46 protein-coding genes, 1 tRNA gene and 1 pseudogene (1 of these 48 running past the window's edge) are annotated in these 57,671 nt (G+C 72.8%); 22 read left to right on the top strand and 26 right to left on the bottom strand.

Annotated features, from left to right (window positions below; all coding sequences use genetic code 11):
- The 3 genes in view from ACL02U_RS19185 to ACL02U_RS19175 are tightly spaced (at most 24 nt apart) and all read left to right on the top strand, a layout consistent with a single transcriptional unit that may run on beyond the window.
- Positions 1–1,214, top strand: partial view of a glutamine synthetase gene (locus tag ACL02U_RS19185; RefSeq protein WP_412792089.1) — the 3' portion only. It extends 190 nt beyond the left edge of the window; the window shows 1,214 of its 1,404 coding nt (coding positions 191–1,404); the start codon falls outside the window, past its left edge; its stop codon occupies positions 1,212–1,214.
- Between the two features lies 1 nt (position 1,215).
- Positions 1,216–2,355 carry an amidohydrolase family protein gene (locus tag ACL02U_RS19180; RefSeq protein ID WP_412792088.1) on the top strand — a complete coding sequence of 380 codons (1,140 nt, stop codon included), beginning with the start codon at positions 1,216–1,218 and terminating at the stop codon, positions 2,353–2,355.
- A gap of 24 nt (positions 2,356–2,379) precedes the next feature.
- Complete coding sequence (locus tag ACL02U_RS19175; protein ID WP_412792114.1) at positions 2,380–2,907, top strand: NUDIX hydrolase family protein; 528 nt, start codon at positions 2,380–2,382, stop codon at positions 2,905–2,907.
- A gap of 186 nt (positions 2,908–3,093) precedes the next feature.
- Here the strand turns inward: ACL02U_RS19175 and ACL02U_RS19170 are convergent, their stop codons facing one another.
- Positions 3,094–3,564, bottom strand: coding sequence for a hypothetical protein (locus ACL02U_RS19170; RefSeq protein ID WP_412792087.1), 471 nt, complete (start codon positions 3,562–3,564; stop codon positions 3,094–3,096).
- Positions 3,565–3,656: 92 nt separating this feature from the next.
- Between ACL02U_RS19170 and ACL02U_RS19165 the strand changes: the two genes are divergently transcribed.
- Complete coding sequence (locus ACL02U_RS19165) at positions 3,657–4,022, top strand: MerR family transcriptional regulator (RefSeq protein WP_412792086.1); 366 nt, start codon at positions 3,657–3,659, stop codon at positions 4,020–4,022.
- A gap of 298 nt (positions 4,023–4,320) precedes the next feature.
- A complete protein-coding gene (locus ACL02U_RS19160; RefSeq protein WP_412792085.1) occupies positions 4,321–5,880 on the top strand; it encodes an MFS transporter in 1,560 nt (519 codons plus the stop codon).
- A 381-nt stretch (positions 5,881–6,261) separates the two neighbouring features.
- Here ACL02U_RS19160 and ACL02U_RS19155 read toward each other — a convergent pair whose 3' ends face one another.
- The 7 genes from ACL02U_RS19155 to ACL02U_RS19125 form a co-directional block, all read right to left on the bottom strand.
- Positions 6,262–6,939 carry a nitroreductase family protein gene (locus ACL02U_RS19155; protein ID WP_412792084.1) on the bottom strand — a complete coding sequence of 226 codons (678 nt, stop codon included), beginning with the start codon at positions 6,937–6,939 and terminating at the stop codon, positions 6,262–6,264.
- Positions 6,936–7,835: a hypothetical protein gene (locus ACL02U_RS19150; protein WP_412792083.1), complete on the bottom strand. Its 900-nt coding sequence runs from the start codon at positions 7,833–7,835 to the stop codon at positions 6,936–6,938. The genes ACL02U_RS19155 and ACL02U_RS19150 overlap by 4 nt, the downstream gene beginning before the upstream one ends.
- A 70-nt stretch (positions 7,836–7,905) precedes the next feature.
- Positions 7,906–8,889, bottom strand: coding sequence for a ScbA/BarX family gamma-butyrolactone biosynthesis protein (locus ACL02U_RS19145; protein WP_412792082.1), 984 nt, complete (start codon positions 8,887–8,889; stop codon positions 7,906–7,908).
- Between the two features lie 11 nt (positions 8,890–8,900).
- Positions 8,901–9,848 carry a nucleoside-diphosphate kinase gene (locus ACL02U_RS19140; RefSeq protein ID WP_412792081.1) on the bottom strand — a complete coding sequence of 316 codons (948 nt, stop codon included), beginning with the start codon at positions 9,846–9,848 and terminating at the stop codon, positions 8,901–8,903.
- On the bottom strand, positions 9,845–10,936 hold the full coding sequence (locus ACL02U_RS19135) for an SDR family oxidoreductase (protein WP_412792080.1): 1,092 nt from the start codon (positions 10,934–10,936) through the stop codon (positions 9,845–9,847). The genes ACL02U_RS19140 and ACL02U_RS19135 overlap by 4 nt, the downstream gene beginning before the upstream one ends.
- The gene (locus ACL02U_RS19130) at positions 10,933–12,600 is read right to left on the bottom strand and encodes a hypothetical protein (protein WP_412792113.1); all 1,668 of its coding nucleotides are present in this window, start codon (positions 12,598–12,600) and stop codon (positions 10,933–10,935) included. Before ACL02U_RS19130 ends, ACL02U_RS19135 begins: the two co-directional genes overlap by 4 nt.
- Complete coding sequence (locus ACL02U_RS19125; RefSeq protein WP_412792079.1) at positions 12,600–15,494, bottom strand: phosphoenolpyruvate synthase; 2,895 nt, start codon at positions 15,492–15,494, stop codon at positions 12,600–12,602. Before ACL02U_RS19125 ends, ACL02U_RS19130 begins: the two co-directional genes overlap by 1 nt.
- 678 nt (positions 15,495–16,172) lie before the next feature.
- Between ACL02U_RS19125 and ACL02U_RS19120 the strand changes: the two genes are divergently transcribed.
- Entirely contained in the window at positions 16,173–17,744 is a 1,572-nt protein-coding gene (locus ACL02U_RS19120) for an MFS transporter (protein WP_412792078.1), read from the top strand.
- 218 nt (positions 17,745–17,962) lie between these two features.
- On the opposite strand, the gene ACL02U_RS19115 is transcribed toward ACL02U_RS19120, so the two are convergent.
- Together ACL02U_RS19115 and ACL02U_RS19110 are read right to left on the bottom strand one after the other, a co-directional pair.
- Complete coding sequence (locus ACL02U_RS19115) at positions 17,963–18,928, bottom strand: NADP-dependent oxidoreductase (RefSeq protein ID WP_412792077.1); 966 nt, start codon at positions 18,926–18,928, stop codon at positions 17,963–17,965.
- 419 nt (positions 18,929–19,347) lie between these two features.
- Positions 19,348–19,421, bottom strand: a tRNA-Pro gene (locus tag ACL02U_RS19110).
- A gap of 572 nt (positions 19,422–19,993) precedes the next feature.
- Between ACL02U_RS19110 and ACL02U_RS19105 the strand changes: the two genes are divergently transcribed.
- The 5 genes from ACL02U_RS19105 to ACL02U_RS19085 all read left to right on the top strand — a co-directional run bounded on the left by ACL02U_RS19105 (position 19,994) and on the right by ACL02U_RS19085 (position 26,502).
- Positions 19,994–21,289, top strand: a complete 1,296-nt coding sequence (locus ACL02U_RS19105; protein WP_412792076.1) for an extracellular solute-binding protein — start codon at positions 19,994–19,996, stop codon at positions 21,287–21,289.
- The gene (locus ACL02U_RS19100) at positions 21,286–22,188 is read left to right on the top strand and encodes a carbohydrate ABC transporter permease (RefSeq protein ID WP_412792075.1); all 903 of its coding nucleotides are present in this window, start codon (positions 21,286–21,288) and stop codon (positions 22,186–22,188) included. The genes ACL02U_RS19105 and ACL02U_RS19100 overlap by 4 nt, the downstream gene beginning before the upstream one ends.
- Positions 22,189–22,241: 53 nt before the next feature.
- The gene (locus ACL02U_RS19095; RefSeq protein WP_412792112.1) at positions 22,242–23,006 is read left to right on the top strand and encodes a carbohydrate ABC transporter permease; all 765 of its coding nucleotides are present in this window, start codon (positions 22,242–22,244) and stop codon (positions 23,004–23,006) included.
- A 169-nt stretch (positions 23,007–23,175) separates the two neighbouring features.
- Positions 23,176–25,449 carry an alpha-xylosidase gene (gene yicI, locus ACL02U_RS19090; RefSeq protein ID WP_412792074.1) on the top strand — a complete coding sequence of 758 codons (2,274 nt, stop codon included), beginning with the start codon at positions 23,176–23,178 and terminating at the stop codon, positions 25,447–25,449.
- Positions 25,450–25,491: 42 nt separating this feature from the next.
- Positions 25,492–26,502 (top strand): LacI family DNA-binding transcriptional regulator, encoded by a 1,011-nt coding sequence (locus tag ACL02U_RS19085; protein ID WP_412792073.1) that lies wholly within the window; start codon positions 25,492–25,494, stop codon positions 26,500–26,502.
- Between the two features lie 376 nt (positions 26,503–26,878).
- Here ACL02U_RS19085 and ACL02U_RS19080 read toward each other — a convergent pair whose 3' ends face one another.
- The 11 genes from ACL02U_RS19080 to ACL02U_RS19030 all read right to left on the bottom strand — a co-directional run bounded on the left by ACL02U_RS19080 (position 26,879) and on the right by ACL02U_RS19030 (position 36,324).
- Positions 26,879–27,235 (bottom strand): MmcQ/YjbR family DNA-binding protein, encoded by a 357-nt coding sequence (locus ACL02U_RS19080; RefSeq protein WP_412792072.1) that lies wholly within the window; start codon positions 27,233–27,235, stop codon positions 26,879–26,881.
- A gap of 47 nt (positions 27,236–27,282) precedes the next feature.
- Complete coding sequence (locus ACL02U_RS19075; RefSeq protein WP_412792071.1) at positions 27,283–27,813, bottom strand: N-acetyltransferase family protein; 531 nt, start codon at positions 27,811–27,813, stop codon at positions 27,283–27,285.
- The gene (locus ACL02U_RS19070) at positions 27,810–28,358 is read right to left on the bottom strand and encodes a helix-turn-helix domain-containing protein (protein WP_412792111.1); all 549 of its coding nucleotides are present in this window, start codon (positions 28,356–28,358) and stop codon (positions 27,810–27,812) included. Before ACL02U_RS19070 ends, ACL02U_RS19075 begins: the two co-directional genes overlap by 4 nt.
- Before the next feature lie 223 nt (positions 28,359–28,581).
- Positions 28,582–29,484 (bottom strand): LysR family transcriptional regulator, encoded by a 903-nt coding sequence (locus ACL02U_RS19065; RefSeq protein WP_412792070.1) that lies wholly within the window; start codon positions 29,482–29,484, stop codon positions 28,582–28,584.
- Between the two features lie 52 nt (positions 29,485–29,536).
- Entirely contained in the window at positions 29,537–30,730 is a 1,194-nt protein-coding gene (locus tag ACL02U_RS19060; RefSeq protein WP_412792069.1) for a glycine C-acetyltransferase, read from the bottom strand.
- A 34-nt stretch (positions 30,731–30,764) separates the two neighbouring features.
- On the bottom strand, positions 30,765–31,793 hold the full coding sequence (tdh, locus tag ACL02U_RS19055) for an L-threonine 3-dehydrogenase (RefSeq protein ID WP_412792068.1): 1,029 nt from the start codon (positions 31,791–31,793) through the stop codon (positions 30,765–30,767).
- A 193-nt stretch (positions 31,794–31,986) separates the two neighbouring features.
- The gene (locus ACL02U_RS19050; RefSeq protein ID WP_412792067.1) at positions 31,987–32,562 is read right to left on the bottom strand and encodes a GAF domain-containing protein; all 576 of its coding nucleotides are present in this window, start codon (positions 32,560–32,562) and stop codon (positions 31,987–31,989) included.
- Between the two features lie 61 nt (positions 32,563–32,623).
- Positions 32,624–33,289, bottom strand: a complete 666-nt coding sequence (locus tag ACL02U_RS19045; RefSeq protein WP_412792066.1) for a GTP-binding protein — start codon at positions 33,287–33,289, stop codon at positions 32,624–32,626.
- Entirely contained in the window at positions 33,267–33,638 is a 372-nt protein-coding gene (locus ACL02U_RS19040) for a DUF742 domain-containing protein (RefSeq protein ID WP_412792065.1), read from the bottom strand. Before ACL02U_RS19040 ends, ACL02U_RS19045 begins: the two co-directional genes overlap by 23 nt.
- Positions 33,639–33,640: 2 nt before the next feature.
- Positions 33,641–34,075, bottom strand: a complete 435-nt coding sequence (locus ACL02U_RS19035) for a roadblock/LC7 domain-containing protein (protein WP_412792064.1) — start codon at positions 34,073–34,075, stop codon at positions 33,641–33,643.
- 86 nt (positions 34,076–34,161) lie between these two features.
- Complete coding sequence (locus ACL02U_RS19030; RefSeq protein WP_412792063.1) at positions 34,162–36,324, bottom strand: sensor histidine kinase; 2,163 nt, start codon at positions 36,322–36,324, stop codon at positions 34,162–34,164.
- A 665-nt stretch (positions 36,325–36,989) separates the two neighbouring features.
- On the opposite strand from ACL02U_RS19030, the gene ACL02U_RS19025 reads away from it, so the two are divergent.
- Positions 36,990–39,002, top strand: a complete 2,013-nt coding sequence (locus ACL02U_RS19025; protein ID WP_412792062.1) for a hypothetical protein — start codon at positions 36,990–36,992, stop codon at positions 39,000–39,002.
- Between the two features lie 350 nt (positions 39,003–39,352).
- Here ACL02U_RS19025 and ACL02U_RS19020 read toward each other — a convergent pair whose 3' ends face one another.
- Positions 39,353–41,608 (bottom strand): MMPL family transporter, encoded by a 2,256-nt coding sequence (locus ACL02U_RS19020; protein ID WP_412792061.1) that lies wholly within the window; start codon positions 41,606–41,608, stop codon positions 39,353–39,355.
- 297 nt (positions 41,609–41,905) lie between these two features.
- Between ACL02U_RS19020 and ACL02U_RS19015 the strand changes: the two genes are divergently transcribed.
- The 5 genes from ACL02U_RS19015 to ACL02U_RS18995 all read left to right on the top strand — a co-directional run bounded on the left by ACL02U_RS19015 (position 41,906) and on the right by ACL02U_RS18995 (position 47,849).
- Positions 41,906–42,415: a DUF2617 family protein gene (locus ACL02U_RS19015; RefSeq protein WP_412792060.1), complete on the top strand. Its 510-nt coding sequence runs from the start codon at positions 41,906–41,908 to the stop codon at positions 42,413–42,415.
- The gene (locus ACL02U_RS19010; RefSeq protein WP_412792059.1) at positions 42,412–42,813 is read left to right on the top strand and encodes a DUF4247 domain-containing protein; all 402 of its coding nucleotides are present in this window, start codon (positions 42,412–42,414) and stop codon (positions 42,811–42,813) included. Before ACL02U_RS19015 ends, ACL02U_RS19010 begins: the two co-directional genes overlap by 4 nt.
- A gap of 196 nt (positions 42,814–43,009) precedes the next feature.
- Entirely contained in the window at positions 43,010–43,447 is a 438-nt protein-coding gene (locus ACL02U_RS19005; protein WP_412792058.1) for a DUF350 domain-containing protein, read from the top strand.
- A gap of 10 nt (positions 43,448–43,457) precedes the next feature.
- Positions 43,458–45,056, top strand: a complete 1,599-nt coding sequence (locus ACL02U_RS19000; RefSeq protein WP_412792057.1) for a polyamine aminopropyltransferase — start codon at positions 43,458–43,460, stop codon at positions 45,054–45,056.
- Positions 45,057–45,686: 630 nt separating this feature from the next.
- Entirely contained in the window at positions 45,687–47,849 is a 2,163-nt protein-coding gene (locus ACL02U_RS18995) for an MMPL family transporter (protein ID WP_412792056.1), read from the top strand.
- Between the two features lie 300 nt (positions 47,850–48,149).
- Here the strand turns inward: ACL02U_RS18995 and ACL02U_RS18990 are convergent, their stop codons facing one another.
- Together ACL02U_RS18990 and ACL02U_RS18985 are read right to left on the bottom strand one after the other, a co-directional pair.
- Positions 48,150–49,364, bottom strand: coding sequence for an MBL fold metallo-hydrolase (locus ACL02U_RS18990; protein WP_412792055.1), 1,215 nt, complete (start codon positions 49,362–49,364; stop codon positions 48,150–48,152).
- A 339-nt stretch (positions 49,365–49,703) separates the two neighbouring features.
- Positions 49,704–50,576, bottom strand: coding sequence for an aldo/keto reductase family oxidoreductase (locus ACL02U_RS18985; protein WP_412792054.1), 873 nt, complete (start codon positions 50,574–50,576; stop codon positions 49,704–49,706).
- 139 nt (positions 50,577–50,715) lie between these two features.
- Between ACL02U_RS18985 and ACL02U_RS18980 the strand changes: the two genes are divergently transcribed.
- Both ACL02U_RS18980 and ACL02U_RS18975 read left to right on the top strand, forming a co-directional pair.
- Positions 50,716–51,153 carry a winged helix-turn-helix transcriptional regulator gene (locus tag ACL02U_RS18980; protein ID WP_412792110.1) on the top strand — a complete coding sequence of 146 codons (438 nt, stop codon included), beginning with the start codon at positions 50,716–50,718 and terminating at the stop codon, positions 51,151–51,153.
- A 208-nt stretch (positions 51,154–51,361) separates the two neighbouring features.
- Positions 51,362–52,540 carry a Glu/Leu/Phe/Val dehydrogenase dimerization domain-containing protein gene (locus tag ACL02U_RS18975; RefSeq protein WP_412792053.1) on the top strand — a complete coding sequence of 393 codons (1,179 nt, stop codon included), beginning with the start codon at positions 51,362–51,364 and terminating at the stop codon, positions 52,538–52,540.
- Positions 52,541–52,618: 78 nt separating this feature from the next.
- Here ACL02U_RS18975 and ACL02U_RS18970 read toward each other — a convergent pair whose 3' ends face one another.
- Complete coding sequence (locus tag ACL02U_RS18970; RefSeq protein WP_412792052.1) at positions 52,619–53,608, bottom strand: helix-turn-helix transcriptional regulator; 990 nt, start codon at positions 53,606–53,608, stop codon at positions 52,619–52,621.
- 92 nt (positions 53,609–53,700) lie between these two features.
- Here ACL02U_RS18970 and ACL02U_RS18965 point away from each other — a divergent pair, with 92 nt between their 5' ends.
- The 3 genes and pseudogenes from ACL02U_RS18965 (at position 53,701) to ACL02U_RS18955 (ending at position 56,883) form a co-directional block, all read left to right on the top strand.
- Positions 53,701–54,099 carry a VOC family protein gene (locus tag ACL02U_RS18965; RefSeq protein ID WP_412792051.1) on the top strand — a complete coding sequence of 133 codons (399 nt, stop codon included), beginning with the start codon at positions 53,701–53,703 and terminating at the stop codon, positions 54,097–54,099.
- A 490-nt stretch (positions 54,100–54,589) separates the two neighbouring features.
- A pseudogene (locus ACL02U_RS18960) lies at positions 54,590–56,080 on the top strand (ISL3 family transposase).
- 155 nt (positions 56,081–56,235) lie between these two features.
- Entirely contained in the window at positions 56,236–56,883 is a 648-nt protein-coding gene (locus tag ACL02U_RS18955) for a hypothetical protein (protein WP_412792050.1), read from the top strand.
- A 45-nt stretch (positions 56,884–56,928) separates the two neighbouring features.
- Here ACL02U_RS18955 and ACL02U_RS18950 read toward each other — a convergent pair.
- Positions 56,929–57,671: hypothetical protein (locus tag ACL02U_RS18950; RefSeq protein ID WP_412792049.1), on the bottom strand; the 743-nt coding region annotated here is incomplete at its 5' end.

The following is a 57,671-nucleotide window of genomic DNA, read 5'->3' as shown; positions in this document are numbered from 1 at the left end:
GAATGTCCCCGGTGTTCGACACCTTCCTCGGCGACGACGGCATCGTCACCACCGATGTGCTCGGTTCCCCCGACGGCGACCTGCGCCTCTACCCCGACCTGGACCGGCTGGTGGCGCTGCAGGCGCAGCCGGGCTGGGCCTGGGCTCCGGTCGACCGGATCAACCAGGACGGCTCGCGGCATCCGGGATGCAGCAGGACCCTGCTGCGGCGTGCCGTGGCCGAGGCCGCCGAACGGCACGGCATCACCTTCCGCGCGGGCATCGAGATCGAGTGGGTGTTCTGCCTCGGGGACGCGCCGGACGGGGAGTTCGTGCCCGCGACCCGCGGCCCGGCGTACGGCGCGGCCCGGCAGGTGGAGCTCGGCGACTGCGCCGCCGAGCTGCTCGCGGCGCTCGCCGCTCAGGACGTCGACGTGGAGCAGTTCCACCCCGAGTACGCGCCGGGCCAGTTCGAGTTGTCGGTGGGTGCGCTGGACCCGGTCGCGGCGGCCGACCGCAGCGTGCTGGTGCGGCAGACGGTCCGGGCGGTGGCGGAACGGCACGGGCTGCGCGTGTCGTTCGCCCCTGCGGTCGCCGCCGCCGGCGTCGGCAACGGCGGCCACGTACACCTGTCCGCCTGGCACGACGGCGCCAACCTGCACGCCGGCGGTGAGGGCCGGTACGGGATGACCGCGCGGGCGGAGGCGTTCACCGCCGGGGTGCTCGCCCATCTGCCGGGGCTGACGGCGGTGACCGCGCCCAGCCCGGCCAGCTATCTGCGGCTCAAGCCGTCGCAGTGGGCAGGGGTCTTCACGGCGTGGGGTCCGGAGGCCCGCGAGTGCGCGGTGCGGGTGATCACCGGTTCGGTGGGCCGTCGCGGCCGGGAGGCGAATGTCGAGGTGAAGCCGGTCGACCTGGCCGCCAACCCCTACCTGGCGCTGGCCTGCCTGATCGCCGCCGGCCTGGACGGGGTGACCGCGGGCGCGGTGCTGCCGGAGGAGGTCAGGGGGGACCCGGCACTGCTGGGTGGAGAGGAGGCCGCGGCCCGGGGGGTGCGGCGGCTGCCGACCTCGCTGGCTCAGGCGGTGGCGGAGTTCCGCGGCGACGCGCTGCTGCGGACCGCTCTGGGACCGGTCCTCGCCGACGCGGTGAGCGCGGTGCGGGAGGGGGAGATCGCCGCCGTCGCCGGGCTTGACGACGCGCAGGTCGCGGCGGCCTACCGGTGGACGTACTGACGTGCGCGGCGCGGTGGAGGAGGAACTGGCCGGGCTGCCGCTGGTGGACCACCACTGCCACGGCGTCACCACGGCCGGCCTGGACCGTGCGGGCTTCGAGGCGCTGCTCACCGAGGGCGGCCCGTGGCCGGGCAGCGACGTCTCCTTCTTCGACACGCCCGTCGGGATCGCCGTGCGCCGCCACTGCGCACCCCTGCTGGACCTGTCCCGGCACTCCCCCGCCGACGTGTACATGGCCCGGCGGACCGAGTTGGGGGCGCGGGAGGTGAACCGCCGCTTCCTCGCCGCCGCCCGCACGGGCGTCTTCTGCGTCGACACGGGGTACGCGCCGCCGGGCGGGACGAGCCCCGGTCAGCTCGCGGCCGCCGCGGGGGCGGCCGCCTTCGAGGTCGTGCGGCTGGAGCGGATCGCGGAGGCCGTGGCGCGGGCCGGGGTCGAACCGGACGCGTACGCGGGCGCCTTCCGCGCGGCGGCCGAGGCGGAGGTGCGGCGGCCCGGTGTGGTCGCGGTGAAGTCGGTGGCCGCGTACCGGACCGGCTTCGCCCTGGACCCGACCCGACCCGCGGACGCCGCGGTGACCGGCGCGGCGCGCCGCTGGTTCGCCGGGGGCGGGGGGCGGCTGGCCGACCCGGTACTGGTCCGGCACCTGCTGTGGACCGCCGTGGACCTGGGGCTGCCGCTCCAACTGCACGTCGGCCTGGGCGACAGCGAGCTGCGGCTGCCCCGCTCGGACCCGGCGCTGCTCACCGACTGGCTGCACCTGACCGCCGGGACGATCCCGGTGCTGCTCCTGCACTGCTGGCCCTTCCAGCGGCAGGCCGCCTACCTGGCCGCGGTGTTCGAGCAGGTCCACCTCGACGTCGGTCTCGCCCTGCACCACGTCGGCCCCTCCCGGGCCCGGGAGGTGCTGGCGGCGGCGCTGGAGGTCACCCCGTTCCGCAAGCTGCTGTACAGCTCGGACGCGTGCGGCCCGGCGGAGCTGTACGCGCTCGGCGCGCTGGCGTTCCGGCAGGCGCTGGCCGGGCTGCTGCAGGATCTGGTCGACGCCGACGAGATGGCCCGGCCGGACGCGGTGCGGTTCGCCCGTTGGGCCGCGGCGGACAACGCCTGCCGGGTCTACCGGCTCTCCGCGCCCTCCTGAAAGTATGATCAAGCAATGTCTGACATGACCGAAACCACGCCCGGCTGGCTCTCTCCCGACGAGCTCGAAGTGGCGCGGGCGCGTATGCCGATCCTGTACGTCGAGGCCGTGCCGGTCCGGGTCGACGACAGCGGCGAAGTCACCAGCATCGGCCTGCTTCTGCGCATGGGGCCGGAGGGAACGGTCAGCCGGACCCTGGTCTCCGGCCGGGTCCTGCACCACGAGCGGGTCCGCGACGCCCTGCTGCGCCACCTGGAGAAGGATCTCGGCCCGGTGGCGCTGCCCCGGATCCCGGCGTCGCTCCAGCCGTTCACGGTGGCCGAGTACTTCCCGACCCAGGGTCTCAGCCCGTACCACGACCCGCGTCAGCACGCCGTCTCCCTGGCGTACGTCGTTCCCGTGACGGGTGACTGCCGGCCCCGGCAGGACGCGCTCGACCTGGTGTGGTTCAGCCCGCAGGAGGCGGCCTCGGAGGCGGTGCAGGGCGAGATGCCGGGCGGCCACGGCTTCCTGCTGAAGCAGGCGCTGGCCCACCTCGGCATGGCGCACTGACGCCGCGGGTCCGAAGGCGTCCGTCCCCGGCGGGCGGCCGTGCGCCACGCGGACGGGGGCGGGGTGCCTTCCGGCCGGCCGGCCGCTGCGCTCTCGTGCCCGTCGGAAGGGGCGGGCGCGGGGGCCCGGTATGCGGCGCACGGGGCCGGTACGGGAAGCACCGCTTCCCGGCTCAGCGGCCCCGGCTCACCGGACGGTCGCGTCCGCCCCGGCTCCGGTGTTCTGCGGTACGGTCGCGGTGCGGGCTCCGGGGCGCCACCACGGGAGCAGCTGGGCGGCTCCGAAGGACACCTCGAGCACGAGGAAGAACCACAGCAGCCGGGTGGCGCCCTGGGCCAGCGCGTACGCCTGCCACGCGGCGAAGAGGGTGCGGGCGGCCCCGTCGAACAGGCCGTACTCGGGCAGTGGGCGGAGGATCCGCAGCAGGGACCAGACGAGCACGACGGACCCCATCAGGTTCGCGTACAGGGTCTGCAGGGGGTCGGCGGCGGGCAGGGCGCCCAGGCCCCAGGCGCTGCTGAGCGAGGACAGCGCGCCGTGCAGGACCGCGTACGTCCACGGTGTCGCGAAGGCGGCTGTGGCGGCGAGGTCGTACCAGGCGCTGGCGCGGACGAGGCGCAGGTAGGCAGGGCGGTGGGGGGCGAGCGGACTGTGCACGGCGAGGCTCCCAGGGGTCCCGGATGAACGACGCCTCACGCTAAACAGTGGAGTACTGTCCAGGGTCAAGTCCACGGCCCGGGCGGAGGACCATGCGTATCGGGGAACTGGCGGCGCAGGCGGGTACCACGAGGGACACCATCCGCTTCTACGAGCGGATCGGGCTCGTCGCGGGCAGGCGGCTTCCCAACGGCTACCGCGACTTCCCGCCGGAGACGGTGGCCTGGCTGCACTACGTGCGCACCGCGCAGACGCTCGGCTTCTCGCTCGCCGAGATCGCCCGGCACGGCGAGGAACTGAGCGAGGCGCCGGACGCCGCACAGGCGCTGTCGGCGCTGCTGGAGGAGAAGATCCGGGTCATCGACGCGCGGATGGCCGAGCTGGCCGTCCTGCGGGCCGACCTCCGGGAGCGCGTCGGCAGCGGGTGCCCGCTGCGGGCGGCCGGCCTGGAGGGCTGACCGGCAGATGCCCGGGCGCCGGCTGACGGGCCGGCACCGCTCCGCGGGGGCCCGGGCCGGCGCGTCGGCGCCGCCCAGCCGTTCGGCGACCGCCGCGATGATCTCCCGTTCGACCATCTCCCGGAGGATCCGGGCGAGATCGCGGTGACTGCCTGCGGGCCGTCCGAAGGATGCATCCCCGGTGCGGGGAGAACCCGGGCTCCACCCTCACCCGGCCAATTTATTCATCACCCGTTGAAATCCAGCGCAGGGACGTGCCACACTAAATTCATCACAGGATGAATTAGGAAGGCCCGCCATGTCCACACCCTCGGAAGCGGCCGTCACCGCCGCCCGGCAACGCGCCGTGCTCGGCGTGACCTGCCTGGCCCTGGCGACCGTGGTCGCCGCCGTCGCCTCGCTCAACGTCGCGGTACCGTCGATCGCCCGCGACACGCACGCCACGCTGACCCAGCTGTCCTGGATCATCGACGCCTACTCCCTGGTGTTCGCGGCGCTGCTGCTGCTCGGCGGCGCGATCGGCGACCGGTTCGGGCGGCGGCGCGCTCTGCTGGCCGGGCTCGCCGTGTTCGGTGCCGGTTCCGCCGCGGCGATGGCGTCCGACAGCGCCGGAACGCTGATCGCTGTACGCGGTGTCCTCGGACTGGGCGCGGCGCTGGTCATGCCGGCGACCCTCTCGACGATCACAAGCACCTTCCCGCGCGAGCAGCGGGCCCGCGCCGTCGGCACCTGGGCCGGGGTCGCCGGGGCGAGTGCGATCCTCGGCCTGCTCGCCTCCGGGCTGCTGCTCGAGGCCTGGTCGTGGCGTTCGGTGTTCGGGCTGAACATCGCCCTGGCGGTGCTCGCCCTGGTCGGCACGCTGCTCGTCATCCCGGAATCGGCCGACCCGGAGGCGCCCGGGCTCGACCTCGTCGGCGCGCTCATCACGGTGGCGGGGCTGGGCGTCCTGGTGTACTCGATCATCGAGGCGCCCACCGTCGGGTGGACCGACCGGCGCACCCTGGGCGCGCTCTGGGCGGGCCTGGTGATCCTGGTCGGCTTCGTCTTCTGGGAGCTGTCGCGCAGGAACCCGCTGATCGACCCGCGGCTCTTCCGCCACCGCGCCTTCGCGGCCGGAACCCTCTCGCTCACCCTGCAGTTCTTCGCGTTCTTCGGCTTCATCTTCCTGGTGCTGCAGTACCTCCAACTGGTGCGCGGCGACAGCCCCCTCGTGGCGGCGCTGAGCCTCATCCCGATGGCGCTGGCCATGATGCCGTCGGCGCGCCTGCTCGCCCCCCGGCTGGCCGGGCGCGCCGGCACCCGCCGGACCTGCGTGCTGGGCCTGCTCCTCATCGCGGGCGGGCTGACCGTCCTGTCCCGGCTCGACGGCAGCGCCCCCTACTGGCTGCTGCTGTGCGGGCTGCTGCCGCTGGGCTCCGGCATGGGTCTGGCCATGACCCCGGCCACCACCACCATCACGGACGCGCTGCCGCCGGCGCAGCAGGGCGTCGGCTCCGCCGTGAACGACCTCGCCCGCGAACTCGGCGGTGCCCTCGGCATCGCGGTGCTCGGCAGCGTCATGCAGTCCGCCTACCGCGACCGTCTGGACCTGTCCGGGGTGCCCGACCCCGTCGCGGCCCAGGCACGCGACTCGGTGGCGGTCGCGCTGCGCCTCGGACCGGAGGTCGCCGAGCGGGCTCGGGCCGCCTTCGTCGACGGGATGAGCATCGCACTCCTGTGCGCGGCCGTCGTCGCCCTCCTCGCCGCCGCAGCGGTCACCGCCCTGCTGCACCGCGCCCGGCCCGGCGGCCCCACCGCGGCACGGCCGGCCCCGGAAGGGGCGACGGCCGAGGTCGGCGCCGCCCGGACGCGGCGCTGATCCGCGGGGCGTCGATCAGCGCGAGCGGCCCCCGGGGAGCGGTGCCGGCTCAGGAGCCGGCGGTCGGGGCCGGGGAACGGGACCGGGTGACGGCGACGGCGACGGCCGGGGCGGAGACGCTCGGCCTCCGCCCCGGCCTCCGCCGTCACCCGGTCCGGCGGCGGCGTCGCGTGACCGCACCCGCCCCCATGGCGCGGCGCCGGAGCCGGATCGGCGGTCCCGCACCCGCACCACACACCGAGGACCTGCACCGCCACCGAGGACCTGCACCGCCACCGCCACCGCCACCGGGACGGGGACGGGGACCGAGATCGGGACCGGGGCCGGGACCGGCATCGCCAACAAGTCACCGGGGCCGGCGCTCCACCCGGCGTCTCCGGGTCAGGGGACCGGGCGGGTGCCGGAAAGCTCGTCCCCGTCGTCCTGCCAGCCGTCACGGTGCAGTACCTCCTCCAGGGGTCGGCGCGGGCCCGGCCGGAAGCGCGTCCGCTGCGGGTACGCGGTCGGCAGCAGGGCGCCCTGGCGGACCGTGGGAGGCAGCCCCAACAGGTCCGCGACCTCCCGCTCCCGGTCCAGGTGGACCGAGGTCCACGCGGTGGCCAGACCGCGACTGCGGGCGGCCAGCGCGTAGCTCCACGCGGCCGGCAGCAGAGACCCCCACAGGCCGGCCTGGTTGCCGGGGGGCAGCGTCCCGTCCGCCAGTTCCAGGCACGGGATGACCAGGACGGGCACCCGGTGCAGCCGTTCGGCGAGGTACCGCGCGTCGGCGAGGACGGAGCGGGGCGACCCGGGCTCCCTGCGCAACCGTTCCAGGGCGGCGGCGTGGCGGTCCTGGAAAGCCGCCCGGTACACGGCGGCGACCCGGGCGCGGACCACCGGATCGGTGAGCACGACCCACCGCCAGTTCTGCCGGTTGCTTCCGCTGGGCGCCTGGAGCGCCAGGGACAGGCACTCCTCGACCAGTTCCGGCTCCACCGGCCGCCGCAGATCGAGACCGCGCCGCACCGCACGGGTCGTCGTGAGCAACTCCTCGCAGGACAGGTCCGGTCCACCGGTCACGGCAGCAGCACCGCCCGGACGGTCAGCGCGAGATGGGTGCCCGCGACGAAGGCGGCGGCGCTGCCCATCGGCCAGCCGCCGCGGCCCGCTGCCAGGAACCGCCGGGTGCCCGCCAACGCGGGCACCACAGCCAGGCAGGGCAGCAGCGCGAGCGGGCCGACCGGCGCGAACAGGACGAGCTGGCAGCCCACCGCACCGACCGCGAACCCGGCGGCGACGAGGGCACTGCGGCGCGGGCCGAGCGCGGCCGAGTAGACACGGGCGCCCGGAGCGGCCTCCCAGACCGTCTTGCGGGCGAACTCGTAGTGCAGAAGAACGCAGGCGCACAGCACGAGCAGCACCGCCCCACGCCAGTCGGCGGTGACGGTGCCGGCCGCGACCGACGACCCGTACACATAGGCGCCGAGCAGCAGTTGAACCGGACAGGCCATCGCGAGGCCGAGGAGTTGTCGCTCGTGCACCGCCGGGAACGCCCGTTCCGCGGCCGCGAGGAGCAGCGCGTAGCCCAGGGCGGTCAGGACCAGCAGCACGGCCGCCGCGGAGCACGCCGCGTTGAGCGCCGCGACGACCGCGGCGAGCACGGCCATGGCCGCGCGCAGTTCGGTGACCGTGATAGCACCGGTGACCAGCGGCCGGTCCGGATGGTGCACCCGGTCGTGGTCGAGGTCCTTCTGCTCGTCCAGCATGCGCAGGAAGAGCAGCACCAGCGCGACGCTGGCGACCCGCACCCAGGTGGCGGCCGTCGGCCGCCAGGCCGTGCCGGACAGGTCCACTGCCGAGCTCTCCAGGGCGAGCACCCACAGCAGGGCGTAGGTGACGTGGATGTGGGGCGCGAACATGCGCAGGACGAAACGGCCCAGCCGGGCGGGCGCCCGGGGCACGGCGGCGACGGTCAAGGGTGGCGTCCTCCGGTTCGTCGGCGGGGCGGGAAAAAGGCAGGGCGGGGCGGGCCGGAAGCACGGGGTGTCAGGCACACCCGACGGCTCCCGGGCCGGCGGAGGCGGCGGCGAACGCGACCGGGGCGCGGTCCGCCAGGCGGATCCGCGCGTCGGCGACCAGGGCTCCGGGCTGGTGGAGCGAACACGCGATCTCACCGCCGGGGGCCACCGGTTCGGTCCGGCACCGCAGGGGCAGGTCCATCTCCGCGAAGCGGCGGAACCGGGCCGCCAGCCCGACCGGCAGCGCCGTGGCCGTGGCCACCGTGCCGGCGGCGACGGCGGCGGTCACGGCCAGTTGCCGGAAGGCCTCCAGTTCCAGCATCCCGGGCACATGGTCGACCCAGTGGTCGAAGAGGGTCGGATGGCCGGTCTCGGCGACCAGGCGGGCCGTACGGGTTCCGTCCGCGGAGGCATACGGCGGGGAGATGACCGTGTTGGCCGGGTTCCGCCGGCCGACGACGGCGGGCTCGGCGTGCGGGCCCGGCAGGGCCACCGGCGGCCCGAACAGGCCGAGCGCCTCCCGCTGCCCGCAGCGCAGGCGGCTGTAGCGGTCGGGGTGCATCCAGGAGTAGGCGATGCGGGCCAGCAGGGCCCGGCGCGCGCCGATGGTCGCGGTGAAACGCAGCCGCAGCCCGGCCGGCCCCGTCCGGTCGTGGAAGCGTTGCTCGATCCGCGCCGCGATGACGGCCTCGGCGGGGGCGGTCCCGGTCGCCAGGACGCTCGGGTCCGGCACCTCGAACTCGGCGCTGCGCAGCAGGAACCTGTGGTCCGCGGGGACGTCCAGATAGCGGTGCGCGACCACGAAGATGCCCTGCCGGCAGGCCTCCAGCAGCAGCAGCGGGTCGAGACACGGACGGGGGTCGAGGGTGTCGTCGTGGAAGGCGTGCAATCGGGGGAACTGCGCGGCGAGCAGCACCTCGCTCCGGCTGCGGCGTTCCGCGTCGGTGAGGAACACCTCCGCGACCGCGGCGCGGTGCACGAGCTCCTTCGGCAGTGTCCGGGTGAACTCCATGGCCCCGCTCCTCAGGTGGTCGTGGCGCGGAGGGCGGCCAGGTGCCGGCGCCATGCCTCCGACCCGGCCCCGCCGAGCACGGGTACGCGGCCGGGCTGCCGCATGGGCAGCACCGCCGAGCCGACGATGACGGTGTCCCACGGGTCGACGGCGATCCCGTACTGCCAGGCCCGTTCCAGCAGGATCCGCGGGGAGGCGTCGGCATCGACGCGGGGATGGAGGCGGACCGCGTCGCGCAGTCGTTCGGCGGCCGGCGCGAAGTCGAGTTCGCGGGGCTCGGCGGCCGCGTACAGGTCGTCCGCCAGTTCCAGAGCGTGCGTGGTGCGGTCCTCGCCGGCGAGCGCCGAGCGGAAGAGGCGCTCGCGGGTGGCGTGGTCGAAGTGGACGGCCAGTTCGCGCAGCACGTCGGCGGGCTCGTCGGGGGTGTGGACCAGGTTGAGCAGGTAGCTGTAGCGGCCCAGCAGGTGGCGGAGCTGGCCGGGCCGGCGGGCCTCCGGGTCCGTCGGTCCCTTGAGCCGGGTGAGTTCGACGGGGGCGGGCACGTCCGGCGGGCGCCCGGGCCGCACGACCAGGACGAGGGCGTCGGCGTCCTCCAGGAACAGGGCGGCGAGCCGCCGGCGTTGGGGCGTGGCCAGGTTCCACTGGAAGTACCACAGCGAGCGGATCATGGTGCGGGTCAGGCGGGTGACCGCGGCGCCCACGATCCGGAAGTCCCGCTGCACCAGCCACAGGACGGCGGCGTCCAGTCGCCGGGACACCACGGCGTCCGGTTTGAGCAGCAGCAGGGCGTGGCGGTGCGCGAAGCCGGTGACGTCGTCGGTGAGGGCGGCGAGCTGCTCGTGGCTCTCCTGGTAGTAGGTGTCCGCGCCGTACAGCCGCCGCTTCTCGGGCAGGCAGGTCAGCAGGGGCGACACCTCGATGCCGTGCGCGGGCTCGAGCGGGCGGGGTTGAGGGGTCACGGGGTGCTCCGGTGGGTTCGGGCGCCGGCCGGCTCCGGACGCGGTGCCGGGCCGAGGTAGCCGGTCGTGAGGCAGTGGTCGAGCAGGCGGCGCAGGTACGGCCGGGCGGCGCGGGGCCCGGCCCGGCGGCCGGTGAAGGAGGCGGCCTGGGCGTCGTCGAAGTGCAGGCGCCGTCGGAAGTAGGTGGTGTGGAGGGAGATGACGCGGTCGTGGTACCGGCGCTCCCGGTCGGACAGGTCCGCCGGGGAGAACGCGGACGGGGGGACGAATCTCGGCACTGCCAGGGACGGGTACTCGGCGAGGACGTCCGAGAAGTCCCGCAGGGTGAGTTCGTGGCCGACGGCGTGCAGGGTGCGCCCCTCCGCGTCGGGGAAGCGCAGGGCGGCCGCGGCCACCAGGTCGGCGACGCGGTCGACGGGGGCCAGGTCGAGGACCGCGTCGGAGTGCGCGGGCACGGTGCGTACCAGTCCCCGGGTGAGGACGCGGAGCACCGGGTAGATGGTCCGGAAGTCGCGGATGCGGCCCGTCCGGGCGGCTCCGGTGACGATGCTCGGCCGCACCACGGCCGCCGGCAGGCCGCCCGCGGCGGCCGCGCGGACCAGTCCCTCCGCGGTGAGTTTGCTCTTCTCGTAGTCGTTTCCGGGTAGTTGGCCGATGTCGAGTTCGTCCTCCCGGGCGGTGCCGTCGCGTTCGCCGCACACGTAGGCGGTGCTGACGTGCACCAGCGGCGTGCGGCCGGTGGAGGCCAGGTCGAGAACGTGCCGGACGCCGGTGACGTTGACGGCGTCGTACCGTTCGGCGGGCAGTCCGAAGTCGGTGACGGCCGCGCAGTGCACGATCCGGTCGGCGGCCGCGGCGAGCCGCCGGTCCCGGCCGCCGAGCCCGAGGCCGGGCCGGGTGATGTCGCCGGCGACGAGGGTGAGGGCGCCGGGTCCGGCGGTGAGTCGCCGGCCGCTGTTGCGGACGAGTGCGCGGTTGCGGTGCACCAGTGCCAGCACGGCGTGTCCCGCTGCGGTCAGCCTGGCGGTCACCTCGGCGCCCAGGAGCCCTCCGGCTCCGGTGACCAGTACCGTCATCGGCTCCGTCACGGCAGCTCCGCCTCTCCGCCGGCCGGGCGGGGCGGGGCTCCGCCGGAGGTGAGCAGGTCGCGGGCCTCCTCGAGGGGCAGTTCCGCGTCGAGATGGGCGCCGAGGCGCAGCCAGTCGTGGCCGAGGCGCAGCGTGGCCCGCCAGGTCGCCCCGGAGTCGAAGGAGGCGGGGAAGGCGCCGGCGCCGGTGGCCTCGCGCACGGCGGCGACGAAGGCGGCCAGGTCGGCCCGGAGGGTGTCGCCGCGTTCCGCCGAGTCGACGGTGCGCCCCAGGAGTTCCCGGGCACGCGCCCGGATCGGCCGGACCGACTGGGGCAGCAGGTCGGTGCGGCGCAGCAGGTCGCAGTCGGCGGGCAGCGGATTGACGCCGTGCGCGCTGAACAGGGCGCGCAGTGCGGCGTGCACGGCGCGGCGCGCGGTGACCTCGGCGACCCGCCACTGGCCGCGTTGCAGGGCCCCGTCCAGGTCCTCCAGGGCGTTCTCGACGACGACGTCGGACCAGACCAGGGCCATCGCGGCAGCCGCGAAGCGGGGGGCCGGCAGCGGCACGAGATCGACCGCGTCTGGGCCGCTCACGGCCGCACCGTGCATCGACAGCAGCGGCCGGACGGTGGAGGGCGGCGGGGTGAGAGGGCCGGCGGGTGCGGCGAGCGGCAGTGCCGGGGTGACGCTTCCGCCGCCCTTCCACGTCAGCCGGACCAGACCGTGCCGGAGGAAGGCCGCCAGTCGGCGGCCTGCGTCGGGGACCCCCGCGGCGGCGGCCGTCTCCAGTACCCGGGGCAGCGGGCGTCGCAGGACGAGGCAGCGCCAGGCGGCTGCGGCGCGGTCGCCGAGGGCGAAGACCTCGTGCCGTCCGCGCAGGACGTGGACGCGTGCGCCGGTCTGCCAGGTGGTCACCCCGGTCACGCGCGCGAGCACGAGGCGTTCCGGTCGCCGCGGCACGTCGGCCAGGCCGAGGTCCTCGGCGAAGTCGAGGCAGGCGGTGAGCAGGGCGCGGGCCGCGACGTCGTCGTCGGCCGCCGGTGCGGCGGCGTCCAGTTCCCAGTACCGCTCGCGCACCTCCGGCCGGCCCGCCCGGTCCAGTTGCAGCGGCAGCCACTTCGGCTCCAGATAGGTCTCCCCCACGCCGGCCGCCCATGACTTGACGGTCTGCACGAGCCCAGCGCGGGTCCAGTCGACGGCCTCCTCCCACTCGCCGAGGCACTGCATCGCCAGCGCGTGCCGCAGGGACTGGCGGGCGCGGTGCGCCCACCAGCCGGCGGCGGCCCGGCGCAACCGGTCCGCCGGCAGCATCGCCTTGACCTCCTCGATGAGGGCGTGCCCGCGCAGGGGGCGGCTGTGCAGGAAGCGCTGGCACCGGTCGAGCAGGTCCTCGGGGAGCCGGTCGGGTCGCCCGTCCGCCGCTTCCAGGACGGCGAACCGGTCGGCGAGCTGACGCACCGACCGGGTGCGGACCTCGACCCGGCGGCCGTCGACGAACAGCAGCGACGGCATGGTCGGCAGTTCCCGGTCCCCGCGGCAGACGAGGAGGAAGTCGACGTCGGAGGAGGAGTTGCCGAACCCCTCCGCGAGGGAGCCCTCGAGCGTTGCGGCCCACCCGGTGCCGCAGGACAGTTCGGTGAGGGACTTGTCGAGCAGCTCCCGCAGCCGCTCCTCGGTGAGCATCACTGGTGGGTCTCCGTCCTGGAGGCGTCCGGGGAAGGGGAAGGGGAAGGGGAAGGGGAAGGGGTGCCCGGGAGGCGGGCGTCCGGGAGGCGGGTACCCGGGAGGCGGGTGCCCGGGAACCGGGTGTCCGTGAAGGGCGCGTCCGGGAGGCGGCCGTCCGATTGCGGGGCGGGGGCTTCGTCGGGCGGGTCGGCGAGCACGGTGACCGTCCCGGCGCCGCCGTCGACGCGCAACAGGGCGCCGGTGCGGATCTCGGTGGTGGCGCCGTCGACCTGGACCACGGTCGGAACGCCCAGCTCACGCGCCACGACCGCGAGATGGGTCAGCGGGCTGCCGCGCTCGACGACGAGAGCCGAGGCCGCCGGGAGCGCGGTCACCCAGCCGGGGTCGGTGCGGTACGCGAGCAGCACGCCGCCGCGGAAGTCGCCGGGCGTGTCGGCGACCGTGGCGCGTCCTTCGGCCACGCCGGGGCAGCAGGGCGTGCCCTGCAGTTCCCTGGCTCCGCGGGGGACGGCGGGGGCGCTGGTCCAGCCCGCCCGGTGCAGGTTGCCGGACCAGTAGGGTGCACCGCGGGTGGTGAACCGGGCCGGGGCCCGCAGGGCGCCGTCGGCGGCGAGGCCACGGCGGCGCAGCGCGGCCAGGTCCCTCAGTTCCGTGTGCCCGAGCGTGCCCTCGTAGGCGCCGATGACCTCCTCCAGGCGCAGCAGGAACACGTCGTCCCAGGCGTCGAGGGCGCCCTGGCGGGCCAGGTCGCGTCCGAGGGCGCGCAGCATCCGCTTGGCGGCGCCGAAGGCGCGGGTGCGGCAGAAGCGCAGCCGCTCCCGTTCGGTGAGTGCGGACCGCGCCTTTCCCCGCACCCGCTCGTACAGCAGTCGGCGCCAGCCGCGCAGCCGGGCGTCGAGATAGGCGTCGGCGTCGCCGTGCCTGCCGGGCCCGCCGCCGGCGCCGTCGTCCGCGAGGGCGGTGCGCAGCAGGGCGAACATGCCTTCGGGGTTCTCGTGGAGGTCCGCTACCTCCAACTTCAGTTCGTCGGGGCTGCGGTAGCCGTAGTCGGCGACGTAGGCGTCGACGGCTGCCAGGAAGCCGGTGTGGCCGGCTTCCCGGAGTGCCCGGCGGGCGTCGGTGTCCGGGGTGCGCTCCAGCAGCCGGAGCAGCCCGGTGTCGGCGCGTGCCGTGCGCGCCAGTTCGGCCAGTGCCCGCACCGGTTCGGCGGACTCGACCTCACCGCCGGGTGCGGCGGCGGCCCAGATGAACCATTCCGGGGCGGCGGGCAGCCACCTGCGGGTGAGCAGGGCGAGCACACCGACGGACAGCAGGATCGTGGCGTCCACGATCTGCATCGGGCCCCATTTCTCGATGAGCTCACGCTGGAGCCGGCGAAAGCGGCGGTAGGTCTCGTCACCGGGCAACGCGTCGTAGTCGATATTGTTGAAGATCGCATAGTTCCGGGAGAATTCCCGGTGGAATCTCGCCACCGATGCCCGGACGGCGAGAAATCGACCGGCGAAGATCAGCGTGCGGGGCAGAGCGGAAATGCGGCCGGGCAGTCCCTTCCGCGGAGTGAAGGGATGGAGCGCGTCGGCGGTTTCGTCGGAAATGCTCTCGGCGACCCCGAGGGACTTCTCCAGCACCCGCCGGTTCAGCGGGTACAGCGGCGCGAGCCGCACCATGCGGTACCAGTGGTGGAGGTTGTAGTAGACGCGCCCGTGGAAGCAGCCGAGCAGGTACGGGGTCCACTCCCGCACCTCCCGCAGCCGCCGGCCGCGGACCCCGAGTGCGCGGGCGTAGCCCTCGTACACCTTGGCGTAGGTGTCCGCGGCGAACGTGTAGGTGAGCGGGGACACGACCCCGCTGAAACTCTCGATGATGTTGGAGTTGTCCCAGAGGCGTGTTTCGCCCTCGGGCTCGGGCGGGATGCGGTGGGCGCCGGTCGGGGTGGTGACGGGGCGGCACTGCAGCACCCACAGGTCGCCGCCGGCCATGGCCCACTCGATGTCCCGGGGAGTGCCGTGGAGCCGGTCGGCGCGCGTGCCGAGCCGGTGCAGCAGGGCGAGGTCGGCGGGGGTGAGCACCGGCGCGGTGCGGGCCTCCTCGGACACGGGGGAGACCGTGCAGCCCGGGCCGGGGCCGGCGTCGAGGCGTTCCCGCTTGTCGCCGACCACCGCGCTCACCACCTCGCCGGTGCCGGCGTCCAGGACGACGGTGTCGGCGTCGACGCCGCCGCCCACCAGCCCCTCCCCCAGCCCGTGCACGGCGCCGACCGCGTACCGGCCGGTTCGGCCGGTCACGGGATCCGCGGTGAACAGCACTCCGCTGCGTTCGGCCGGAACCATGCGCTGCACCACGACGGCCACGCCCGCGGCTGCCGGAGGCAAGCCGTGCCGGGCCCGGTACCGCAGGGAGCGCTCGGAGAACGCGGAGGCCCAGCAGCGCCGGACGTGCTCGGTGACCTCGTCCAGTCCGGACACGTTGAGGAAGCTGTCGAACTGGCCGGCGAACGAGTGGTGCGGGCCGTCCTCCTCGGGACCGGAGGAGCGGACCGCCACCGTCCCGCCGCCCGCCTGGCGGTAGGCCAGGGCGATGGCCGAGGCGACCCGTTCGTCGAGGGGTGCCTCCGCGAAGAGGCGGGCGATCTCGTCGGAGACCTGCCGGGGCACGCGGTCCCGGGGACCGGCCGACAGGTCCTCCAGCCGTGCGGCGAGTCCGCCGGTGCGGCAGAACTCGGCGAACACGTCGAGGCCCAGCACCGCCCACGGCGGTACGCGAAAACCGGAAGCGGTGAGAGCGTGCAGACCGGCTCCTTTTCCGCCGGCTAATTCGGCGACCACTGAAATGTCACTGGCGGGTGTGAGGACATGCAGGAACCTGGGATCGGATCCCGTGGCGAGCGACAACTGGTTTACCTCCGAAGGACTTTCTTCTGCGACTCCGGCGAGGTGTTTCACGACACTACTCGGCAAAACCCGCGAGTAGCTTGTGATGTTTCTTTCAGCCGAATTTCGCCGGTATCCCGGGGGCGGGTCCGGACAAATTCCCGGGTTCGTCGGGCAAGCGGAACACCTCCCTCACGGAGGCGGGACCGGCTGCCGGCGGCCGGTCCGAAGGCGGGTGCCCTCGACCGCACTGGACTCGAAGGGCGACGGGCCGGCTCCCGTCGGCCGAAACCCGACGGCACAAGGGGCTTCGCGGCGCCGAACAGGACCCCTATCCGGTCACGTTCCGCCCCAGCGGTTCCGCGACACCCCTGTCCCCCGGGGGCGGCACACCGACGGCCACCCCGGCACACCGCACCGCACCACCCCCGCCGGCGCACCGCACTCCACGACCCCACCCCGGCGCACTCCACGCCCCCACCCCGGCGCACCGCACCGATCGGCCCGGCCCGGCCCCGACGGGCAAGCGGGCAAGCGCGGCCACGGCTCCGTCGCCGCACGCCGCCGCCCTCCCGGGCCGTTGCTTCCGTAGGATCGCGTCAGGCCTGGTCATGTCCCGCTGCCCCGAGGGTCCTTCCGGCGCCTCGCGGCCGGAGAAGCGCGACCGGGAGAAGGCGGCGACGAGCGGATGGAGCGGACTTGACGGCGGAACAGGCATCCCTGCCGGGAGGCGGCGGTCCCGGGCTCGCCTACGCCAGCAGACGGGGGCACTGGGTACTCGCGGCGACCGTCCTCGGATCCGCGGTCGCGTCGATCGACGCGACGGTCGTCGGTATCGCCCTCCCCGCGATCGGGCGGGACTTCCACACCGGACTGGCCGCGCTGCAGTGGGTGGTGACCGCCTACACCCTGGCACTGGCGGGACTGCTGCTGGTCGCCGGGGCACTGGGCGACCGCTACGGGCGCAGGCGGTTCTTCGTCGTCGGGGTGATCTGGTTCGCCGCGGCCTCACTGCTGTGCGGCCTCGCGCCGGACGTCCGCACCCTCATCGCCGCCCGAGCGCTGCAGGGCGTCGGCGCGGCACTGCTCACCCCCGGGAGTCTGGCCATCCTGGAAGCGTCCTTCGTGCCCGACGACCGGGGCAGGGCGATCGGCGCGTGGTCCGGCCTCAGCGGCGTCGGTACGGCGATCGGGCCCTTCCTCGGCGGCTGGTTGATCCAGTCGGCGTCGTGGCGGTGGATCTTCGCCATCAACCTGCCGGTGGCCGCCGTGGTGGTGGCCGTCGCGGCGCGCCACGTTCCCGAGTCCCGGGACCCTCAGTCCCCCGAACGGGTGGACCTGCTGGGCGGGGTGCTCGTGACGCTGGGTCTGGTCGGGCTGACGTACGGGCTCATCGAGGGGCCGTCGAGAGGGTGGACCGACCCGGTGGTGCTGGGCAGCCTGCTGCTGGGAGGCCTCCTGCTGGGGTGCTTCGTCCTGTGGGAGCGCCGGGCGAAGGCACCCGTGCTCCCGCTCGACCTGTTCGCCTCGACCCGCTTCAACGCCACCAACGCCGTCACCTTCGTGCTGTACGGGGCTCTCGGCGGGGCGCTGTTCCTGGTGCCGGTGCAGTTGCAGCAGGTCTCGGGGTACACCGCGCTGGAGGCCGGCGTTTCGCTGCTCCCCCTCACCGTGGTGATGCTGCTGCTGTCGGCCCGGTCCGGCGCCCTCGCCTCCCGCATCGGCCCCCGGCTGCAGATGAGCGTGGGTCCGGTGCTGGTCGGCTGCGGTATCGCGCTGTTCGTCCGGGTGGGTACGCATGCGGACTACGTGACGCACGTGCTGCCCGCCGTGCTGGTGCTGGCTCTGGGGCTGGCCACCACCGTGGCACCGCTCACCGCCACGGCCCTGGCGGCGGCGCCGGCCCGCCATGTGGGCGCGGCGTCCGCCGTGAACAACGACGTGGCTCGGGCCGCCGGCCTGATCGCCGTGGCGGTGCTGCCCGCCGCCGCGGGTCTCAGCGGGTCGGACTACCTCCGTCCGGAGCGGTTCTCCGCCGGTTTCGACACCGCGTGCCTGATCTCGAGCGCCCTCTGCGTCCTGGCCGGCGTGCTCGCCGCGGTGACCATCCGCAACCCGGCCCGGCCGGAGCGAGCCGGACGCCCGGGGGCGGCGGGAGCCGGGCAGCCGCTGCACTGCGCTCTGGACGCGCCGCCGGCCGGCCGGGCCACCCGGCGGACGGACGGGAGGGGCCGTCCACCGCGGGCTTCCGGACCGCCCCCGGAAGGGTGACCGGGCACCGCAGCCGTCGAAGCGACCGCCCGACTCGGCAGTTCCGCGGCAACCGCCCGACTCGGCAAGTTCCGAAGCGACCATCCGACTCGGCAGCCTCCGGACCCACGGCGGGGACGCCGCAGAGTGCCGCTCGACGATCCGGCGGGCAGGGCGGCGTGCTGCTGCCGCGGTGCACCGCCGCCGGTTCAGTCGCCGCCGGTTCAGTCGCCGCCGGTTCAGTCGCCGCCGTCGTCCTCGCTCACCCGGAGCACGATCTTCCCACGGCGGTGCTCCCTCTCCAGGGCCTCGTAGGCGGCGCGTGCCTCGGCCAGGGGAACGACACGGTCCACGACCGGGACGAGCCGGCCGTCGTCGATCAGCCCGGTGACCGACTCGAGCCCGGTGCGATCCGGCTCGACGACGAAGAACACGCCGCGTGCCGAGTGCGAGGCGGCGGCGTCCGGATCCGGCGGCTGCACGATGCTGACCAGCGTGCCGCCCGGGCGCAGCACGCTCCAGGAGCGGGCCTGGGTCGCGCCGCCGACCAGGTCCAGCACGACGTCGGCGCCTTCGACGTGGTCCTCGAAGCGGTCGGCGGTGTGGTCGAGGACCTGCTCGGCCCCGAGTCGCCGGACGAATTCCCGGTCCGCCGCCGAAGCCGTGGCGGTCACTCGCGCGCCGAGCGCCACGGCGATCTGGACGGCGAAGGAGCCGACGCCTCCCGCTCCGCCGTGGATCAGGACGTGCCGGCCGGCGGTCACGGCGGCGTGGGTGACCAGCGCCTGCCACGCGGTAAGGGCAGCCAGCGGAACGGCCGCGGCCCGGACGTGGTCGAGGCCGGAGGGCTTCACCGCCAGCAGATCCGCCGGGACGGTGACGTACTCCGCGGCCGCTCCGTCACGGGTGAACGGGATCAGACCGTACACCGCGGTTCCCGCGGGCGGGCCGGACGCCCCCGGGCCGAGTGCGGCCACGACTCCGCTGACCTCGTGCGAGGGAATGGTGGGCGTCCGGTCCGCACCGGTCCCGTCGAAGCTGTCGGTCCAGGTGGCGTCCCAGGCCAGCTCCCCTCGGGTGACGGAGGCGGCGTGGACGGAGACCAGCGCCTCGCCGGGGCCCGGCTCGGGTCGTGGTGCGCTCTCGTACACCAGTTGCTCGGGGCCCCCGCGCTCGTGGGCGCGTACCGCGCGCATGGCGGTCATCGGTCGATCACTCCTCGCCGTGACGGCGGCGCTCCGCCCGGCCTGGCCCGGCGCGGGAACGCTGCGGGCCCGGTGGCCCGAGCCCAGCATGCGCCGGGTGGGGCCGGACGGCTTGTCCCGGACGGCTGAAGGAGTGGTGTGCGGGTCGCACGGTTGCGCCGCGCGGCCCCTGCGGCGGAGCCGCCCCGGCAGCGCGGGCCGAGGTGCTCGGCCGGTCTCGGCGGCGTAGCTCCGGCCCAGGGTGGGGCCGTGCCCTGCGAGGCCGCTCATCAGGTCGCGTCGCGCGCCGGGCCGGGCAAGGGCGAGGGGCAGGGAGGGCATGAGCAGGGGCGGGGCGAGCGCGGGGAAAGGAAACAGCAGGGGAAGGGAAACAGAAAAGGGCCCTCGCCGGCTCTTGCCCGCGAAGACCCTTCGCACCGTCGGGACGACAGGATTTGAACCTGCGACCCCTTGACCCCCAGTCAAGTGCGCTACCAAGCTGCGCCACGTCCCGGTGCCCGCCTGACCTGGGGTTTCCCCCGGCAGAACGTGCAGGAAAACCATACCGCACTCGGGCCGATGGTCGCGCACCCCTTTCGCCCGCACCGAGGGGCGGTCCGGGCACCGGCACCGACCCACTTGACCTCAAGTTCGGTAGAGGGTGCAGGCACACTCACGAAGGGGCGCCTGGAGCGGGTCCGCACCGCCTCCGAGGTCGCCGTCCACCCCTTCCGGGACCGTGCTGTCCGGACCTTCCGGGCAGCACCCGCAGCCGGGATACCGGCGGCGACCCCCAGCCGGCCGGGCAGGCCCAGAACGAGCGATCCACGGCCAAGGTGCTCCGCAGCCGCAGGAGCGGGCCGTATGCCTTCCACGCGGAACCTCCTCTCCTCGGCGGACGGGGGTCGTCGAGGCGGACTGGATCTCCGGGCCCGGGAAATACCACGGAGATGGTTTGTTAAGCCTGTTGACATACATGCGGAGCCTTGCATACCGTCCGCCGTCGAAGCGCTTCGACGAGCCGCATCGAAGGCATTCGACGCGGCGCTCACACCGTTCGTCCGGCTCAGGTGGAGGTCACGTTCAATGATGAAGGTGCGCAGATCGGCAGTAATCGCCGCGGCGGCCCTTGCGGGCACGCTGCTGATCGCTTCGTGCGGAAGCTCCGGCAGCAGCGCCGAGGGCGACGGCAAGACCCTCAAGCTCTGGCACTACGAAGGTCCCGACAGTGCCATGGGCATCGCCTGGAACCAGGCGATAGCCGAGTTCAAGAAGACCCACCCCGGAGTCAAGGTCGAGTTCGAGGCGAAGGGCTTCGAGCAGGTCCAGAAGACCGCCTCGATGGTGCTGAACTCCAGCAACGCCCCCGACGTCATGGAGTACAACAAGGGCAACGCCACTGCCGGCCTCCTGGCCAAGCAGGGCCTGCTCACCGACCTCACGCCCCAGGTCACCAAGTACGGCTGGGACAAGCTTCTCAGCCCGAGCGTGTCCACCACCAGCAAGTACGACGCCAAGGGCGTCATGGGCTCGGGCAAGTGGTACGGCATCCCGAACTTCGGCGAGTACACGATGGTGTACTACAACAAGGACCTCTTCGCGGAGAACCACGTGAAGGTCCCCACCACATTCGACGAGTTCACCGACGCGCTGCAGGCCTTCAAGGCCAAGGGCATCACCCCGCTCGCCAACGGCGGCGCCGAGTACCCCGCCCAGCAGTACCTGTACCAGCTCGCCCTGTCCAAGGCCGACCGCAACTGGGTGGACTCCTACGAGCTCTACAAGGGCAGGGTCGACTTCCACGACGCCGCCTGGACCTACGCCGCCAACACGTTCGCGGACTGGGTCAAGAAGGGCTACATCGCCAAGACCAGCAGCAGCGCGAAGGCCGAGGACGCCGGGGTCTCCTTCATCAGCGGCAAGGCACCGATCTTCTTCTCCGGCACCTGGTGGTTCGGACGCTTCACCGCCGACAACAAGTTCAAGTGGGGCTCCTTCCTTTGGCCCGGGTCCAAGCTCACCCTCGGCTCCGGCGGCAACCTGTGGGTCGTCCCCAAGAACGCCAAGAACAAGCAGCTGGCCTATGACTTCATCAACATCACGTTGAAGAAGCAGATCCAGAACACCCTGGGCAACCACGGCGGCGTCCCCGTCGCGGCCGACCCGGCGGCCATCACCGATCCGGGCTCCAAGGGTCTGATCCGGAACTTCAACAAGATCTCCTCCGAGGACGGGCTCGCCTTCTACCCCGACTGGCCGGTCCCGGGCTTCTACGACGTCCTGGTCTCCGCCACCCAGAAGCTGATCACCGGCAGCGCGAGCCCCAGCCAGGTGCTCGACGAGCTCCAGAAGGCCTATGACGCGGGTGCCCCCACGTCATGAGTCCACAACCCCTGCGACTGCGCAACCCGTACGCGCTCTACCTGGTCCCCGGTGTCGTCGCGTTCCTCGCGGTCATCGTCGTTCCGTTCGCGATGAACATCTGGTTCAGCTTCACCCACTGGCAGGGCGTCGGCACGCCTACCTGGGCCGGGCTGGACAACTACCGGGAACTGCTGAAGGACTCACGGTTCTGGGAGTCCTTCAGGCACAGCGTCGCCATGGTCGCGGCGATGGCGGTGGTCCCCACCGCCATCGGCCTCGTCGTGGCCGCGGCCCTGTTCGACTTCGTCGGCAAGCACTTCGGCTCGAAGCCGGCCAGCGTTCTGCGCGCCTGCTTCTACCTTCCCCAGGTCCTGCCGATCACAGTGGCGGGCATCGTCTGGAGCTGGATCCTGGCCCCCGGCAACGGCTCGCTCAACGAGCTGCTGAAGGCGGTGGGCCTGGGCTCGCTCCAACAGGACTGGCTGGGTGACCCGAAGTTCGCGCTGTGGAGCGTGATGGCCGTCATGGTGTGGGTGCAGTTGGGGTTCCCCGTCGTGATCTTCATGGCGGGGCTCCAGCGGGCCGATCCGTCGCTGTACGAGGCGGCCGAGCTGGACGGGACGAACTGGTGGCAGCGGTTCTGGCATGTGACGCTGCCCCAGATCCGGCCCGAGATCTACGTGGTGATGCTGTGGTGCACCATTGCGGCCCTCAAGGTCTTCGGTGCCGTCTACGTCCTGACCAAGGGCGGGCCCGCCGACGCGACCATCGTGCCGTCCTACTTCTCCTTCTCGACCTTCTTCGAGAAGACCGAGGTCGGCTACGGCTCGGCGATCGCGACGGTGCTCACCGTCATCATCCTGGCGCTGACCATGGTCGGCTTGCGCTTCCAGACCCGCGCGGAGGACGAACAGTGAAGGCGGTAAAGCGCTACCCGGTGCTGGTGGCGATCAGCCTCGGCGGGATCTTCATGGTGCTGCCGCTCCTGATCGTGCTCAACAACGCGCTGAAGTCGCCTGCCGACTATTCCGCGCACGGCCCGCTCGCGCTGCCTCACGGCATCAGCCTGAACGCGCTGAGCGACTTCTGGACCCGGGTCGACTTCGGGCGCGTGCTCCTGAACTCGGTCCTGATATCGGGGTCGGTGGCCGTGTCCGGTGTCGTCCTCTCGGTGCTCAACGCGTACGCGATCGGCATCGGCAGGATCAAGGGACGGGCCTGGATGCTCGGCTTCTTCGTGCTGGCCAACGTGCTCCCGCAGGAAGCCCTGATCTACCCGCTGTACTACCTGGCCAAGGAGCTGGGACTGTACGACACCAGGCTCAGCCTGATCATCGTCTTCAGCGTCATACAAGCGGCCTTCGGCACCTACCTCCTCTCCTCCGTGCTCGGGGCCTTCCCGAGGGAGATCATCGAGGCAGCCAGGATCGACGGGGCCAACAGCTGGCAGATCCTGTGGCGGATGGTGGTCCCGGTCAGCCGGCCCACCCTCGGTGTCCTCATGGTGTTCTTCTTCATCTGGACGTGGAACGAGTTCCTGCTGCCCCTGGTCATGCTGCCGTCCAACGACAACCAGACCGTCTCGGTCGCGCTCGGTGTCCTCCAGGGCCAGCGGCTGATGGACGCGACCATGACCAACGCGGCCGGCCTGCTCGGCGCGCTGCCCGCCATCGTCTTCTTCCTCGTCTTCCAGCGGACCCTGACCCGGGGCATCGCCGTGGGCGCCGTGAAGTGACCCGTGCCCGGACGGCGACGTCCGCGCACCCCCTTCGGGCGGAGCCCCCTCAACGCCCGCCCGCCGCTGTGCCTTCCGCCCGTCCTGTCTCGAGCGGAAAGGCACAGCGCCCTGTTCCTCCACCCCGTACTGCGCACATCGGTAGCCCCTACCGTGAAAGGCATCGACCATGAAGTTCACCGACGGATACTGGCTGCTGCGAGAAGGCGTCACGGCGGCCTATCCGGCAGAAGTCCTCGATGCCGTTCCCGGCCCCGGATCGCTCAGGGTCTACGCCCCCACCCAGCACATCCGGAACCGTGGCGATCTCCTCAAGGGCCCGGTCGTCACCATCGACTGCACCGCCCCGATGCCCGGCGTGATCGGCGTGCGAATCACCCACTTCGAGGGCGAGGTCGACACCGGCCCGCACTTCGCCCTCACCCACGAGCCCCACAACGCCGTCGTGTCCGTCGACGAGCGGGAAGCCGTACTCATCTCCGGCGAGTTGAGTGTGCACTTCGGCCTCGACGGCAACTGGCGCATGGCGTTCCAGGCCGACGGTCGCACGCTCACCAGCAGCGATACCAAGGCCATGGCCCTGATACAGACGGGCGACGGACGGCACTACGTCCGCGAGCAGTTGCGGCTGAACGTCGGCACGTCCGTGTACGGGCTCGGCGAGCGTTTCGGACCGCTGGTCAAGAACGGCCAAAGTGTCGACATCTGGAACGCCGACGGCGGTACCAGCAGCGAACAGGCGTACAAGAACGTCCCCTTCTACCTCACCGACGCCGGCTACGGGATCTTCGTCGACGACCCGGGCAAGGTCTCCTTCGAGGTCGCCTCGGAGCAGGCCTCACGTGTCCAGTTCAGCGCCGAACGCCAGCAGTTGCAGTACTACGTCATCCACGGACCCACCCCCAAGGAGATCCTCGGCAAGTACACGAGCCTGACCGGCCGGCCCGCGCTGCCGCCCGCCTGGTCCTTCGGACTGTGGCTGACCACGTCCTTCACCACCGCCTACGACGAGCAGACCGTCACCGGATTCGTCGACGGCATGGCCGAGCGCAACCTCCCGCTCTCCGCCTTCCACTTCGACTGCTTCTGGATGCGCGAGTTCAACTGGTGCGACTTCGAGTGGGACCCGCGGGTCTTCCCGGATCCTGAGGGCATGCTGCACCGCCTCAAGGACCGTGGCCTGCACATCTGTGTGTGGATCAACCCGTATATCGCCCAGCGCTCCCCGCTGTTCGCCGAGGCCAGGGCCGCCGGGCACCTGCTGAAGCGCCGCGACGGCAGTGTGTGGCAGTGGGACCTGTGGCAGCCCGGCATGGCCCTGGTCGACTTCACCGACCCGGACGCCTGCGCCTGGTACGCGTCCAAGCTCGAGGCCCTGCTCGAGATGGGCGTCGACTGCTTCAAGACCGACTTCGGCGAGCGCGTCCCCACCGACGTCGCGTACTTCGACGGCTCCGATCCCGAGCGCATGCACAACTACTACACTCAGCTGTACAACCAGACCGTCTTCGACGTGCTGCGCAAGCACCGCGGCGAGGGCGAGGCCGTGCTGTTCGCCCGCTCGGCAACCGCCGGCGGCCAGCAGTTCCCGGTGCACTGGGGCGGCGACTGCGAATCCACCTGGGAGTCCATGGCGGAGTCGCTGCGCGGCGGCCTGTCCCTGGGGCTGTCCGGCTTCGGCTACTGGAGTCACGACATCGGCGGCTTCGAGGGGCTCCCGGACGCCGGCCTGTTCAAGCGCTGGATCGCCTTCGGCATGCTCTCCTCGCACAGCCGCCTGCACGGTTCGTCCTCGTACCGTGTGCCGTGGCTCTTCGACGAGGAGGCGGTGGACGTGCTGCGCACGTTCACCGAGCTCAAGCTGAGCCTCATGCCCTATCTGTACGGATCCGCGTACGAGGCGCACACCCAGGGCATCCCCATGATGCGCGCCATGGTCCTGGAGTTCCCCGAGGACCCGGCCTGCGCGCCGCTGGAGCGCCAGTACATGCTCGGCCCGGACTTGTTGGTGGCACCGGTCTTCTCGGAGACCGGCGAGGTCTCCTACTACGTGCCCGAGGGAACCTGGACCCACTTCACCACCGGCCGCACGGTCACCGGACCCCGCTGGGTACGCGAGACCCATGACTACTTCGGTGTCCCGCTTCTGGCGCGGCCCGGCGCCGCGATCCCGGTCGGCGCGGTCCATGACCGCCCGGACTACACTTGGGCGGAAGGCGTGACCGTCCGCGTCTTCCAGCCCGCCGACGGCTCCCGGACCATGGTGCGCATTCCGCGCGACGACACCACCGCGGTGGAGATCACCGTCGTCCGCGAGGACGTCACGCTGCGGGCCGAGACATCCGACGCCTCCCTGCCCTGGGGCATCGAGGTCGCGGGCGGTCCCTCGGCCCGGGCCGAAGCGGGCACCCGCGTCCTCACCCTGGAGCTGCCCGGGTCCTGACGGACGCGTCCGCCCATCACACGTCATCGACAAGGGAGTTGCATGGTCAAGATCGCTGACGTGGCGAGGCACGCCAAGGTGTCCCCGAGCACCGTCAGTTATGCGCTCAGCGGGAAGCGGCCGATCTCGCCGCAGACCCGTCAACGCATCGAGGAGAGCATCCGCGTCCTGGGCTACCGGCCGCACGCCGGGGCCCGGTCGCTGGCCAGCAGCCAATCCCGCGTGCTGGCCCTCGTGCTGCCGCTGCGCAAGGGCGTCCACGTCCCCGTGCTCATGCAGTTCGCCACGTCGGTGCTCACCGCGGCCAGGGAACACAACCACGACGTGCTCCTCCTCGCCCAGGACGAGGGTGACGAAGGCATCGTCCGCGTCGCCAAGAGCGCGATGGCCGATGCGTTCATCATCATGGACGTGGAGCTCGAGGACCGCAGACTCCCCCTGCTGCGGACCCTGGACCAGCCGTCCGTGCTCATCGGCTTCCCCGCCGACCCGACTGGGTTGACCTGCGTCGATCTGGACTTCCGGGGTGCCGGCGAGGCCTGTGTGGAGCACCTTGCCGCACTCGGGCACCGCAGCGTCGCCCTGATCGGGTCACCGCCCGAGGTGTACCTGCGCGGTACCGGCTTCGCACGGCGCGTGACCGCGGGTTTCACGGCCGCCGCCGACCGGCTGGGGATGCGCTCCATCGCTCATCCCTGCCCCGAGACACCGGCCGCGGCCCGTGCGATGGCGGAGCGGCTGATCCGCGAGGATCCGTCGCTCACCGCGGTCGTCGTCCACAACGAGTCGGTCATCCAGCCGCTCATCGCAGCCTTCACCGCCATGGGCCTCCGGGTTCCGCAGGACCTGTCGGTCATCGCGATCTGCCCCGACGAGACAGCCGAGCAGGCGCTCGTGCCCATCACCTCGGTATCCATACCCTCCGACGAGATCGGCACCCGTGCGGTCGGCCTGCTCATGGCCAAGCTCGTCGGCCGGGACGCTCCCGAGACGACCGTGCTGCCTGCCCGCCTCACCCCGCGCTCCACCACCGCGCCGCCGGGGTCGCTCTGACCCCCGGCGCCGAACCGGCGCGCGCACCGCGGGGGCGGGTGTCCGCCCCCGCCGCGGAGCGCCTGTACTTCGTCGAGGGCGGCAATGGGGGGCGGGTACTCCGCCGAAGAAAAGCGGCGCCGGTGACGGCGATCGCCTTCGCGGGGCCGGCCGCGCCGGATCGGGCTGCGGCCCGTGCTGCACACCTTCGCCGGCTTCCCGGTCGAGCGGCCCTTGGGGAGGTGCGGGGCAGGTGGTCGGCCGCGTTCCGGCGCCGGCGGGCCTACCGGTCCGCCGCATGCACGCGGGGCGCAGCGCGAGGAGGCCGCCGACGCCGTGCCGGAGCGGGGAGTCCCGCCGGATCATGCCGCGCGGGGCCGGGCGGGCCCTGCGGGCGTCACTCCGGGCGGAGCCCCAGCTCCGGGTGGGCTTCCTGGAGCCGGGGCGGGGCGGCCTGGCGCCAGGAGTCCGCGAGGACGTCCCGCAGTTCCTCCTCGTCCTCCAGGGCGGCCAGCCGGACGCGCACCCAGGCGAACTGGGCTTCGTGTGCGGCGATCCAGAACTTCTCCGGCTCGGCGAGGACCAGTTCGCCGCGCTCCTCCCGGGGGCAGCGCACCGCCATGGACGTCTCGTCCTCCGGCAGGGTGGCGAACATCTTGCCCGCGACCCGGAAGGTGGGCATGCTCCAGGCGAGCTTCTCCGACGTGTCCGGCAGGGACAGGGCGACACGGCGTACGTCTGCGGCTTCCGACATGGACGGCACCGTAGCTGCCCCCTCTGACAGTGCCGACCGTCCGGTGATCAGTCTGCCGCAGCCTTGCCGACGTGCTTGTAGTACAGCGTCGTGGGGCGCAGGGTTCCGTCCGGGCTCGCCGCGTAGTCGGGGATCGTTCCGGCTCGCGCCCATCCGGCCGCGCGGTACAGGTGCTCGGCCGGGCTGCCGGTCTCGGTGTCCAGGTGCAGCAGGCCGACACCGGCCGCCCGGGCCGCCTGCTCGGCGACGGTCAGGAGCCTGCGCCCCAGTCCCCGGCCGCGGGCGTCCGGGTGCACCATCAGCTTGGTGATCTCGGCGCGGTGCCGGCCGTTGGGCATTCCGGGGAAGACCAGGCTGACGGTGCCGAGCATCCGGTCGTCGGCCTGCGCGGCCCACACCGCGCGCCGCCCGCCGGCCACCTCGCCGGCGCACCGGGTCCACCAGGCGGCGGCCTCCGCCCGGTGGAGGGGGGCGAGAAAGCCGACGGAGGCCCCGGCGTCCACCGTGGCGGTCAGCAGGCCGGCCAGTTCCCCGATCGCGTCCGGGAGGAGCCCGGCGTCCAGGCGGCGCACGATCACGGCAGCACCACCGCCAGCAGGTACCGTGCGTGGGCGTCGCCCGTGCACCGGAACCGCGTCGGGCCCCACACCCGCATCCGCAGGCAGTCACCGGTGCGCAGCCGGTGCGCGACGTCCTGAACGGTCACCTCCAGCGCCCCCTCGCGCACCCAGAGGTGCTGTTCCAGTCCGGCGACGGGCGGCCGGTCGTAGGCGATGTCGGCGCCCGGTGCGAGCCGGCCCTCGACGAGTTCGCCGCGCAGTCCGGCGTGCGGCGGGGACACGGCCCGCCGTTCGAACCCGGACGCGTGGTCCTCCCACACCGGTTGCTCGGCGGCGCGGACCAGCAGGGCGGGCTCCGCCTCCACCTCGCCGAGCAGCCGGGACATGGTCCGCCCGTAGACCCGGCAGAGGCGGTTGAGCTGGGCGGCGGTGGGGCTGATCTCGGCGCGTTCGGCGCGGGAGAGGGTGGAGCGGCTGACCCCGCTGCGCTCGGCGAGTTCGGTGAGGGACCAGCCGGACTGTGCGCGCAGGGCGGCCAGCCGGGCGCCGAGCCGGAGGTCCACGGAGTCGGGCGCCGCCCGGTCCCCGGCGTCCGCACCGTCCCCGGGGGGTGGGGTCGCACCTGCTCCGGCGGAAGGTTCGCCCGTGCCGCCGGGGGCGGCGTGATGGGCGGGCTCCGGCAGGCCGCCGGGGTGCCCCGCACCGTGCGGCGGCGGGTCGCTCCATGCGCTTCGTCTCATGTCCGGGACGATATCCCGAAAATGAGACGGGCATGTTACGTGCGGCTCAGTGGGCGGCGGCCCCGGTCAGCGCGTCCAGCACCGGTCTGATCAGGGGGTGGTCCTCCGCACCGCGCCGGACCGCGGCGAAGACCCGCCGCGTGGGGGCGACGCCGTCCACGGGGCGGACGACGACGCCCGCCAGGTCCATTCCGCGCAGGGCCGAACGCGGGACCACGGCCACGCCGGCGCCGGCCGAGGCGAGGGCGACGACGGCGCGGAAGTCGTCGGAGGAGTGTTCAAGGCGGGGCTGGAACCCGGCGCTCTCACAGGCCAGGACGACCACCTCGTGGCAGGGGTTGCCGGGGTAGGGCCCGATCCACGGCTCCTTGGCGAGGTCGGCGAGGGGGACCTCGCCGGCGCCGGCGAGCCGGTGGCCGACCGGGACGACCGCGTCGAACGGCTCGGCGTACAGGGGCACGTGGGTGAGGCGCGGATCGTCGGCGGGCGGGCCCCCGCGGTACTCCACCGCCACCGCGACGTCCACCTGGCGGTCCAGCACCATGGGCAGGCTGGCGTCGCCCTCGGCGTCCTGGACCCGGATGCGGATCCCGGGCGCGGTCCCGGCCAGCCGGGCCACGGCCGGGGCGACGACCAGCGCGATGCCGGTGGCGAAGGCCGCGACGGTGACCGTGCCCGCCGCACCGGAACCGTAGGCGGCCAGCTCGGCCTCGGCCCGCTCGAGCTGGGCGAGGACGGCGTTGGTGTGGCTGAGCAGGATCTCGCCGGCCGGGGTGAGGCGTACGCCCTTGGCTCCGCGCTCCACGAGACGGTGGCCCGTCTCCTGTTCCAGCGCGGTCAGCTGCTGGGACACGGCCGAGGGGGTGAGGTACAGCGCGGCGGCGGCCGCGGTGACCGTGCGGTGGTCCGCCACCGCACGGAGGATGTGGAGCCGCCGTGCTTCGATCATGCGACCGATTATCTCAAGGTCGGGGGACCGGCCGCTCCGAGGGGCGGGGCACTCAGCCCTCCAGCTCGGCCCGCGCCGCCACGAAGGCGTCCACCGCGCGGTCGACGTCGCCGGTGGAGTGCGCCGCGGACAACTGGACGCGGATGCGGGCCTGCCCCTGGGGGACGACCGGGTAGGAGAAGCCGATCACGTACACACCGCGCTCCAGCAGCAGCTCCGCCATGCGCGCCGCCTTCGCCGCGTCGCCGATCATGACGGGGGCGATGGCGTGGTCGCCGGGCAGGACGTCGAAGCCCTCCTCGGTCATCCGGCGGCGGAACAGGGCGGTGTTCTCGGCGAGCCGCACCCGCAGGTCGTCGGCGGACTCCAGCAGGTCGAGGACCTTGAGGGAGGCCGCCGCGATCACCGGGGCGAGGGTGTTGGAGAACAGGTACGGGCGGGACCGCTGCCGCAGCAGGGCGACGATCTCGGCGCGTGCGGCGACGTAGCCGCCGGAGGCGCCGCCGAGGGCCTTGCCCAGGGTGCCCGTGATGATGTCGACGCGGTCCATCACGCCGTGCAGTTCGGGGGTGCCGCGGCCGGACGGACCGACGAAGCCGACCGCGTGCGAGTCGTCGACCATGACCATCGCGTCGTAGCGGTCGGCCAGGTCGCAGATCTCGCGCAGCGGGGCCACGTAGCCGTCCATGGAGAACACGCCGTCGGTGACGATCAGGCGGCGGCGCGCGCCGGACGCCTCCTTCAGCTTCGCTTCCAGGTCGGCCAGGTCGCGGTTGGCGTACCGGTGGCGGCGGGCCTTGGACAGGCGGATGCCGTCGATGATCGACGCGTGGTTGAGCGCGTCGGAGATCACCGCGTCCTGCTCGCCGAGCAGCGTCTCGAACACGCCGCCGTTGGCGTCGAAGCAGGAGGAGTAGAGGATGGTGTCCTCCTGGCCGAGGAACGCCGACAGGCGGGCCTCCAGCTCCTTGTGCACCTCCTGCGTTCCGCAGATGAAACGCACCGAGGCCATGCCGTAGCCCCAGCGGTCCAGGGCCTGGTGCGCGGCGGCGACCACGTCGGGGTGGTCGGCGAGGCCGAGGTAGTTGTTGGCGCAGAAGTTGAGGACCTCGCCGGGGCGGCCGCCCGCGGTGACGCGGACGGTCGCGGACTGCGGGGTGCCGATGACCCGCTCCGGCTTGTGCAGGCCGGCGGCACGGATCTCGTCGAGGGCGGCGCGCAGGTCGTCGCGCACGGAGTCGAACATGGCAGAGCTCCTAGAAGTGGGGGCGGTTCACCGGTCAGACGGTCCAGTCGAGGACGACCTTGCCGCCCCTGCCGCTCGCCGCGTCGGCGAACGCCGCCTCGAAGTCCCGGTAGGCGTAGCGGCCGGTGATGACGGGGGCGAGGTCCAGGCCGCCCTCCAGCAGGACGGTCATCGCGTACCAGGTCTCGAACATCTCGCGGCCGTAGATGCCCTTGAGGGTGATCATGGAGGTGACGATCCGGGACCAGTCGACCGGGAACTCCTCGGCGGGCAGGCCGAGCATGGCGATCCGGCCGCCGTGCGTCATGTTGGCGATCATGCCGCGCAGCGCCTCTGGATGGCCGGACATCTCCAGGCCGATGTCGAAGCCCTCGCGCAGCCCCAGCCGCCGCTGCCCGTCGGCGACCGTCGACGTGGAGACGTCGAGCGCGAGGTCGGCGCCGACCTTGCGGGCGAGTTCCAGCCGCTCCGGGCTGACATCGGTCACCACGACGTTCCGGGCGCCCGCGTGCTTGGCGACCGCGGCTGCCATCAGCCCGATCGGTCCGGCACCGGTGATCAGCACGTCCTCGCCGACCAGTGGGAACGACAGGGCGGTGTGCACGGCGTTGCCGAACGGGTCGAAGATCGCGGCCACGTCGAGGTCGACCGGGACCCGGTGCACCCACACGTTGGACGCGGGCAGCGCCACGTACTCGGCGAACGCGCCGTCCCGACCCACTCCCAGCCCGACCGTGGCCCGGCACAGGTGCCGCCGGCCGGCCAGGCAGTTGCGGCACTTTCCGCAGACCAGGTGGCCCTCGCCGCTGACCCGGTCGCCGACGGCGATGTCGGTGACGTCGCGGCCGGTGTCGACCACCTCGCCGACGAACTCGTGCCCGAGCACGAGCGGGGTGCGGATCGTCTGCTGCGCCCAGCCGTCCCAGGACCGGATGTGCAGGTCGGTGCCGCAGATCCCGGTGCGCGCGACCTTGATCAGCACGTCTCCGGGTCCGACGGCGGGTTCCGGGACGTCGGCGAGCCAGAGCCCTGGCTCCGCCTTCTCCTTGACCAGCGCCTTCACGCTACGGCTCCTGTGGGTCTCGACGGTTCCGCACCCGGACGCGGGCGCACCGAAGGAGCCCGTGCCGGGAGGGAGAGGGGAATCGTGCAGCAATCTGCCGTACGGTGCCCTCCCCGGTCCATCGAGGATTTCTTAAGCGGCGCCTCAGCTCTGCTTCACACCCCGGCCGCACCGCCGCCGGCGGCGGTGGTGCTCACAGCGGCAGGCCGTCCTCCGCTCGGCGTTCGAGCCGCACGGCGAGTTCCGCGGCGGTCGCCTTGATGGTCCGCAGTCCCTGCGTCCCCCAGGACCGGGGGCTCTGGTCGGCGACGCACACCGTGCCCAGCACCGTGCCCGTGGTGTCGATGAGCGGCGCTCCGAGGTAGGAGTGGATGCCGTACTCGTCGACGACCGGGTTGCCCGCGAACCGCGGGTAGTCCCGGACGTCCTCCAGGGCGAGGGCGCGGCGGCGGGCGACGACGTGGGGGCAGTAGCCGTGGTCCCGCGGCAGGGTCCGGCCGAGTTCCGGCTGCGGGCGCTCACCGGGTGCGGGCAGCGGGGGCACCGGGACGCGCAGTCCCGCGAAGAACTGCCCGCCCTCGTCGAGGAAGTTCACCATGGCGTACGGGGCACCCGCGAGGCCGGCCAGGTGGCCCGCGAAGACGTCGAGGGCGGGGTCGGGCCGCTGCTCCAGGCCGAGTTCGCGCAGCCGCCGGACGCGGGCCGGGGCCTCCCTGTCCTCGGGGGTGAGCAGCAGCCGACCGGGGGGACGCGGCGGGTCGTAGCTCATGGCCGGGCTCCGGCGGCGGTGCGGGCGTGGGGCATGGACGGGCTCCCTGGGCGGTGTGGGATCACTTCGGCGTCGACGGGGACGGCAGTTGGGCGCCGCGGTTCTGCTCGGGCGCGGCCGGGGCGTGGGCGATGAGATGCCGGACCAGGGTGAGCAGGGTCTCCACGCCGGACGCGGAGATCCGCGCGTCGCAGCGGACCACGGGGATCTCCGGCTGCAGGTCGATCGCGGCGCGCACCTCCTCGGGGTCGTAGCGGTGGGCGCCGTCGAACTCGTTCACGGCGACGACGAATCCGAGGCCGCGCTCCTCGAAGAAGTCGACGGCGGCGAAGCAGTCCTCCAGCCGGCGGGTGTCGGCGAGCACGACCGCGCCGAGTGCGCCCTCGCAGAGTTCGTCCCACATGAACCAGAACCGCTCCTGCCCGGGTGTCCCGAACAGGTAGAGCACGTGCTGCGGATCGAGGGTGAGGCGGCCGAAGTCCATGGCGACCGTCGTCTCCATCTTGTTCTCGATCCCGTCGAGGCGGTCGGTCGCGGCGCTGACGGTGGTCAGCAGTTCCTCCGTGGACAGCGGTGCGATCTCGCTCACGGCGCCCACGAAGGTGGTCTTGCCGACGCCGAAGCCGCCGGCCACCAGGATCTTGAGCGCGGTGGGGAAGGGGTCGCCTCCCCTGAAAGGGTCGCCTCCGTCGGCGCGGGCCGGGTCAAAGCTGTCGTCGTAGTCCATCGAGCACTGCCTCCAGAAGGGCCCGGTCGGTGGGATGGTCGTGGAACGCGGGGGGTTTGGTGGTCAGGGCGCCGCAGTCGACGAGGTCCGACAGCAGCACCTTGGTGACCGCTGCCGGCAGCTTCAGGTGAGCGGCGATCTCGGCCACCGGAAGGGGCACGCGGCACAGGTCGAGCGCCTGCGCGTGTTCAGGTCCCAGGTAGCCGAGGGGGGTGACCCCGGTCGCGCGCACCTGCGACATCAGGTCGAGGTCGACGCTGGGCCGGGTGCGGCCGTTGCTGACGGTGAACGGGCGCACGAGCCGACCGGCCGCGTCGTCGAGCCAGGGCCCGTCGCCGGCCGCCGCCACGCTCAAGGCCTCATCACCGCGGGTTCGGCGGCATGCTGGCGGGGCGCCGTCACGAGGTAGGGGCGGACGCTCTTGACCAGCATGGCCATCTCGTAGCCGAGGACTGCCGCGTCGGCCTCTCGTCCGGCCATGACGGCGAGGCAGGTGCCGGAGCCGGCGGTGGTGACGAACAGCAGGGTCGAGTCGAGTTCGACGACGACCTGCCGCACGTCGCCGCCGTCGCCGAAGCGCACGCCCGCGCTCCGGCCGAGGGAGTACAGGCCGGAGGCCAGGGCGGCCATGTGGTCGGCGCTGTCCGGGTCGAGACCGTGGACGGACTTCACGAGTCCGTCGCAGGACAGCAGGACGGCGCTGATGGTGTGCGGTACACGCTGGACGAGGCCGCTCATCAGCCAGTCGAGGTCGGATGCGTGGCCGGTCGGCGTGTCGCTCGCCATGGTGGATCGACTCCTTGGGGTGCGGGGGTCTGCGGGAGTGTGGGGGACGCGGGTGGGGTGGTGGGTGCGGGTGGGATTGCGCGCGGTCATCCGTTCGGCGCGCCCCCGTCGTGCCGGGTGGTGCTCGGACGGCCGGAGGAGGGTCCGGTGCGGTCGCGCCCGTTGGGCGTCTGGCGGGCTGCGGGCACCGGGGCGATGTCTGCGGTGGTGATGCGGGTGAAGTCCATGGGGGGCGAGGGGGCCGTGGGGGCCGTGGGGGCCGTGGGGGGTGGTGCGGTCGGGGGAGCCGCGTCCGGGGCGGGGTTCCGGGCGGGGCCGGGGCCCGGGAGACCGCCGGGGGCGGTCACGATGTCGTCGCGGACCTGCGGGGAGCCGGCCGGGGCGGTCGGAACACCGGTGCCGGCCCCGGCGGACTCGGCGGACTCGGCGAGGCCGATCCCGCGGCGGAAGGCGGCCATCAGGCCGGGGTCGTGCCCGGGAGGCTGCTCGGGCTCCTGGCGGGGGGCGGGCCCGCCGCGCAGTTGGGGGGCGAGGTGCTCCTGGGCTCGGCGCCGGGGCAGTCCGGGCTTGCCGACGGTGCCGCGGACGGCTCCGGTGCGCGGGACCGCCGGCTCGCCCGCCCCGTCCTCGACGACGGACCGGGCACCGGACCGGATCCCGGGCGCTGCGGCGGCCGGGTTGGTCCGGTCCTCCCGGGGTCCGCGCACCGGAAGGGGGGCGGGGGCGCCGCCGGGGTGCCTGCCGGGCTTTCCACCCGGTGCCGGTTCGCCGCCCGTGGCCGGTGCCGCGGCCGGGGGGTCCGGCGGGGCGGGCAGGGCGCCGTGGCCCGGGCGGAGCTGCGCAGCGGGCGCGGGCTCTGCGGGGGTGGGCGGTGCGGGGGTGGCGGGCGGAGCTGCGGCCGGCAGGGTGGGGTGCGGGCGGCCGGGCTTGGCGGCGGACTGCGGGGCGGGGCGCCGCTGCCGGTGGGGCACCGCGGCTGCGGCGGGTTCAGGTCCGGCCGCGGTGTCCTGCGGCAGGGCCCGGGCGCCCGGATCGTCCGGAGCGGCGCCGAGCAGGTCCTGCGGGACGACGAGTACGGCCTGGACGCCGCCGTAGATGTTGCTCTGGAGGCGGACCCTGATGCCGTGCCGCCGGGCGAGCTGCGAGACGACGTACAGCCCGATCCGGCCGTCGGCCAGCAGCCGCGCGACGTTGACCTGGTCGGGGTCGGCGAGCAGGGCGTTCATCCGGTTCTGCTCCTCGGCCGGCATGCCCAGGCCGCGGTCCTCGACCTCGACCGCCAGACCGGAGGTGACGAGACCGGCGCGCAGCAGTACCTGGGTCTGCGGGGCGGAGAACACCGTGGCGTTCTCGACGAGTTCGGCGAGGAGGTGGATGACGTCGGCGACGGCGTGGCCGCGCAGCCGGCCGTCGACCGGCGGTACGAGCTTGACCCGCGAGTACTGTTCCACCTCGGCGATGGCGGAGCGCAGTACCTCGGTCATGGAGACGGGGTTGCTCCACTGGCGCCGGGAGACGGCGCCGCCCAGGACGGCGAGGTTCTCGGCGTGGCGGCGGATCCGGGTGGCCAGGTGGTCGACGTGGAAGAGGCCCTTGAGCAGGTCGGGGTCCTCGATCTCGTTCTCCAGCTCGTCGAGGAGGGAGATCTCGCGGTGCACCAGTGACTGGAGCCGGCGGGCGAGGTTGACGAAGACCTCCAGCTTCTGCTCACTGCCGGTCCGGGTGGAGAGCTGTGCGGCCTGCACGACGGCGGTGACGGCACCGTCGCGTGCACGGGCGAGGTCCGCGGCGAGGAGTTCGAAGTCGTCGGCGTGTTCGGGGGGTTTGCTGCGGCTCCTGCGGGTGGGCGGGGCCTCGCCGCGGCGCAGCGCCTCCACGAGGGCACGCAGTTCCCCCTCGGCGCGGGCGCTGCCGTGGCGCAGCGCGCCGATGCGCTCGTGGACGGAGCGCGCCGCGCGGTCGGCGGCCACGGCGGCGATGAGGATGCCGGCGGCGGTGACCGCTGCGGCGCCGGAGAGCACGGCCCAGAGCATGGGGCCGGGGCGGGTGCCGGCGGAGCGGACCGTGAACAGCACGGCCGCGCAGGCGCTGAGGGCCACCGCGATCGGCGGGAGCACGGCGAGCCGCAGGAGTTGCGGCCGTATGTGGGCCTCGGCGACGGAGGGGAGGTTGCGGGCTACCGGCCGCCCGTGCCGCCCGCCGCCTTCACGGCGGTCTGCGCGTGCGGCCGGTGCGCGGAGGTGAGACATCGGGGTCCTCGTGCTGTTCCGTCGGGTCCGTCGGGCCTGTTTGCTTGCGCGTGGTGCGCAATTCCTGTTGTGCGCCCGCGCGGTGCCGGTCGACGGAGCCGAAGAATTCGTCCCACTGTCGCCCGACGGACACTCACAGTAGTCGTCGATGCGTCAGGTGCGGTGGGCAGTTGACAAAGTCGTACACGGAGCGTCCCGCTCTGGTATGAGCGGTCGTACGACAGACCGACAAGTCGGCGCTGCACACGGTCCGATACATCGACGATTCAATCAATCCCGGTCATAAGCGAGCGCAAATCTGATCAGGCGACAGGAGGCGTCGAACCGGCCGCCCGCACCGCGCGCAGTGCGCCCCGCACTCCCCCGGTCCGCCCCCCGGTCCGCTCCCGATCGGCCGCCGTCCGCCCCCGGTCGGCGAGGATCCCCCGCCCGGGCAACCGGGACCGGGGGCCCGGCACCTCGGCCGTCCGGTCCCCTCCCCTCACCTGGACGGGTGGTGCTGCGCGCCACGGCACCGAGCCGCGCCCGGGGCCACCCCCGTGCTGACAACGTGATCCGGAGTTCCGGGCCGGGACGGATTCGCCGGCCCGGCGCCCACCCCCACCCCCACCCCCACCACGCACCACGCACCGCGCACCGCGTACCGCGCGAGGAACGGAGTCCCCGTGAGACGTCACAGAGCCGTACTGCTCACCGCCCTCCTGGCAGCCGTCCCGCTGACCGCCTCCTGGGCACAGGCCGCCGGTGATCCGCATCCCGGGCACCGCATGTCGGAACAGCGCGGAGTGGTACGCAGCGGCAACCGCCCCCTGGCCTCGGCGGAGGTGTCGCTGATGCGGGCCGGGGAGGAGTTCGGCGCCGGCGCCCGGCGGCTCGCCCGGACCCGCACCGACGCCCGGGGCCGCTTCCACCTCTCCTACCGCGCTCCGCACGACCCGGACGCGGTGCTGTACCTGACCGCGGACACCGGGCGGCCGGCGGGCGCCCGGCACGACCGCGTGGCCCACCGGGTGGAGCCGGTGCGGCTGGTGGCGGTGCTCGGCACCGGGCGCCACCCCGGCAAGGCGGTCCTCAACGAGCGGACCACGGTGGCGGCGGGCTTCGCGATGGCGCAGTTCACCAAGGGCGGCGAGGTGGCGGGACGCAGCCCCGGACTGCAGAACGCCGCGGCCGTCTCGCACAACCTCGCCGACATCCGCGACGGCCGGGTGGCCCGGCTGCTCGCCACCGCTCCGAACGGCGAACGCACCTCCACCCTGCGCGCCTTCAACACCCTGGCCGACATCCTGTCGGGCTGCACCGCGGGGCAGACCTGCGACGATCTGTTCGCCCTGGCCCGGCGGCCGGGGAAAGCGGCGCCGCGGGAGACCTTCCAGGCGGTGGCGGACATCGCCCGTGCTCCCGGCAACCACGTGACGGAACTGTTCGCGCTGGCCGACCACCGCGCGCCGTACCGCCCGCGGCTGCGCAAGGCCCCCGACGCCTGGACCCTCGCACTGCGGTACGTGGGCAACGGGCACGAGCTGGACGGTCCGGGCAACCTCGCCTTCGACGCGCAGGGCACGGCCTGGATCATCAACAACTACCGCTTCAACGACGACCCCCGGAAGTCCGTCTGCGGCTCCCGCATCCTGTCCCGGCTGACGCCCGACGGCCGGGACGTCCCCGGGGCCCCGTACCGCGGCGGTGGGCTGTACGGCGCCGGGTTCGGCGTGTCGATCGACCCCCGCGGACACGTCTGGGCGGCGAACTTCGGCTTCCAGGGCGCAGGCTGTCCGATCGACGCCTCGCGGCTGTACCGCAGCGTCTCGGAGTTCGGTCCGGACGGACGGCCGCTGTCGCCGCCGCACGGATGGCGGCGGGGCGACATCCTCCAGCCGCAGGGCACCGCCACGGACCGCAAGGGCACGCTCTGGATCGCCAACTGCGGCGGCAGGAGCCTGACCCGCGTGCCCGAGGGGGACCCGAGCCGGGCGCGGAACATCGCGCCCGGAGGCGACCGGCTGGTCAAGCCCTTCGGCGTCACCGTGGACCCGCGGGGACGGGCCTGGGTGACCGGCAACGGCAGCGACAACGTGATGCTGCTGTCGCCGCGCGGCGTTCCGCTGCGCTCGATCACCGGCGGTGGGATCAAGCGGCCGATGGGCATCGCCTCCGACAGCCTGGGCAACGTCTGGGTCTCCAACGGCGGCGCGGTGGTCGCCCCGTGCGAGGGGACCACTCCGGAGATGGTCGCCGAGGCGGTCGCGGACATCGTCACCCGGCACGTGGACGCCTCGGTCACCATGATCCGCCCCGACGGCAGCACTCCGGCCGAACCGTTCGTCAACGACGGCCTGTTCCTGCCGTGGGGGATCGCCGTCGACGGCAACGACACCGTCTGGGTGGCGAACTTCGGCGGACATCGCCTGGCCAACCTGTGCGGCGCCAGGACCTCCGCCTGCCCGCCCGGACTGCACACCGGCGACCCCATCTCGCCGGCGGGCACCGGCTACACCAGCGACGGACTGGAGCGGAACACCGCCGTCCAGATCGACCCGTCCGGAAACGTCTGGCTCGCCAACAACTGGCTGAACGTGCCGGTGCAGACCAACCCGGGAGGCCGGGAGATGGTGGTCTTCGTCGGCCTCGCGGCCCCGGTGCGCACTCCCCTGGTGGGGGCCCCGCGCCATCTGTGACCACTGCGACAGGTGCCCCTGGTGACCCCGGCCACGCCGGTCCCGCCGTACGGAACGGCGGGACCGGCGCCGGCCCGCCCGGGGAACTCTCCCGGGCCTCCCACCGGAGCCTTCCGCTCCCCCTCGCGGCGCCGTCGTCTTCCTCGACCCCGTTACGGCCGAGCGGGGTTGGGGGGAGGATGGCCCCGCTCCCCCGGGCCATGACCCCCGCTCCCCCGGGCCACGACCCCCGCTCCCCCGGGCCACGACCCCCGCTCCCCGGGCCATGCCCCCGCCTCTCCGGGGCGTGCCCCCACTCCCCGCTCCTCCGGTGCCGCGGCCCCGCGCCCCGGTGCCGTCCCGGCCCGGCGTCACAGGGCCTCCTCGTGCCCCTCGGTGTCGATGTGCGGCATGATCCGGTCCAGCACGCGCGGGGTCCACCAGGCGTGGTTGCCCAGCAGGGTCATCACCGCGGGCACCAGCAGCAGACGCGCCACGGTCGCGTCGATGAGCACGCTCACCGCCAGTCCGAGCCCGAGCATCTTGACCACCACGTTGTCGCTGATGATGAACGCCGCGAAGACGCTGACCATGATCAGAGCGGCGCAGGTGATGACGCGCGCGGTGATCTCCAGGGCGTGGGCCACCGAGCCCTTCGGGTCGCCGGTGCGCAGCCAGGCCTCGTGGACCCGCGACAGCAGGAAGATCTCGTAGTCCATGCTGAGCCCGAAGACGATCGCGAACATCATCATCGGTACGTAGCTCTCGATGGGCACCTTGCCGTTCACGCCCAGCGCGGGGCCGCCCCAGCCCCACTGGAAGACGGCGACCACCACCCCGTAGGAGGCCGCGATGGACAGCACGTTCAGCACGGCCGCCTTGACGGCGACCAGCAGCCCGCGGAAGACGACGAGGACGATCAGGAACGCCAGTCCCACGACCACGGCGATGATCAGTGGCAGCCGTTCGGCGACGATGTCCCGGAAGTCCACCTGGGCGGCGGTGTTGCCGGTGACGTACCCGTGCGCGTCGGTGCCCGACACGGCCTGCGGCAGGCTGTCGTGCACCAGGTTGTTGGCCAGGTCCGTGGTCGCGGCGCTCTGCGGGGAGGTCTTGGAGTAGACCGTGGCGAGAAGGACGTCGCCGTCCTGGGTGGGGGTCACCGGAGTGACGGCGGCGACGCCGGGCACACCGTCGAGGGTCTTCTGCACCTGGGTGGCGAGCGCGGACCGCTGGGACGAGGGCACCGAGGACTGGTTCACCACGATGGTGAGCGGACCGTTGGAGCCCGGCCCGAACGCGTCGGACATCAGGTCGTAGGCCCGGCGGTCGGTGAAGGAGGTCGGGTCGGCGCCGTCGTCGATGTGCCCGAGCTGCATCGAGAAGGCCGGGATCGCGAGCACCGCGACCGTCAGGACGCCCGCGGCGAGGTAGTGGAACGGGTGGTGCTCCACCCGCCGCGCGTAGCGGTGCCAGGTGCCCTGCGGTTCCTCGCCGGGCGCGGCGTCGGTCTCGGCGACCGGCCGCCGCACGTGGTAGCGGTCGACGCGTCTGCCGATCAGCCCCATCAGGGCCGGGACCAGCGTCAGCGCGCCGGTGACCGCGGTGACCACCGTGACGGCGGCGGCGAGTCCCAGTCTGGTGATGAAGGACACCCCGGACACCGACAGCCCACCCAGGGCGATGATCACGGTGGTGCCGGAGACGAGCACCGCGCGTCCGCTGGTGGCCGTTGCGTGACCGGCGGCCCGTGCCGGGTCGGCGCCGTTCATCAGGTTCTGGCGGTGGCGGGTGAGCAGGAACAGCGCGTAGTCGATTCCGACACCCAGCCCGATCATGGTGGCGAGGGTGGGCGACACGGTGGCGAAGGTGAAGGCGGCGGCCAGCAGCCCGAGGCAGGCCAGTCCGCCGACCACGCTGATCAGGGCGGACAGCAGCGGGACGCCGGCCGCGAGGACGCTGCCGAACCCGATCAGCAGGACGACGATCGCGACGCCGAAGCCGATGGCCTCGCTCACCACGTCTTTCGCGGTCGGCCTGGCGAGCTCGCCGAGCGGTCCGCCGTACTCCACTTCGGCGCCTGCCGACGTGACCGGTTCCATGGCCCGGTACACGCCGGGCAGATAGCCGTCGCCGAGCCGAGAGGGCTGGATGTCGAAGCGGACCGTGATGTAGGCCGTACGGCCGTCCGAGGACAGCGGCCCGACGTTCGGCTGGTTGCCGTTCTGCGCGGTGGACGCCTGCCCGTTCTGCGCCGTCAGCGGGTTCTGCACCGCCGTCACGTGCGGCAGCCCGCCCAGGTCACCGACTGCGGCGGAGATCTGGGAGGACAGGCCGGTCAGCGGGGTGTCCGCATCGTGCATGACGATCTGGCTGCTGTACCCCGCGGCGGCCGGATCATGCTGCTGAATCACCTCCAGGCCCTGCTGCGACTGCGTTCCGGGAAGGGAGAAGTCGTCGGAGTACTCGCCGCCGTAAAGGTGGTTGAGAGCCTGCACGGCCCCGAGGGCCACCAGCCATGCCACGATCACGATCACGAAGTGGCGTGCGCACCACTGGCCGAGTCGGTGAAGCAGGCCGGGCGCACCGTCCCTGTCCCTGCGTCCCGCAGAGCGGGTGTCGGTCATGCGGTGACCTCCGCACCTGGACTTCTCGGCAGATCAGCAGATCCATTGAAGCCCGGACCGATCACATCGGCACCTCGGAGCCGCGGCGGTGGAGGGCTCCGCGAGGGCGGTGGCGGCAGGCTCGGGGAAGAGCGGCAGGCGATTCGGGAAGGGCGGCGAGAGGCGCTGCGAGGGCGGGGCGGAGCGTGCTTCACGAGCCGCATATGCCACTCAGACCCCTGTGGCCACTTAAGCCCCGCCCACCTCGTGTGTCATACTCGGCGCCGCTCATGACAAGTTCTGATCCGGGGGGGTCCTGTGCACACCGTTGCCCTGGACACCCCCTATCTCGACACCGACGCGGATCAGCTGTCGCTCTCCCTCGACACGGCCGAACTGCCGGCGCTCGCCGAGCGTGAGGTGGCGGCCGGCGGACTGAGCTCGGTGCGGCTGCGGGTGCTGGGCGCCTCGCACCAGGTCTTCGCCGGTCCGGTGCGGGAGACGGTGGCGTGCCTGCCCGGCGGAACCGGCGGCCTGCCGGTCACCCGCGTCCGGGAGCTTCCCGGGTGGCGCTACGAGTTCGGCGCCCGGGTCCAGCAGTACGACGGCCAATCGTTCGGGTCGGCGGTGGCGCGGATCCTCGACCTCGCGGCCGGCGGCGACCGGAGTCTGTGCGGAGTGTTCCCGGGATCCCCGCAGGCGGTGACGGCGGTGCTGGTGGAGACGCTCGACGGGAACGCGCCAGGCGGTCTGGGCTGGCGGACCTGGCACACGTATCCGCAGCACCGCCGGATCGTATCCACCTGCACCCGGCTGGAGGCCCGATGAACAGCGCCCGACTCGTCCGCGGAGCGATGGCGGCCCTCCTCGCGTCGGTTCTGGCCACCGCCTGCTCCTCCGACGCGGGCGACGCGGTACCGCGCGGCTGGATCAGCGACACCTACCCTTCCTCGGGCGTCGGCTGGCTGGCGCCGGCCAGCGCGCCGGCGAAGGTCGCCGACACGATCCAGAACCACCGCCAGGCGCTCGACCGCACGTCCGGCGGCGGCGCGCAGTATCTGCGCTACCGCGACGACATGGTCACCGTCTCGCCCTACGGCAGCGGCAGCCGAATCGAGATCGAGAGCTACCGCAACGGCTACCAACGCCACCGGCAGTACCTCCGACGCTGGCCCGACCCGTACAGCCGCAGCTTCCGCGGCGGCGGACCCGGTTCGGGCAAATGACCACGCCGCCCGTCCCGTCCGCCCGTCCGCGGGCCGGGAGGGTGCTCCCGGCGCTCCGCCGGCCGCCGGCCGGTCAGCCGCCCCGACCGCACACCCGTACACGGACCCGCACGGACGACACCGCCGGCATGCCGGCGGTCCCGCGGGCTCTCTGACGCCCCTTTCCCCTCCACGCTCCCCGACGAAAGGCAACGCAGTGACCGAGATCCTCGAGTCGACCGGCCAGGCCCTGCTCTACGGGGTCGTCGGGCTCGCCGTGATGGCCATCGGCTTCCTCGGCCTCGACCTCGTCACACCGGGCAAGCTGTTCCACGTGGTGTGGACCGAGCGCAACCGCGGCGCCGCCGTCCTGCTGGGCAGCCAGTCCGTCGCCGTGGGCCTGGTCATCATGGACGCCATCCGGGCCAGCGAGTCCGAGCGGGGCCTGGGCTTCGGCCTCGCCAGCACGCTGCTGTACGGACTGGCCGGAGTGCTGGTGATGACCCTGGTCGGCATCGTCATCGGCGTGTTCACACCGGGCCGGATGGGCGCGGTCGTGCTGGAGGACAGCGACGGGCGTCCGCATCCCGCCGCCTGGGTCCAGGCCGGCATGTACCTGGGCAGCGGCCTCCTGGTCGGCGCGGCACTCGCCTAGTACCGCACCCATGAGCGCCACCGCCCTGCACGGCCGCGACAACGCGGCACCCTCCCGGCCCGCGCCCGCCCGGCACTCCCGAGGCGCGCGCTTCCTCCTGCTGCTCGCCGTCTTCCTCTGCGCGGCCTGCGGCCTCGTCTACGAACTGGCGCTGACCGCGCTGGGCAGCTACCTGGTCGGCAACACGGTCACGCAGACGTCCTTGGTGCTGTCGGTGATGGTCTTCGCCATGGGCGTGGGCTCCCTCGCCGCGAAACCGCTGCGCCGCCGGGCCGTCGGCGCGTTCGCCCTCGTGGAGGGGGTGCTCGCGCTGGTCGGCGGACTGTCGGTGCTGCTGCTGTACCTGGCCTTCGCCTGGCTGCAGCTCTACACCCCGGCCATGATCGTGATCGCGATGCTCGTCGGCATCCTGATCGGCGCGGAGATACCGCTGCTCATGACGCTGCTGCAGCGGATCCGGCGGCAGGAGGCGGGCAGCGCGGTCGCCGACCTCTTCGCCGTCGACTACGTCGGGGCACTGGTCGGCGGGCTGTGCTTCCCGCTGCTGCTCCTGCCGACGTTCGGGCAGCTCAAGGGCGCCCTGGTGGTCGGCGCGGTCAACGCGGTGGCCGGTGTCATCGTGGTGGTCTGCATCTTCCGCCGGCAGATCCGGCGCTGGGTGCGCAACGCCCTGCTCGCGGGGGTCGCGGCAGTACTGGCCGTCCTCGGCACGGTGTACGTCCTGGCCGACGACATCGAGGTCACCGCACGCCAGCAGCTCTACGCGGACCCGATCGTGCACGCCGAGACCACGCAGTACCAGGAAATCGTCGTCACCCGCTCCACCGGATTCACCGGCGACCCGGACATCCGCCTGTTCCTCGACGGCGACCTGCAGTTCAGCTCCGTCGACGAGTACCGCTACCACGAGTCCCTGGTCCATCCCACGCTGGCCGGGCCGCGCGGGAACGTGCTCATCATGGGCGGCGGCGACGGACTCGCGCTCCGCGAGGTGCTGCGCTACGACGACGTCCGGCACGTCACGCTCGTCGAGCTGGACCCGGCGATGACCCGGTTGGCTCGCCACTTCGGGCCGCTGCGCAAACTGAACCGCGACTCGCTGGACGACCCGAGGGTCGAGGTGGTCAACGCCGACGCGTTCAACTGGCTCCGTGGTGCCCACCGCCGGTACGACGCCGCCATCGTCGACTTCCCGGACCCGGACACCGCCGAGCTGGCCAAGCTGTACTCGGTGGAGTTCTACGACCTGCTCCACCACGTACTGACCGCGCGCAGCAGGGTGATGGTGCAGAGCGGCTCGCCCTTCTTCGCGCCGAAGACCTACTGGTCGATCGCGGCGACCATCAAGGCGGCGGGGTACGGGACGACGGAGTTCCAGATCGACGTCCCGAGCTTCGGCAACTGGGGTTTCGTGCTGGCCTCCCCCGGTGGCGCGCCCCCGCCGCTGCGCCTCGCGCCGGACGTCCCGCGGCTGCGCTTCCTGGACGACACGGTACTGCGGGCCGCCACGGTGTTCCCCGTCGACCGCAGACGCCAGGATGTGCGGCCGAGCACACTGATGGACCCCGAGGTGCTGCAGTACGAGCTGGACGAGTGGAAGCACTACTGACGGCCGCTGAGGGCCGCTGACCGGCCCGCCCCGCCGAACCGCGGCCCGCCGCCGGCCCCGGGCCGCCGCCGAACCGTCACCCCGACCGGGACCGTCCCGCCACCGACCTGCCGCTGCCCGGCCGCCCCGCCCGACGGCCGCTGCCGACCTGCCATCGCTGGCCCGCCGCTCTGGTCCGCGGGGCCGGTTGCCGGAACTGCTCCCGCCCGATTCGACCGCGTTGTCGGTCCGCTGCTCGACGACGGCGGCGCTGTCGGTGGCGCCGTCCGTTGCGCCGTCGCCGGCGCGGTCGGAAGCGCCGGAATCAGCACCGCCCTCCACGACCGCGCCGCCACCGGCCTGCCCCCGCTCTCCGTCGGGATCCGGGGCGGCACGGCGAGGCACCGCACCACCCGATGGCGTGAACCAGGCGGGAGACCCACTCGGAATAGATACCCGGGGGGGTATGTTTGAGCAGGTGTCCTCGGGACGAACCCGGTCCTCCCGGCCGTTCCGTCCGTTCAAGGCACCATTGCCGTCACTCGCGCCGTCCCCGCCCCCCTGGACAGCCAGGTACCGGCCTGCCGATCCCCGTGCAGTGCCACCGGAACCGGCGGGGATCCGACGCGGATCGCAACTAGGAGCACGACCTTGAAACCCCTCCACGCCACCGCCCCAGACACCACCTCAGCCCCGCCCGACACAGCACGACCGGGACCGCTCGGACGCCTCGGTGTCTGGTCGACGCAGCACTTCAAGACGGTGCTGGTCGGGTGGCTGCTGCTCGTCGGCGTACTCGGCGCCTTCGCCCCGCAGGTCAACAGCGCCCTTTCCGGGGCGGGCTGGCAGGCGAACGGGTCGGACTCGGTCAAGGTCCGACAGATCGCCGAGAAGCACTTCGGGGGCAACGCCTCCTCCGCACTGCAGATCGTGGTCACGGCGGACCGCCCCGTCACCGACCCGGGCGTCCAAGCGGTCGTCGAGAAGGCCGGCAACCTGGCGGCCGCGGACCCCCGGATCTCCACGGTGATCCCGCCGCAACCGGGTTCCACGATCAGCGCGGACGGCCGCACCGCCGTCCTGCTCGCGGGTGCCGGAGCGGACCCGAACGAGATGGTGCGGGCCGCCGACGACCTCAAGACCCCTCTTCAGGCCCTGTCCGGTGACGGGGTCGAGGTGCACGCGACGGGCGCGTCCGTCCTGTGGAGCGACTTCAACAAGGCCAACCACGATGCGATGCTGAAGTCGGAGATGCTCTCCTGGCCGGTCACCCTCGCCATCCTGGTGCTGGCCTTCGGCTCACTGGTGGCCGCGGGACTGCCGCTGCTGCTCACACTGGCCGGGCTGGCCGCCTCAGCCGGCTCCCTGGTGCTGATCAGCCACCTGTTCCCGGTGTCGATCTGGGCCATGAACTTCGCCATGATGTTCGCTCTGGCGCTCGGTATCGACTACGCGCTGTTCCTGGTGGTCCGCTTCCGGGGGGCCCGCTTCGGGCGCTCGCTGAGCATCCGCGAGGCGGTCGCCGAGACCATGGACACCGCCGGCAAGGCCGTCCTGCTGTCCGGTGCGACCGTCCTGGTCAGCCTCTCGGCCGTGATGCTCGTACCGTCCCCGGCGTTCCGTTCCATGGCCGGCGGAATCATGCTCGCCGTGCTGTTCATCCTGGCCGCCACCCTCACCCTGCTGCCCGCCGTCCTCGGCAAGCTCGGCCATCGCGTCGACGCCCTCGCCCTGCCCTGGGTGCACACCGGCGAACACCGGTCCCGGCGCTTCGGCGCCTGGGGCGAGCGGCTGTGGCGACACCCCTTCCGCTACGGTGTGGCCGCGCTCGTCGCCCTGCTGGCGCTGGCCGCCCCGGTGATCGGCCTGCGCACCGCGATGCCCTCGATCACCGTCCTCCCCTCCGACGCCAGCGCCCGCGCCGGATACGCCGCCGTCCAGCAGTCCTTCGGCGCCGGGGCGCCGGGCACACTGCAGATCGTCACGCCCACCGACCACGTCGGCGAGGTCGCCGCACAGGTGGGTGCGACCTCCGGCGTCGCCGGGGTGATGCCTGCGCAGCAGTCCGCCGACGGCTCCAACTGGTCGATGATCCAGGCCGTCCCCACGGTCGACCCCTCGGATCCGGGCCTCTCCCGCACCGTCGACACGCTGCGCGCCGAACTGCCCGACAACACCCTCGTCGGCGGCGCCGCCGTGGAGAACCTCGACCTCCAGCAGCTCCTCAGCGACAAGACCCCGCTGGTCATCGGCGTGGTTCTGGCTCTCGGGTTCGTCCTGCTGCTCCTCGCCCTGCAAGCCCCGCTGATCTCCTTCCTCGGCACCGTCGCCAGCCTGCTGTCGACCGGCGCCGCCTTCGGAGTGGCCCGCCTGGTCTTCCAGGACGGCCACGGCTCGGGCCTGCTCGGGTTCACTCCGCAGGGCTTCCTCGACGGCTGGGCCCCGGTGTTCTTCTTCGCGATGATCTTCGCCATCGCCATGGACTACACCGTCTTCCTGCTGGCCTCGGCGAAGGAGCACTACGAGCGCAGCAGAGACCCGCGCGAGGCGATGACCGGGGCCCTGGCCCACTCGGGTCGCGTGATCTTCGCCGCCGCGGCCGTCATGGTCGCCGTGTTCTTCACCTTCGCACTGTCCGGTCCGCTGCCGCCGAAGGAGATGGGCATCGTGCTGGGAGTGGCGGTGCTGCTCGACGCGGCACTGGTCAGGCTGGTGCTGCTGCCGGTGCTGCTGCGCCTGTCCGGGCACGCCGCCTGGTACACCCCTGCGTGGCTGCGCCGGATCCTGCCGAACATCACCTTCTCCCACAGCTGAACGGCTTCCACGGCTGAACAGCTCCGTCGCGCCGGCCGGGCGAGGATGCTCCGCACACCGGAGCACCCTCGCCCGGCCCGCGTTGTGCAAGCCCCCGGGCGCCGCCACACCGGAGGGGATGAATGCCGTTCACTCCGCCGAAGCCGGCCCGTGTCCGGAGCCGGCCCACACCGGCCGACGGCAGGGGTTCCTCCGGCACGGCCCACGCCCCCGGCCGACCGCCGAGGCACCCCGGCACGTTCCCCTCCGTCGCGGCCCCGCACGTGACACGGGCATCGGCGGCGCCGGGCGCACCGTGCTTCAGCCCGCTTCCGGTTCCTCACTCACCCGCACCGCCGGGACCGTGGCCGCGGAACTGCCGGCGGTCTCCGCCCCGGTCGCCGGCGAGGGGTGCCGAGAGGCGGTGGCGGGGTGGGCAGCGGCCCGCCACCAGGGGGCGGAGGGCACCTTCCCGGCGGGCTCGAAGGGCTCGCCGGGCCGCGGCAGGGCGACCGCCTGGCCCGCCGCGTCCGCGACGTCCTTCATCCACTCGCCGGGCTCCGCCCACGCGTGCGGTGCCAGGTTGAAGGTGCCCCAGTGGATGGGCAGCAGCGCCCCGCCGGGCTCGCCGCCCTGGAGGTCGACGTGGGCGCGCAGGCCCTCCTCCGGTGTCATGTGGATGTCCGGCCAGAACTCGCTGTAGGCGCCGACCTGGATCATCGTGGCGTCGAACGGGCCGTGCGCGGCGCCGATGTCGCGGAACCCGGAGAAGTAGCCGGTGTCACCGCTGTGGTAGATCCGGTGCTCCTCCCCGGCGACGGCCCAGGACGCCCACAGGGTGTGCTGGGTGTTGCGCAGCCCGCGGCCGCAGAAGTGGCGGGCCGGGGTGGCGGTGAGGGTGATCCCGCCGACCTCGGCCGCCTCCTGCCAGTCCAGCTCGCGCAGCCGACCGGGGGCCACACCCCAGCGCTCCAGGTGGGCGCCGACGCCGAGCGGGACGGCGAAGAGGGTGTCGGTGCCGGCCAGCGCCCTGATCGTGGGCAGGTCGAGGTGGTCGTAGTGGTCGTGGGAGATCACGACGACGTCGACCGGGCCGAGCGCGGCCAGCGGCAGCGGCACCGGATGCAGCCGCTTGGGCCCGATGAACGGGAACGGCGAACAGCGCTCGCCCCACACGGGATCGAAGAGCACCCGCCGCCCGTCGATCTCCGCGAGCACGCTGGAATGCCCCATCCAGGTCAGCCGCAGCCCGGTGGCGGGCGGGCGGGCCAGGTCGGCGAGAGTGGTGGCGTGCACCGGCACGGTGCCCTGCGGGGCGCGGCGGGGCCGGGTCTCCTTGTCGAAGTAGACCTTGGCGAAGTCGCGGGCGGAGCCGGAGGGGCGGGTGCGCGCCGGTCCGCCCGGGTTCTGGAAGACGCCGTCCCGGAAGTGCGGGGAGCGGCGGATGCGAGCCATGCGCTCACCGCTGGGATCCGCGCCGAACGCCGCGGGCCGCAGCGCGCTCGGCTCGAAGCGCGGGAGACGGAAACCGGTCACGGCACCTCCAGGTGGAGTCGGGGCGTTCCATTATGGTCCGCCCCACCGACACCGCGCCGCGCCGGATGCCCCTCACTCGCCCGGAGTCCCACCGCCCCCTGCTCCGGCCTCCGGCCGGCCACCCCGCCCTCCTTGTGCCCCGTCTGCTCGGTCCGCCTCGTCTGCCCCGGCGACACCGAGCCGTCGCGGCGCCGGGCCGGGCAGGGTGCGCGGCGTCCAGCGGCCCGCCGCCGCGGCCCGGTTTCGACCCGGCGACCGCGCGACCGCGTCAGGCGTGTCTGTTGAGTCCTTCTGCGGTGGCTTCGATCGTGGCTTGTGGGCCGTTCAGCTCTGGGGCATTCAGCGGCTGATGCCGTCCAGCTCGGTCAAGTCCTCATGGGAGAGGGAGAGTCCCGCGCCGGCGATGTTCTCGACCAGGTGGTCCGTCGACGACGTGCCGGGGATGAGCAGAACGTTGGGTGATCGCTGCAGCAGCCAGGCCAGCGCGACGGACATCGACGTCGCCTCGGATCGAGCGGCGACCGCCGAGAGCGCCGAGGACTGAAGGGGGGTGAAGCCCCCGAGGGGGAAGAAGGGCACGTACGCGACGTCGGCGGCGGCGAGCCGGTCGATGAGCTTGTCGTCGTGGCGGTGGGCGAGGTTGTACATGTTCTGCACGCACGCGATCGGCGCGATGTCCTGCGCCTCGGTGACCTGCTCCTCGGTGGCGTTGCTGACTCCGAGGTGGCGGATCAGGCCCTGCCGCTGGAGGTCGACGAGCGTCTCGAACGGCTCGGCGAGTGAGCCGGGCCGGGGACCTTCGGCGTCACCGAGTCGGAGGTTGACCAGGTCGAGTACGTCGAGCCGGAGGGAGTTGAGGTTGTCGTGGATCTGGCGGCGCAGATCCTCGGGCCGCCGGGCCGTGGGCCAGCCACCTTGTTCGTCACGGGTCGCGCCCACCTTGGTCACGATGTGCAGCGACTCGGGATAGGGGTGCAGTGCTTCGCGGATCAACTCGTTGGTGACGCGCGGCCCGTAGGCGTCGCTGGTGTCGATGTGGGTGATACCGAGTTCGACCGCCTCCCGCAGAACGGCCAGGGCACCCTCGCGATCGGCGGGCGGCCCCATGACCCGCGGGCCGGCCAGTTGCATGGCGCCGTAGCCGAACCGGGTGACGGTCAGGTCACCCAGAGTCCAGGTGCCGCCGGGAAGAGGGAGGGACCGTGTGCTCATCTTGTCGCCTTTCGTCGTGCACTTGGGGTGGCACCTGCTGCCTCCCTGCATCAGCATTGGAGAGGAACTTCCCGTCGGGAAGTAGGCACTTCGGGGTGCGTAACCCACCCGTTGGTGAGAGGCGTGATCAGTGACGACGATGACGGCGGCCCGGAAGAGGGCTCAGGCCAAGGTGGAGTACAACGCGTTCCTGGCAGGGTGTCCCAGCCGGCAGTTGCTCGACCGGATCTCGGACAAGTGGGTCGTCCTGATCCTGTGTGCGCTGGGCGGGGACAACGGCCCCGGCCGGCCCGGTGCAGCACGTGCGGACGCTCCGAAGGCGATGCGCTATTCCGAGATCTCCCGTCTTCTGGCCGGGGTCAGCCAGAAGATGCTGACCCAGACGCTGCGCTCGCTGGAGCACGACGGTCTGCTCACCCGCACCGTGACGCCAACCGTGCCCGTCACCGTCTCCTACGAGCTGACCGGCCTCGGCCTCTCGCTCCACCACATGACGCGCGGGCTCAGAGACTGGGCGCAGACACACATGGCCGAGGTCCTCGCCAACCGCGAGAACCGCGACGCTCGCACCTCCTGACGACCCGCAGCCAACTGTCCGACGGCTGAACATTCTTGGCGCTGCACCCTCGACTGCGAAGAGCCGGACGGCGTGGACGGTTCCGGACGGCGTGGACGGTTCCGGACGGCGATTCGTCCGGGCCTTTCCCATTACTGACCGGCCGTTCAGTAATATGCTCTCCCGTGCGCCGCCACCGGTGCCCGCGCCCGCCCCGGAGGAGAAGGCCGTGACCGATCCGCTGCTGTCGCTCACCTGGACCGACCACGTCACCGGCCGCCGGGGCTTCCTGGTCGTCGACCGGCTGGTGCGGGGCGTGTGCAGCGGCGGACTGCGGATGCGGCCGGGCTGCACGCTGGAGGAGGTCACCGGTCTCGCCCGCGGCATGACCCGCAAGGAGGCCCTGCACTACGACCCGGGAGCCCGCTACGTCCCGATGGGCGGCGCCAAGGGCGGCGTCGACTGCGACCCCCGGGACCCCGAGGCGTACCCGCTGCTGGTGCGCTACCTGCGGGCGATGCGGCCCTATCTGGAGAGCTGCTGGGCCACCGGAGAGGACCTCGGGCTGACCCGGGACATGGTCGACCGGGCAGCCTCGGAGGCGGGCCTGGTGTCGCCGGTCCAGGCCGTGTTCCCGCTGCTCGACGACGCGTCCGCCGCCCGGCGGCGCCTCGCGGACGCCTTCGCCGTCGCGGTGGACGGCGTCGGCCTCGACGAGCTGGCCGGCGGCTGCGGGGTGGCCGAGGCCGCGCTCACGGCGCTGGACCGGGCCGGGGTGCCCCACCGGGGGACCCGGGTCGCGGTGCAGGGGCTGGGCACCATGGGCGGGGCCACCGCACGGTTCCTCGCCCGGGCGGGGCTGACGGTCGTCGCCGTCGCCGACGTCAAGGGCACCATCGCCAACGCCGCCGGACTGGACGTCGAGGCGCTGCTCGCCGCACGCGACACGCACGGCACGGTCGACCGGGGCGCGCTGCGCTCCACCGACGGGGAGCTGGGGCGGGACGCCTGGCTGTCGACGGATGCGGAGGTGCTCGTACCGGCCGCCGTGTCGTACGCCGTCGGCGCCGAGGAGCAGGAGGCGATCCGCGCCCGCTGGATCGTCGAGGCGGCGAACATGCCGGTCCTGCCGGAGGCGGAGCAGGCGCTGTCCGCGCGCGGAGTGACGGTACTGCCCGATGTCGCCGTCAACTCGGCGACGAACGCCTGGTGGTGGTGGACGCTGTTCGGCGACGTCGGTCCGACCGCCGAGGAGGCGTTCGCGTACATCCGCCGGGCGATGCGTGTCCTGGTCGGGGAGCTGCTGGACCGTGCGGACACCGGCGGCGTCACCCCGCGGGCCGCCGCGCACGCGCTCGCCGCCGGACGACTGGCGCTGATCCGCGAGCGCTTCGGCTGCTACCGCTGAACTGCGCGGGACGCGGCCGCACCGCGCGTACTCCCGGCCGCGCCGTCCCATGGCGTCGGTGGTGTCGGTCCCGCACCGTCAGGTCCGGCGGGCGCAGGACGCGAGGCGCTCGGCGAGCGCGACGACGAGGTCGCGCAGTTCGTCGGGGCGCTCGATGACGAACGGACGGCCGAGCGCGGCGAGCAGCGGAGGCAACCAGTCGAGCCGCTCCGCCCGCAGTTCGACGCGCAGCCAGCGCTCGGTCTCCCGGTCCTCGTCCCCCGTGGGCGCGTCCTCCTCCAGGCTCGCGACGCCGGCGGGGAGGTGGGCGCGGATCTGCTCGACCGTTCCGTGGATCCGCAAGGTCACCTCGTGCCGGTACTCGGCCGTCGCGAACCCCGACAGCACGCGCTGCGCCGGATCCGGGCCCTCGGGCGCCTCGAACGAGCCGGGCAGGGTCCGCGCGTCCGCGATGCGATCGAGCCGGAAGGTTCGGTCCTCGCCGATCTCGGGGTCCGTGCCCGTGACGTACCACCGGCCCGCATGGGTGACGATCCCGTACCCGTGCAGCGTGCGTTCGCTGCGCCGTCCGTCGCGGTCGGTGTAGCGGATCGAGACCGGTCGGCGGTGGCGCACCGCGTCGGCGACGGTGAGCAGGACCTCGGCGTCCGGGGTGTCGAACTCACCGGGCCGATCCGTGAAGGCGAGAGACTCCATGAGCGTGTCGAGCCGGCGGGCGATGTGTCCGGGCAGCACTCGCCGGATCTTGGCCGATGCCGTTTCGCTCGCCGTGCGCTGCGCCGTCGTCAGCCGCGCTCGTCGGCCGGCGACAAGGCCGAGCAGCACGGCCAGCGCCTCGTCGTCGCCGAGCATCAGCGGCGGCAACCGGTATCCGGGGGCGAGCCGGTACCCGCCGTAGCGGCCGCGCACCGATTCCACGGGCACGTCGAGGTCGAGCAGGTGGTCCACGTAGCGCCGCACGGTGCGCCCCTCGACGCCGAGCCGGTCGGCGAGTTCGGCCACCGTCCGGGTGCCGCCCGACTGCAGCAGCTCCAGGAGTGTCAGCACGCGGCCGGTGGGTCGGGGCATGTGCACAGCCTAGCGCGAATACAGGACCGATTCTGTCCCCTATTTCTCCTAGCCTGCGAGGTGCAGCGATTCCATCTGCCCAGGAGATCACCATGGATTTCGTCTCGATCCGCATCATCACCGGCGACGTCGCACGCCTCGTCGAGTTCTACGAGCGCGCCACGGGCGTGCCCGCGACGTGGGCGACCGAGGACTTCGCCGAACTCAGGACCGCGGGCGCCACCCTCGCGATCGCCGGCACCCGCACCGTCCCGCTGTTCGCCCCGGGCTCCGCCCGTCCGGCGGACAACCGCAGCGTGATCACCGAGTTCCTCGTCGACGACGTGGACCGCGTTCACCAGAACCTGAGCGGCTTCGTCGCCGACTTCGTCAACAAGCCCACCACGATGCCCTGGGGCAACCGTTCGCTGCTGTTCCGCGACCCCGACGGCAACCTCGTCAACTTCTTCACCCCCGTCACCCCGGCGGCCGTCGAGAAGTTCACGCGCTGACGCCGCGCACATGCGCGTTCACCGGCAGGCCCGAGCTCCCGCGGCTGCCTACGCACGAGGCCTCCGATTCCAGGAGCACCGGCAGCGGCACGTACCCGCAGCCCGCGCTCGCCGACCGCTCCCGGCCCGCCTGCACCGTGGCCCCGGACGGAGACAGAGCCGTTGAGTGCGGTCGCCTTCCGGAGCCTGAGCCCCGGCGCGGCCGCGCCGGGGCTCAGGCTCCCGGGCGGCCCGCCTGTGCGACATCCCGTGAGTTCCCCTGAGCCCCGCTGAGTCCCTGTCCCTGTGGCCAGGGGGTTCTTCCTCCTTCGAGTGCCCTGCGGCTCTGTGACGTAACTTCGGAATTCTTGAAGCGTTCTCATCTCGTCTGACCGATCCATAGTCGGGCTGAAGGTGAGGAGGCTCGGGTTGGCGGCACTGGCGGTCGTACGGGACCGGGTCTGTCAAACGAACCGGTCTTGCAAGATTTTCGTAGCCGTGATCGGGTCAACTGGCCTGTGACGATCGTGTGGAGGCCAGCGGTGATCTGTTGCGGATCACGGCCCGGACCCGTGATGCTGCCGCAGCTGTCTGCCCGGGGTGCGGGACGGAGTCGCACCGGGTGCACTCCCGGTACGTGCGGCATGTCGCGGACGAGGCGGTGGGCGGCCGGGCTGTCGTCATCGATCTGTCGGTGCGCCGCCTGTACTGCGAGAAATCCGATTGTCCCAAGACCACTTTCGCCGAGCAAGTCACCGGGTTGACGGTGCGTTACCAGCGGCGCACCCCGGCCCTGCAGCGCGTGGTGAACGCGGTGGCCGTGGCGCTGGCGGGATCGGCCGGGGCCCGGCTGCTGGCCGTGCTGCACTGCGCGCTGTCCTGGGCAACGGTCCTGAACTGCCTGATGCGCATCCCCGCGCCGTCGGCGGCAGTCCCGCGCGTGCTGGGCATCGATGAGTTCGCCCTGCGCCGGGGCCACCGTTACGCCACGATCATCATCGACGCCGCCACGGGCGCGCGTGTCGAAGTGCTCGCGGACCGCGCGAAGGAGCCGGTCGCCACCTGGCTGCGCGAGCATGCTGGATTCGAGGTGGTGTGCCGGGACGGGGCCGGCAGCTTCGCCCAGGCCATCACCGACGCGGCACCCCACGTCGTGCAGGTCGCGGACCGCTGGCACCTGTGGCACCTGCTCGGCGAGGCGACACACAGGGAAGTCCTGGCGCACAGCGCCTGCTGGGCGCCCCTGGGACCACCAATCCGCGAGGGCAGACGCGCACAGACGACCCGCGAGCGCTGGTAGCAGGTCCACGACCTGCGAGATCAGGGCGTGGGCCTGCTCGAATGCGCCCGGCGCCTGAACCTCGCGCTCAACACCGTCAAACGCTACGCCCGCCACGCCGAGCCCGACCGGCTCATCCGGACCCCGCAGTACCGCCCCACTCTGGTCGATCCCTACCGCGAGCACCTGCGCAAACGCCGGGCCACGGACCCCGCCGTCCCCGTCACCCACCTGCTCGCCGAGATCCGCGAACTCGGCTACACCGGCAGCGCGAACCTCCTGGTCCGCTACATCACCCAGGGCCGCGTCGAAGCCGACCACGCCACCCTCTCCCCGCGGCGCACCGCCCGCCTCCTGCTCACCGATCCCGCCCACCTCAAGGAGGAACAGGCCGCGCTACGCGACAAACTGTCCGCCGCCTGCCCGGAGATGACCGCCCTGGCCACCCAGGTCAGCGACTTCGCCGCACTCCTTGCCCCCGCACCGGGCAATCCCGGGCGGCTGAACGCCTGGATCGCCCGGACCCGCGCGGCCGACCTGCCCTTCCTGCACTCCTTCGCCACCGGCCTGGAACGCGATCGGGCCGCCGTCGACGCCGCCCTCACCCTGCCCTGGCACAACGGACGCACCGAGGGCGTCAACCACAAGATCAAACTGCTCAAGCGCCAGACCTACGGCCGGGCCGGCCTCCCGCTCCTCCGCCAGCGCATCCTGCTCAGCTGATACTCCGCCAAACCCAGCGATCACCGGCTACGAAAATCTTGGAAGACCCGAACGTTTTACAGTCCCAGCCGGAGGCCGCCGGCTACGACCAGGCGGCGTGACCCCGGCAGCAGGGCAAGGTGTGGTCATCCGATCGCCGATGGCAAGATCGGGTCATGGGATTGAACATAGTCGTCGGTGCCCTCGTCGATGCCGAGGACGACGACTACACCGAGATGGTCCGCGCTGACTTCGTCGCGATCGGCGAGCTGCTGGAGCGTGCGGGAGCGCGGCAGTGGACTGAGCCCGACCTGGACGAGGAAGAGGGCGCGGAGTTCGAGGCGTGGGGCTATTCGGGCTTGCGCACCGTTCGCCGTCTCGCCGTCCACCTCGCAGCGGACGGGCGCCTGCCCGAACCGCTCGACTGGACCCAGCGGGCCACCGACGACCCGCTCCTGAGCAAGGTGTACGAGGCTCTCCCGAGTGATCCTCCTGGACCGTTCGACCACCTGGTCCATCATTCGGACTGCGAGGGCTACTACGTCCCCGTGGACTTCGCCCACGTCATCGTCGACAAGAAGGCACCGGGCGGCTACCTGGGCTCTTCGGTGCGACTGCTTGCGGAAACCCGCCGACTCGCTGAAGCCCTCGGTCTTCCGGAAGACCTCGATCCGGACTCGGAAGAGGTCTCCGACGCCGTCGATGCCGAGGATCCGGCCTCCGAAGGATGGCAGCGCTACCGCGTCGAGTCCTACGTGTGTCTTCAGCTCCTCCGCGCTGCGAAGCTCTCGGTCTCGACCGGCGCCGCCATCGCCTTCGCATGAGCGCCGACGGTCACGAACTGCGACCCTGTCCCTGATCTTGTGACGTCAGCCGTCAAAGCGGATCCAGTCGACGGGCAGGTCGGCCAGCGGTGCCAGGGCGTTTCGGTGGCTGGCGCCGGCCCAGACGTCGAATTCTTCGCCGCCCGCGCTGCTGACATGCAGGACGAGGCCAGGGGCCACGTAGAAGTAAGTGGGTGCCCACGGCCAGAAGGGACGCAGGGGCACAAGGTGCAGTGCTTCGGTGAGCTGAGCGACCTGTGCTGCCGTGAGTCTGCGCGGCAGCGCCAGGTAGTCGGCACTCATGGAAGCCTCGAAGAGGGAGAACTGGATCAGGAAGCCGCTGAGCGGTTCCTGTTCTGCGATCGGTTCCTCGTCGAATTCACGGAACCATACGGTTGGATCGGCCTCGGGTCCGTCGAGCGTCCACAGAAGTGACCAGAAGAAGCCTCCTTGGTTCTCAACGCCGAAGACGAGCATCTCCCCGAGATGGTCGGTGTGCAGGTCTGGCTCGGGCAGGATGCTGTTCTGGGTTCCGAGGGCGCCGGGCCGCTGCTTCGCAAGCCGGTACAGCTGTCTCAGTCCAGCAGGCAGGCGTGAGGGAGAGCAGGCGGCAGGTGGTTCGGTGGCGCCTTCGACGGTGTACCAGCCGGCGACGAACTGTTCCAGCGCTGCCGCACGGTCACCGTTCACATTCCTGAGCCACTCAAGACCCGGCAGGTCCACCGGGGAACGCGGTGGACGTACCTGGTTGAGGCGTTGGCGACTCAAGGGTGCTTCAAACCGCAGTT

Origin of the sequence: Streptomyces sp. MS06 (assembly GCF_047200655.1) — a bacterium.
In the GTDB taxonomy this organism is placed as follows: domain Bacteria; phylum Actinomycetota; class Actinomycetes; order Streptomycetales; family Streptomycetaceae; genus Streptomyces.
This window is presented reverse-complemented; position numbering and strand designations above follow the sequence as displayed.

What these genes read in the sequence shown, in the direction of transcription:
- ACL02U_RS19175 (WP_412792114.1), top strand. Translation starts at nt 2,380, where the DNA reads ATGACCGAAACCACGCCCGGCTGGCTCTCTCCCGACGAGCTCGAAGTG.
- ACL02U_RS19165 (WP_412792086.1), top strand. Translation starts at nt 3,657, where the DNA reads ATGCGTATCGGGGAACTGGCGGCGCAGGCGGGTACCACGAGGGACACC.
- ACL02U_RS19160 (WP_412792085.1), top strand. Translation starts at nt 4,321, where the DNA reads ATGTCCACACCCTCGGAAGCGGCCGTCACCGCCGCCCGGCAACGCGCC.
- ACL02U_RS19145 (WP_412792082.1), bottom strand. Translation starts at nt 8,889, where the DNA reads ATGGAGTTCACCCGGACACTGCCGAAGGAGCTCGTGCACCGCGCCGCG.
- ACL02U_RS19130 (WP_412792113.1), bottom strand. Translation starts at nt 12,600, where the DNA reads ATGCTCACCGAGGAGCGGCTGCGGGAGCTGCTCGACAAGTCCCTCACC.
- ACL02U_RS19115 (WP_412792077.1), bottom strand. Translation starts at nt 18,928, where the DNA reads ATGACCGCCATGCGCGCGGTACGCGCCCACGAGCGCGGGGGCCCCGAG.
- ACL02U_RS19105 (WP_412792076.1), top strand. Translation starts at nt 19,994, where the DNA reads ATGATGAAGGTGCGCAGATCGGCAGTAATCGCCGCGGCGGCCCTTGCG.
- ACL02U_RS19100 (WP_412792075.1), top strand. Translation starts at nt 21,286, where the DNA reads ATGAGTCCACAACCCCTGCGACTGCGCAACCCGTACGCGCTCTACCTG.
- ACL02U_RS19095 (WP_412792112.1), top strand. Translation starts at nt 22,242, where the DNA reads ATGGTGCTGCCGCTCCTGATCGTGCTCAACAACGCGCTGAAGTCGCCT.
- yicI (WP_412792074.1), top strand. Translation starts at nt 23,176, where the DNA reads ATGAAGTTCACCGACGGATACTGGCTGCTGCGAGAAGGCGTCACGGCG.
- ACL02U_RS19085 (WP_412792073.1), top strand. Translation starts at nt 25,492, where the DNA reads ATGGTCAAGATCGCTGACGTGGCGAGGCACGCCAAGGTGTCCCCGAGC.
- ACL02U_RS19080 (WP_412792072.1), bottom strand. Translation starts at nt 27,235, where the DNA reads ATGTCGGAAGCCGCAGACGTACGCCGTGTCGCCCTGTCCCTGCCGGAC.
- ACL02U_RS19065 (WP_412792070.1), bottom strand. Translation starts at nt 29,484, where the DNA reads ATGATCGAAGCACGGCGGCTCCACATCCTCCGTGCGGTGGCGGACCAC.
- ACL02U_RS19060 (WP_412792069.1), bottom strand. Translation starts at nt 30,730, where the DNA reads ATGTTCGACTCCGTGCGCGACGACCTGCGCGCCGCCCTCGACGAGATC.
- ACL02U_RS19050 (WP_412792067.1), bottom strand. Translation starts at nt 32,562, where the DNA reads ATGAGCTACGACCCGCCGCGTCCCCCCGGTCGGCTGCTGCTCACCCCC.
- ACL02U_RS19045 (WP_412792066.1), bottom strand. Translation starts at nt 33,289, where the DNA reads ATGGACTACGACGACAGCTTTGACCCGGCCCGCGCCGACGGAGGCGAC.
- ACL02U_RS19035 (WP_412792064.1), bottom strand. Translation starts at nt 34,075, where the DNA reads ATGGCGAGCGACACGCCGACCGGCCACGCATCCGACCTCGACTGGCTG.
- ACL02U_RS19030 (WP_412792063.1), bottom strand. Translation starts at nt 36,324, where the DNA reads ATGTCTCACCTCCGCGCACCGGCCGCACGCGCAGACCGCCGTGAAGGC.
- ACL02U_RS19020 (WP_412792061.1), bottom strand. Translation starts at nt 41,608, where the DNA reads ATGACCGACACCCGCTCTGCGGGACGCAGGGACAGGGACGGTGCGCCC.
- ACL02U_RS19010 (WP_412792059.1), top strand. Translation starts at nt 42,412, where the DNA reads ATGAACAGCGCCCGACTCGTCCGCGGAGCGATGGCGGCCCTCCTCGCG.
- ACL02U_RS19000 (WP_412792057.1), top strand. Translation starts at nt 43,458, where the DNA reads ATGAGCGCCACCGCCCTGCACGGCCGCGACAACGCGGCACCCTCCCGG.
- ACL02U_RS18985 (WP_412792054.1), bottom strand. Translation starts at nt 50,576, where the DNA reads ATGAGCACACGGTCCCTCCCTCTTCCCGGCGGCACCTGGACTCTGGGT.
- ACL02U_RS18980 (WP_412792110.1), top strand. Translation starts at nt 50,716, where the DNA reads ATGACGGCGGCCCGGAAGAGGGCTCAGGCCAAGGTGGAGTACAACGCG.
- ACL02U_RS18970 (WP_412792052.1), bottom strand. Translation starts at nt 53,608, where the DNA reads ATGCCCCGACCCACCGGCCGCGTGCTGACACTCCTGGAGCTGCTGCAG.
- ACL02U_RS18965 (WP_412792051.1), top strand. Translation starts at nt 53,701, where the DNA reads ATGGATTTCGTCTCGATCCGCATCATCACCGGCGACGTCGCACGCCTC.
- ACL02U_RS18955 (WP_412792050.1), top strand. Translation starts at nt 56,236, where the DNA reads ATGGGATTGAACATAGTCGTCGGTGCCCTCGTCGATGCCGAGGACGAC.